This window comes from Phycisphaerales bacterium, assembly GCA_016699835.1.
Classification (GTDB): Bacteria; Planctomycetota; Phycisphaerae; order Phycisphaerales; family UBA1924.
Window position 1 is genome coordinate 57,672 of record CP064987.1, and the last position, 57,671, is coordinate 115,342.

Consider the following 57,671-nt stretch of genomic DNA (forward strand, 5'->3'; position numbering starts at 1 on the left):
ATATGCGTATCCCTCCGCTTCATCGACGACGAGCGTGAGCCCCAAGCGGGCCACGAAGGTCTCAATCTGCGACCGATTGGACAGCAAAAGGTTCCACACCCGTTCTTCGTCCGCGTAGATGACCCCCTGCAGCAATCGAACTGCCGCGATGCTCCATTCGCGGAACTCGGGGATCGGAGATGATGAGGGGTTACGCATTCGCGGTCTCCTGGGGAGGGAGAAACACAATCAGCGGGACGGTGACGCGGCGAGAGACGGTGCCGTCGACCTGGATGTCCTCCGACCGTTCCCGGCTGATGATGTGTCCGTCATCTTTGGCGATCTGTATGTATCCCAAGAGCTCGACAATGCCTGCTTCCGGTGGAAACTCCCGCACCACCTCGGAAAGGGTCATGGACCTGCCGGTGCGAGAAGTAAGGGCATGAATGCGTTGTCGCATCGCCGCCCAGTTGAGGCGATGGAGTTGGGCGAGCATCCTGAACAACTCCACACGCCGTGCATCGTCAACCTGTCCCTCCGAAAGGTCCATCTTCGCAAACTCGGTGGGAGGGCTCCAGAATGTCCGCGAGAACGGGAACGCCACCTGGACGCCAACATCCACCGTGGCGCTGATGTCTGCGGGGGGCGCATCTGCAAGGGCGGCACCGAGACCCCGGATGTCCGCGAGCAGTTGGGTTACTCGACGCCGATCCGACGCGGTCCGGACATCCAGCAGTCGCCGCAGCGTGGCAGAGAGCCGTTGATTGGTCCGCATCACCTTTTCGGCGTCCGCGATCAGCGACGGCACCATTCGGCGCACCGTGGCGAGCCCGTCGGATTGCTGCGAAAGTTCGTCGATCCTCCCGAGTTCGGCGATGATCGTCTGGAGCTTTTCCTGTTGGGTGGGCGAGAGAATGAAGCGCACAAACTCGTAGAAACTCACGCCCTGATCGTCCTGCTTCAGAACATCCTCTGCGTCGAGCGCGAACTGAAGAATCTCGCCTCGGGAGTCCTTTCCATCCAGTTGCCGTCGCTGTACCTGGCGGGTGATCTCTTTGAAGCGGTCTTCAACAGCGCGGAAATCCGAGAGCAGTTCCTTGAGCAGTCCAACAGCGGTGGCGAACCGCTCTCGCACCGCTGCCGGTTCATACCGCGCCTCGACCCCGCCATCTCTCAGGATCTGTCCGATCTCATCATCGATCCGTGTGCGCTCCTCCCGGAGATGCGCCAAGCGAACTTCGGGATCGTGCGAGGCACCGGCGACGAGATCGGCCAAAGTGCTGATGACGACGCGCAGGCGGGACTCGGTGCCGACGAACCCCAGGTCCTTCTGGAGCGCGCGGTCGAGGAATATGAACACGTCCTCTGTGTGCGGCGTCAACTGATACACCGGCTCGTTCCGGCCCCCTTCGACGGAGCGGTGCAGCCAGCGTGTTTCCCCACTACACCAAGCGGACAGGTAGTGCTCGGGTTTGTCGCGCAAGGCATCCGGATGGGTTGTTTGCACGGACTCCCGGTAGTCGTTCAAAGCGCTCACCAGATCAGACGCGGGGAGCGAGATGCGGCCTGGTGCCTTGAATTGCCGGTGGAGAAAGTCAATCACGAACGGCGCGTGTTGTGCCCGCAGCAACTTCAGCGCTGGCGACGTGCCAAAATATGCGAGAAGCAGGTCAAGGCGCATGGCGGCTGTCCGATCGCTCTGGTTTCCACGGGAATAGGGTAGTTGCCACGGCATCTGCGGGCAGCGCTCCGATGAAGATCGCGTAGCGGCTTCAGACCATGCCTTTGCGGTGCTCTGGCGAGCAAATCCGACTGCGAGTGTCCGTTCGTGCCGAAGGCCGTGTGGTCTGTACCAGTTTTGGGACGAACAATCCTTCCACAAGCCAAACATACGGATCTTGCCCCGCCTTGTAACCGTTTTGGTGGTACAATGGCCTTCCGTAATGATTTTGGCGTCGTCGTATCCGTTTTGAGGAGTCAGCAATGGACCAGCCAAAGGCGACCACCCGGCCCGCAGGCTACACCGCGCTGCTCGATCGATATGCGATCCGCGCGATGCCAACCTGGCATCGGTCCGTGATTTCTGAGGGTAGTACCCGACGAACCGATTCATCCGCGGGCGAGGTCGTCGAGACGTACCCGGCTGCGTATTGGCCGGGTGAGAGTCCAGGAGACCACCTCGAGTTCGCCCTGAAGTACGACGGAATGAACCTTGGCATGCTGGCGGTCCTTCTGCCGGCGATCGGGGCGGACGAGATCGCCAGATACATCAACTCGAAGCCGAACGGGAAATACGCCCGCCGCATCTGGTACTTCTACGAGATGCTGACCGGCGATCGTCTCCCGCTTGCCGACCTGACGCAGGGAAACTACGTGGATCTCCTGGAGAGCGAGGAGCACTTCACGTTCGATCGCGCGGAGCCGATTCGTCGTCAGCGCGTCAACAACAATCTGCTTGGCGATGCAAGCTTCTGTCCGACGATTCGGAAAACCAAGACCATTTCGGCGTTCATCGAACGGGATCTTTCCGCCCGGTGCAGAACACTGATCTCGTCGTACTCTCCTGAACTCCTCCGACGAGCACTGAGCTACCTGTACACGAAGGAAACAAAGTCGTCCTTCGAGATCGAGAACATCAAGCCGGACGCGAACAGAACTGAGCGATTCATCGCTCTTCTGCGAGTCGCTCTAAAGGAGGATCTGTGCACCAAGCCGCGGCTGATCGATCTCCAGAATCAGATCGTGGACCCTCGGTTCAAGGATGACGACTACCGCGACAGCCAAAACTACGTCGGCGAGACGGTCTCCATCGGGAAGGAGCGCGTGCATTACGTCTGCCCGAAGCCCGAGCACGTCACGGCCCTGATGGCGGGGATCATCTCGGCGCACGTACGGATGGAGCGCGGCTCCGTCCATCCAGTTGTCCAGGCGGCGATCGTCGGATACGGCTTCGTGTTCGTCCACCCGTTCGAGGATGGCAACGGCCGCATCCACCGTCTCCTTATCCACAACATCCTCAGTCGGAGAGGTTTCGTGCCGGACGGAGTGATCTTCCCGGTTTCGGCGGCGATGCTCAAACAGGCCGCCGCGTATGACGCGTCGCTGGAGGCCTTCTCACGCCCGCTCTTGGGGTTGGTGGAATACACGCTCGACGATCAGGGGCGCATGACGGTCCACAACGATCCCGGCGTGTGGTACCGGTACCCGGACATGACCGTGCAGGTCGAGAGTCTGTTCACCTTCGTCGAGCAGACCATCGAAACGGAACTCGTCGAAGAGCTGGCATTCCTGGCGAACTACGACGACACAAAGCGCTCCGTGCAGGCGATCGTCGACATGCCCGATCGCGATATCGACCTGTTCATCCGATTCTGCCTGCAGAACAACGGGAAGTTGTCCCAGCGGAAGCGGGAGTCGCACTTCCGGCTGTTGACCAATGACGAAATTGACCGGCTCGAGCGAGCCGTGGCGGAGGGGTACAAGCAGCCCGACGGCGGCCCGGGGGACTGACGGTCGGCCTTCGAGAGGACGAGAAGTGGCATTCTCAACTCGCCTCATCGGGCCGAGCGGAGGGGTCCGCGAGACGCGCTCGCCTCCCAATAGAGGCGAATATCGGCGTGAGCGACGAAGCCCCGTTCGATCCCCGCTATCCATCCTCTATTGCCGGGCCGGTTGCGAAAGCAGCCGGCCCTTTGGTTTTCAGGGAACGCCGCCGAGAGACCTCGGCGGCGTTTGTCGTTTGTGGCGGAGGTGTAGCGGGGTTTTGGTGGCTCGGCGGTGTGGTTCGCGAGTCTCTGGTCGCGCGAAGGGGCAATCTACATTCCCTGCTCATCGGGCAGCCCGAGAAGAGTACTTGGGGCCAAAACGACAATCCCATCATGACGCACAGCGGAGCGAGCGCATCGTCCTTCGGATCTAGTTCAGGTTCCCGCCCGGGGTCGGCCGGTCGTCAGTGGATTCCCTCATGACTTCCGGCATCCTCAAATGCCGGCGTTCTCGAGTAGCCCTCCTCGCCCGCGAGTTGGTCGCCTTGATCCCACGATCTTGATGCTGTCTTGATGCTCACAGGGGTGAGTTTGACGCAGGCAAGAGCGACAGACATCGGTTTTGGTGCGACGCTTTGTCAGTCTCAGTCCGTGCTCATAGGAGGTGTGCCATGTGGCTCCTGATGCTGCTGCTCGGCCTTGTGATCTTTGCCTTGCTTGCCAGTCTGACCTTCGCTTGCGATCGACGCGGAGGGGCCGCCTCATGATCTGGTTCTGCGCTGTGCTCGGCTTGCTCGCACTGGTTTACCTCGTGGTCGCGATGCTCCGCCCCGAGTGGTTCAGCAACTGATCGGCCATCTCACTCGGAGCAAACTCTGATGATCTGGACACTCCCCATTCTGCTCATCACCGCGTGCGTGCTGTTGAGCGTTCCGCTCGGACGGTACATGGCGTGGGCGGTCGGCGACGCTCCCGGAGGCATCCGGTCGCGGCTTGACGCGATCGTGCGAACGCTCGGAGGGTCGCGGGTCGCGGGCGATCAGCGATGGGCCGGCTACATGTTGAGCATGCTTGTGTTCAACGCGGTCATGTTTGTCGTCGTGTACGCGGTGCTGACGACGCAGGCCTCTCTGCCGCTGAACCCTGATGGCAAGGGGAACATGGCCGCGGACCTCGCCTTCAACACGGCGGCATCGTTTACCAGCAACACCAATCTTCAGCACTATTCCGGCGAGCAATCGCTGTCGTACGTCTCGCAACTGTTCGCGATCATGTGGCTGCAGTTTGTCTCCGCCGCCACCGGGATCGCGGCGCTGGCCGCGCTGTGCCGCGGCCTGGGCGGGAAACCAGCGCTGGGCAACTTCTACCGCGATCTGGCCCGCGTGACCATGCTGATCCTTCTGCCGCTGGCGCTGGTGGTGGCAGTCGCGCTCGTCGCATGCGGGACACCGATGACCCTTCAAGGTTCGGCGGTGGTGACCACGCTGGAGGGCGTCACGCAGACCATCGCCCGCGGGCCCGTCGCGGCCGTGGTCGCGATCAAGCAGATCGGCACCAACGGCGGCGGCTACTTCGGCCCGAACAGCACGCATCCGTTCGAGAACCCCGGCTTCCTCAGCAACATCATCGAGAACATCTCGATCCTCGTCATCCCGATGGCGTGCGTGTGGATGTTCGGGCGGATCGTCGGCTCGTGGAAACAGGCGGTGGTCGTGTTCGGCGCGATGCTGGTGCTCTACGCGGCGTTCACGGGCCTGGCCGTAACAACAGAGCAGGCTCCCGCGCCCGCCCTCGCGGGGCTTCCCGTGCAACAGGAGATGAACCTTGAGGGCAAGGAGCTGAGATTCGGCGCATCGGCCGGGCCGCTATGGGCCGTCTCGACGACATCGACCTCCAACGGATCGGTCAACGCCATGCACGACAGCCTCAACCCGCTCACGGGGCTCTTCCCGATGATTGGCATGTGGCTCAATGTCGAGTTCGGCGGCGTCGGCGTCGGGTTCATCAACATGTTTCTCTTCATCATCACCTCCGTGTTCATCGCCGGGATGATGGTGGGCCGGACGCCCGAATACCTCGGCAAGAAGGTCGAAGCGAGGGAGATGAAACTCGCGCTGCTGGCTCTGCTCGCCCACCCGCTCTTCATTCTGGGGGGCACGGCGCTCTTTGCGGCGACCCCGCTCGGGCGCGACACGGTGCTCAATCCGGGTCCGCACGGTCTGAGCGAGATCGTGTACGAGTTCAGCTCGGCCGCGGCCAACAACGGGTCCGGGTTCGAGGGGCTCGGCGACAACACGCCCGCGTGGAACATCGCCACGGGCGTGGTGATGCTGCTCGGCCGGTTCATCCCGATCATCCTGCCGCTGGCCATCGCAGGCCCGCTCGCGTCCAAGAACCGCCTGGCCGAGTCGGCGGGCTCGTTCCGAACCGACAGTGTGCTCTTCGGCATTGTCCTGCTCGGAGTTGTCCTGGTTGTCGGGGCATTGCTGTTCCTTCCGCTCGGGATGCTTGGCCCCGTGGCTGAGCACCTGGCGGTGAGTGCAGCCGCGAGCGGAGGACAATAATGGAACGGCAGAAGGACATCCGGCTCTTCAAGCGTGAGTTCATCGCCCCGTCGGCATGGCGAGCGGTTCTCCGTCTCTCGCCTCGGGCGATGATGGGCAACCCCGTCATGTTCGTCGCCTGGCTAGGGGCGATCGTGACCACTGTTGACACCGTCAGGATCGCGACCGGCGGAGTCGACGGGCTGATCTTCGTCGCCGCGGTGACCGTGTTCCTCTGGCTCACGGTGTGGTTCGCCAACTTCGCGGAGTCGCTCGCCGAGGCCCGCGGTCGGGCACAGGCAGATTCGCTCCGCGCGGCCCGCCACGACGTGAAAGCCAAGAAGCTGGCGTCCGCCGACCGGAGCGAGCCGGTCACGCACGTCGCCGGCGCATCGCTCCGCAAGGGCGACATCGTTCTCATCGAAGCGGGCGACACGATTCCCGCCGACGGCGAGGTGATCGAAGGAGTCGCCTCCGTGAACGAGTCGGCCGTGACCGGCGAGTCCGCGCCGGTCATCCGCGAGTCAGGCGGCGACCGCTCGGCCGTCACGGGCGGGACGCTCGTCCTCTCCGATTGGCTCGTCGTGCGGGTCACAGCGGACCCGGGTGAGACCTTCCTTGACCGGATGATCTCGATGGTGGAGGGCGCTGCTCGTCAGAAGACGCCGAACGAGATCGCACTCACGATCGTGCTGGCGGGCTTCACGGCCGCATTCCTGCTGGTGTGCGTCACGCTGTACCCGATCGGGCGGTACTTCGATGTGCGCATCGACGTGACCACGCTCGTCGCGCTCCTGGTGTGCCTCATTCCGACGACCATCGGCGCGCTCCTGAGCGCGATCGGCATCGCGGGCATGACTCGCCTGGGGGTCCGAAACGTCCTGGCGATGTCGGGTCGCGCGGTCGAGGCCGCGGGCGATGTGGACGTGCTGCTTCTGGACAAGACCGGCACGATCACGCTCGGCAACCGGCGCGCCACGTCGTTCGTGCCGGCGCCAGGCGTCGAGGCGCAGGTTCTTGCCGACGCGGCGCAACTCTCGTCGCTTGCCGACGAAACACCCGAGGGACGGTCGATCGTCGTGCTGGCCAAGGAGCATCACGGGCTGCGCGGGCGAGACCTCCAAGGCGAGGGAGCCAGGTTCATCCCCTTCTCCGCCGAGACGCGTATGTCCGGGGTTGATGTGCAGGGACGCCAACTCCGAAAGGGTGCGGCGGATGCCGTACAGAAGTTCATTGAGACCGCAGGGGGACGGTTCGACGCATCGATTCGCAAGGCAGCCGACGACATCGCCGCCACAGGCGGTACGCCCCTCGTTGTCGCCGAGGCCGTCAATGGCTCGGCGCGGGCGCTCGGCGTGATTCACCTTAAGGACATCGTCAAGGGGGGAATCCGAGAGCGCTTCGCCGAACTGCGCACGATGGGCATCAAGACGATCATGATCACCGGCGACAATCCGAAGACCGCCGCGGCGATCGCCGCCGAAGCGGGTGTGGATGACTTCCTCGCCGAGGCAACGCCCGAGGCCAAGCTCAATCTCATCCGCGACTACCAGGCCAGAGGTCACCTCGTCGCCATGACCGGAGACGGCACCAACGACGCCCCGGCGCTCGCGCAGGCGGACGTCGCCGTCGCCATGCAGTCCGGCACGCAAGCCGCCAAGGAAGCGGGCAACATGGTGGACCTCGACTCGAACCCGACCAAACTCATCGACGTGGTCGGCATCGGCAAGCAGATGCTCATGACCCGCGGATCGCTCACCACGTTCTCCATCGCCAACGACGTGGCCAAGTACTTCGCCATCATCCCGGCGATCTTCGTCATCGCGCTTCCGCAGTTGGCTCCTCTGAACATCATGGGGCTTGCCTCGCCGCAATCGGCCATCCTATCCGCAGTCATTTTCAATGCGCTGGTCATCCCGGCGCTCATTCCCATCGCCATGCGGGGCGTGCGCTACAAGGCCGTCGGGGCAGATCTACTGCTCCGGCGCAACCTCCTCATCTACGGGCTTGGGGGCCTCATCGTGCCGTTCATTGGAATCAAGCTGATCGACCTCGCCGTCGCCGGGCTTGGCTTGGCGTAGGCAAAGGCAAGGAGTGCGATCCGTGCTCTCTGAACTGTTCACATCGCTCCGCATCGCCGCACTCTCCATCGTCGTGTGCGTCATCGGGTACGGCACGATCGTCCTCGGAAGCGCAATGCTGATCGCGCCTGACGCGCGGCTCGGCGGCCTCGTCATAGTCGATGGCGCGGTCGTCGGATCGGGCCAGATCGCCCAAGCATTTACGCGGCCCGAGTACCTCTGGCCTCGGCCGTCGGCTGTGAACTACGCCGCCAGCGCCACCGGCGGGAGCAACTTGTCTCCCGCCAGTCCAGTGATCCGCGAGCGTGCGGAAGGCCTGCTGGCGAAGCTCGGAGCGACACCCGAGCGCCCCGCGCCGGCGGAGTTGCTTCTGGCCTCCGGCTCGGGCATCGATCCGCACATCACCGAGACCGCAGCCCTGTACCAGGCCGACCGCATCGCCGTGGCGAGAGGCATACCGGCGAATGAGGTCCGGCACTTGATCGCGGGGTCCGCCACGCCGATCGGCCCTGGCGACCCCGCCCGCATCCTCAACGTCCTGCTCTTCAATATCGAGCTCGATCGTCGCTTCCCGATACCGGCCAGCGGAAAATGAACCCACAGGGGACGATTTGAGCATGTCCAACCAGCCCCGCCAACCCAGCAACAGTTCACCCGACGGGCGTCCCGATCCGGACGCCCTGTTGGCGAAGGTCTCGGCGGACGAGCCCCAGGACAAGAAGGGGCATCTCAAGATATTCTTCGGATACTCCCCCGGCGTCGGCAAAACCTACGGCATGCTCGAGGCCGCCCGCGCGCTCGAGATGAAGCGCGGCGACGTGCTCGCCGGGTACATCGAGCCGCATGGTCGGACGAATACCGAAACCCTGCTCCTAGGTCTCGACCTCATCCCGTACAAGCACATGCAGTACCGCGGCATCGAGCTCAAGGAGTTCGACCTCGACGAAGCGCTACAGCGCAAGCCAAAATTGATTCTCGTTGATGAACTCGCGCACACCAATGCCGATGGTTGCCGGCACTCCAAGCGGTGGCAGGACGTAGCGGAGCTGCTCGAAGCCGGGATCGATGTCTTCACCACACTCAACGTGCAGCACCTGGAAAGCCTGAACGACGTGATCGGTAAGATCAGCGGCGTCGTTGTCCGGGAAACGGTGCCCGACTCTGTGTTCGATAGCGCCGATGAGATCGAGCTTGTCGACCTGCCTCCCGACGAACTGCTGGAACGTTTCCGTGAGGGCAAGGTCTATGTTCCCGATCAGGTCCAACGTGCTATCGACCGCTTCTTCCGCAAGGAGACGCTCGTCGCCCTCCGGGAGCTCGCCCTCCGCCGCACCGCAGAGCATGTGAACCGGCAAGTCGAACTGGGCCGGCGCGGCCTGGCGACTAGGCCTATCTGGGCGACACGGGAACGGCTGATGGTCGCGGTCGGTCCCAGTCCGACCTCAGCCCGTCTGATCCGTGCCACACGCCGGATGGCGACGGAACTGCGGGCTCCCTGGTACGCCGTTGCGGTGGAGCGCCCCTCGGCAGGGGCGATGCCGAAGCACGAACGGGCGAACCTCGATGTGAACCTTCGGCTCGCCCAGAGCCTTGGAGCCGACGTGACGACCCTTCATCGAGAGAATGTGCCAGACGCCCTCGTTGACTTCGCCCGGGACCGAGGCGTCTCTCGTCTCGTGGTGGGCAAGACCGCCGAGCCTCGGTGGAAACAGTTGCTCGGCATGTCGGTCGTCGATCGGATCGTGCGCCGCTCGGGCGACCTTGAAGTCCTCGTGATTCGTGGCGATCCGGAGACGCCCCTTCCGACAGCCGAGATTCCCAAGGATGCACGATTCCTCCCGACCAAAGGCGACGAGTTCTTCTCCCAGATGCTGACCGTCAGTTCCGCGCTGCTCATGTCCCTTGTGTGTGCCCTGGGAATGCGGGAGATAGGGATCGCCGAGCCGAACATCATCATGGTGTTCCTGCTCGCGGTCGTCGTTGTGGCCTATGTGGCCGGCCGTCTCGCCGCGTCCACACTCGCCGTTCTATCTGTGCTCGCGTTCAACTTCTTCTTCACACGTCCGCACTACACGTTCGTGGTCTACGACATCCAGTATCTGTTCACTTTCGCGATCATGCTGATCGTGGGATTGGTCGTGAGCGGCCTCGTCGGCCGCGTCCGCGCCCAAGCCCACGCCGCGGCTCAGCGTGCCGATGCGAATGAGGTCCTGCACCGCGTGAGCCGCCAGCTCGCGACCACGACCGGGCGGCACCAGGTCTGCATCGAACTCCTCTGGCTCCTCGATGACCTGCTCAAACTCGATGCCGTTGTGTTTCTACGAGAGGCCGACGGGATCGGCCCGGGCATGGGGGACTCTTCGCTCATGTCGACGCCCAATGAGCGAGCGGTAGCGACGTGGGTGCTCGAACACGCGGCGCAGGCCGGAAACGGAACGGCCACGTTACACCACGCCGCCGCGTGGTACCTGCCGCTCTCCCCCGGCGAGGGCGAGACCGTCGGCGTGCTCGGTGTGAGACCCAAACAGGGCGTTCTGGACTTCGGGATGCGCCGCCTTCTGCAGTCCATCGCCGCCATCGCCGCACAAGCCATCGAGCGCGAGAACCTGACCGAGCGAGCCAGGGCCGCATCGGTACGGGCCGAGTCAGAGCGTCTCCGATCCGACCTGCTTGCGGCCGTCTCCCACGATATGCGGACGCCGCTGGCCACCATCGGGGGTGCGGCCTCGACCATCCTTCACTCGTCAGGGAGGAGCATAAGTGAGAGCGACCGCGCTTTACTGCAAGACATCGCCGATGAGTCAGAGCGACTCTCACGTCTCGTGGACAACCTGATCCAGATGGGTCGGCTCGACGAGGGCCGGGAGACTGTTGCCGCAGAGTGGTTTCCCGTGGATGAGATCATTGATGCCGCGCTGCGTCAGGTTCGCCGGGAAGCAGACTCACACCGCATCCGCGTAGAGCTCCCCAACGAGCCGCTCCTCGTGTTCGCGGATTCAACACTGCTCACACAGCTCCTCTTTAATCTCTTCGACAATGCGCTGAGGTATGCGGGCGATGGCGAGATCACCGTCCGCGCGGGGCAGGTCGGAAGAGCCACTCGCATTGAGGTCCTCGACCGCGGTCCCGGGCTGGGCGATGCGCCCGCCAAGCTCTTTGATCGGTTTGTCCGTGGCCCGTGCCAGACCGGGCGCGGCGTGGGCCTTGGCCTTGCGATCTGCCGCGCCATCGCCGAAGCCCATGCGGGTTCGATCGAAGCACGCAATCGAGACGGGGGGGGGGCGGAGTTCGTAGCTTCCCTTCCCTACCCCAGAGTGGGCGAACCGCCTTCGATCCCGGGAGACGAGTTCAACTCTGAGGCGGGCACACCTTGACCGAACCTTCTTTAACAGTCCTGATCGTCGAAGACGAACGCGCGATTCGCCGGTTCCTCCGCCCGGCGCTCGAAGGCGAGGGCTATCGCGTTCTCGAGGCCGAGGACCAACGCTCTGGGATGAGCATGGCGTCCAGCCACACACCAGACCTCATCATCCTCGACCTCGGCCTCCCGGATCGAAACGGCCTTGAGCTGATCCGGGCCGTGCGGGAGTGGTCGGCCATGCCCATCATCATCGTCTCCGCCCGAGGCCAGGAGACCGACAAAGTCAAAGCCCTCGACCTCGGTGCGGACGACTATCTTACAAAGCCGTTCAGTGTACAGGAACTCCTGGCCCGAGTCCGGGCAGCGCTCCGCCGGAGCACATCAGTACGAGACGCCGTCAACGGCTCGCCCATCTTCACAGTCGGGGATCTCGTGATCAATCTCGCCAAGCGCCGAGTGACGCTCGCGACCGAGCCAGTGGGACTGACCCCGCTGGAGTTCAAACTGCTCGCTGAGCTCGCCAAGCACCCCGGTCGCGTGCTGACACACCAGACGCTTCTGGTAGCCGTTTGGGGTCCGGGCCGAGCACACGAGCCCCACCTCGTGCGTGTGCACATGGCGAATCTACGCCGGAAGCTTGAGGCTGACACCGCTCGCCCACGATACCTGCTCACGGAACTTTCCGTAGGGTACCGGCTTGCCGATGAGTAGCCGTAACTCTCAGTACATCGGTCAGAGCTCGCCGACACGTGCGACCGCCGCATCTTGGAATGGATGAAGACCAAGTTGAACGCCAGTCCCCGGTCCAAGGCGATTGACAGCCACCAAACCCATTCCGAGCACGTCAAGCGTGTTCACCAAGCATTTCAGGGCATCAGCCCTGAACGTCTGGAGAGTGCGCGGCGGACGCGGCTATGGACGTGATGGTCACGTTGGGGCCTTCACTTGCCAGATCGGTGGCTTGTAGTTACTCGTTCTGGCTCAGCGGAATGCCTTGATACGGGCTGATATGGCCCTTTGGAACATATCGTTGACGTTCTATGCGTGTCTCTTCTCACCGACTCATGCGATTTGAACACCGTTACTCCCCCACTATTGCCGGGCCGGTTGCGAATGCGGCCGGCCCTTTGCTTTAGGTGAGACGCCGTCGAGAGACCTCGGCGGCGTTTTCGCGTTATGGCCCACGTTCCGCAAGCATTGGAGGCCGGGCGCGCCGACGCAGTTGCCCGAGCCCGAGCCGTATTCCACGTCGTTCTCGCGCACGTGAACGTGGCCGGATTGCTCGTGGACGTGCCGCACGTGTCGACTCGACGCAGCGCACTTGAGCAGCGCGGGTTCAACATGGGTGATCGAGAGTGCGATGGCATCGCACCCCGAGAACATCCACACGTCCCGCGGCTGTCCATTGAACAGCGGAGCCTAGATGGCGAAGACGACCCAAACGCAAAACCCCATGAGCGGAGTGGCCTCTCACGGGGCTGGGTGTGCCTGGCCCGAGGTACTGGAGCCAGGAGAAGGAGCGGATGAGAGTCAAAGTCGTGCGAAACCCGAATCCACGAGAATCCGTCTAGCACCCGGCGTTGAAGTGGTCAAGGTAGTAGAGAAGATCATCGATGGAGACCGCTCCGTCCGGGAGGCCAGAACCGGTGCTGTCATCAACGTCGGCGCGGAGTGTTCCTGCGGTGAAGGCCTCGATGTAAAAAAGCAGGTCGTCGATGGTCACCGCCTGATCCGGCGTACCGGTGGAGTTGCCGTCATCGAGATCGGCCTCACAGGAATCAACAACCCTTCCGAGTCCGACGATGTAGGACGTGAAGGTGTAGTGAGGGGCCGGGTTGTCCTGGCTCTGGACAAGTGTGTAGGTCTGGCCAGCGACGAGGTTCACGGAGTTGATGTCGGTGTATCCCACGCCATACAGCCCCTGTAGGTTGGCGTCGAGAACGTTTGTGTACGGACCTGTGACGGGAACATCCCCCTGGAAGAGGTACGTGACGCCCTCGAGGACGCCCGTGCCCCCATGGAGTTGGGTGTGAATGCCGTAGATCCCTGTCATGTCAACCTGGAAGGGGATGGCGGTAAACTCAGTGATATCGGTGTCGCGGCCGAGATCGATACCCTGGCGTGGGTTGATGATGGGGCGGTTCCATGTGCCCGACGAGTGATTGTCGCCCGTGAAGACGCTGACTTTGGCGGGATAAAACTCGATGTGCATGTTGCTCCATGTCGCGGTGTTGTTGAGGACGAGGTTGCGTCCTCGGAGGCCAATCGTCATGGCGCCGGGAAAGGGAATCGGAGTAACGCCGAAGGAGCGGTAGAAAAAGATGGGGAAGTCGAAGGAATATGTCATGGACTGGGCGTTCATGGGACCAACCACGGGGTTGGGCGTGATGGCACCCTGGACCGTGGGCGCGTGCCATACGGTCTCGCCGGGCAGGTTGTAATAAAACTGCATGGGGACGTCGTACGGCTTGGCGTTGGGATTGGTCGCGCGAACCGTGTACGTCATTCGGAGACCGTGGTAGGCTCCGCCGGGGACGTTGATGAGGCCAAGATCGGCGGCGTTGAGAGGTGAGCCGCTGGAGCCCATGGTGAAACTTGCCGGGCCGGGAATGTCAAGCACATAGGGCTCGGCGTGTGTCGCCGTGGATGCCAGTGCAAGGGTGATCAGGAGCGCACTCGTGGGCTTCATGGGTCTTCTCCAGCACGTTCGATCGACTGCCTAGCAGCCGGCGTTGAAGCGTGCGAGATAGTACAGGAGGTCGTCGATGGTGACACCGCCGTCGGGTGGCCGGCGTCCGAGAGCGAAGACGTCGCGGTAGCAAGGGTCGTCGGGCTACCGCCTGTGCCCGACGTGGTCAGATCTATGGTGAGCGTTCGAGATTCGCCCGCGATCATGCCCGCGAACGCCGTCGTGACGATGTTGCCGACAGGGATGGTGCTGGGCAATGACGAGACAAAGGACATGTTCGTTGGAATCTGAAAGGCCGCCACTGAATCGGTAGTCGCCGTGCCGTGGTTCGTAACCGTGACGACGAAGGACTCCGTGCCGCCCAAGGAGAGCGGGCAGGTTCCGCCGGCGACCGCGACGCCGACATCGGCAAACGGGCCGCACGTGTGGGTCGGGCTTGTCGAGTTTCGAGGGGAGGGCGCCCCTGTGACGAAGTTGGAGCCGTTCTGGTCGGAGTCGAAGCAGCCGTCGTCGAGCCTGTAGATCGCGAGTGTTTGCGATGGAGCCGGTGCGCCGGCCTGGCCCTCGAAGCAGGAGAGCGAGTTTCCGAAGCCAACAAAGTCCACGATCGCCGGATCGCTCGGACAAGTGCCCGTGATCGACACCGCGGTGTTGGTCAAGGCCACCTTGCCACCGTTGAAGGACATGGGCATGGCTGTGGCGGGAGTGAAATCGGGTGTGGGAATGTCCACACCGTTGACGCCCGAGAGGGTCATCTGGATGAGGAAATATCCACCGGGCAAGACAACGAGACCCGAGTCAAAGGCGCGTGAACTCCAAGTTCCGCTCGACACGGTTGTGTACTGGATGGCCCAGCCGTCGAGGCTCACGGGCACGGCAGTCGGATTGAAAAGTTCGACGTAATCGCGGTTGACTACTGCTCCGAAATCCCCTCCCGCGCCGTAAACCTGACTGATCTTGAGTTGGGCGGTCGCCGAAGAAACGAGCATCGCGATCGAACACGCCGCACCTATCACGCTGGAAACTCGCGTCGTCATGTGTGTTGTCCTTGTCGACGGGCAGCCCCTGCGGGGACAGCCGTTGCCGAAACCGGACGGCGGCGTGTTTCGGCCGCCGTCCAGAAGACACCTGTGTGCGAACTACCGCCGGCGACGCCGCGACGCGACGAGGCCTCCCAATCCCAGGAGTGTGAGGCTTTCTGGTGTCGGGATGTGGGTCACGAAGACGCCGGATTGCAAGGCGGTCGTGGTGCCCGGTACCTTGAAGGTCAACGAGAAGACGAGATCGCCGTTGTCATTCAGAACGATCGAGTGCCCGTCCTGTCCACCGGATTGACCGATGGGCGTGATTGCGGCAACAACCAAAGAGTTGTTTCCGAGTGGGGCGAAGGTCTCGCCAACCTGAGCGATCAGGTGGATCGTGCCATCGGTATCGACCACGAAGAGGCCGCTGTTGTTGGCAACGCTCGCTGGCGAGGCGACGATGGAACTTCCGGTGCTTCCGAGTGTGCCCATGAAGGCCATCTGGCCGAGTGAGTTGACCGCGACGTTGTTGTAGATAATCGTGTTGATGAAGGTCTGTTCACCAAGTGCAAGGCTCGTGAAAACAGGAGCCGAGTCGTGGGTTTGGACCACGACCCGCTGCACGTCCTGCCCCGCGACGTGATCGACGGAGAAAATGGCGGCGTTGTTGACGCCGCTGGTGATGCCATCGCCTGTGAGTCCGGTGGCATAGAAGAAGAGTGTGTCGGCGCCGTTCACGAGATAGAGGTTCCCGCCGCCCGTGGCGCCCGACGTGGTGGCGTTGTAGGCGCCATTGGTGAACGCGGGGAGGGGCGAGTTGCCGGTACGCGAGTAGATGTTCGGCAGAGACTGGCCCTGGTCGGCGATACGCCGGAGCGTGCCCGACCCGATGTCGGAGAACACCGAGCCGGAACTGACCGTGGTAGCGCCAACACGAGTCGACGAGTTGAAGGCGACATGCCCGAGGTTGTTGAACCCGACGCCGGATGATCCCAGCCCTCGGTAGACCTCGGTCCCAGTGCCGCCTGGCGCGGACTCACCCTGACGGGCAATGATCTCGAAGCTTCCGTTTCGGTTCGTGATGTACATGCTAGCGTTGCCCGTAGTCAGGCTCGTGGTTACGTTCACGCCGCCAATCTGGCCCTGGAGGGCGACCTGCATGCAGTACTTGTTGTTGTCGTTGATGTTGAAGTTGGCCTGGAAACTGCCGAAGTTCGTCCCGATGCGGGCCGATGGATCGATCGACGCGACCGCGGCCGGCTGGTCACCGGCGCGCAGCACGGCGTGGACATTGGGGTTGGCTCCGCCGCCGTTGTCGCCCTGACCCATGTAGAGAACGTTGTTATTGGCAACGTTCGGGAAGACCCCCGACGTCGTGATCGGATCGCTACCGGTACCCGACTGGAGAGACGCGAAGTAGGCGACATTCCCGCTCTGATTGAAGAGCATCGGGAATGACAAGAGCGGTCCGTTGGCATAGGACGCGTTGGCGGGAGTTGCGCCCGAGCCGGTCTCTGGTGCGACATCCTGACCAAAGGCAACACGCGTCAATCCAGAACCGGAATCCGTGAAGGCGCCCGCGCCATTGGTGCCCATCTTGAACGCGGTCTGTCCGGCGTTGTTGATGCCCAAGTTCGCGAACACGTTCGCCGTGGGCGAGCCACCGTTGTAGGCGTTTCCGTACACCTGCGTCCCGGCACCGCCCGGCGCGGCCTGCCCACCGAGGGCCTGGAGCCCGTTCGTCGAGGAGTTCGGATTGGTCCACAGCCCCTGATAGGTCGTCGTTCCAGAGATATTCCCCGTGAACATCACGTACCCGCTGTTGTTGATGACGGGCTGGACGTTGCTCGAACTACTGCCGAGCGATCCGGCGTTGTAGAACACTCCAGAGCCCATGTTTGGGCCATAGGCGCTGTCGGTGCCCGAGATCGCCACAGGCCGTGTGCTGAGCACGGATGCGTTCGCCGTTGTGCCTGCGATGAGAACCGTGGCCAAGGCCACTCCGATCGTTGTCCTATTGCGCGACCACACATACGTCTTCATAATTCAACTCTCCTCTGATGGTCCGACCTTTCGGACGGACTAGATTTCGAAAACCTACTCAATCGCATATGTACGTTTCAACATCGTTCAGAATGATGTTCCGCCTCCGAGTCCTTGTGCTCAGCATCCAGCGTTGAATCGAGCCAGGTAGTACAACAAGTCATCGATCGTCACGCCACCATCGAGTGTGCCGGTACCCGTGCCATTGTCCACATCTGCAGAGGGAAGCCCAAGATTGAAAATGGCGAGGTAGTACAGCAGGTCATCGATGGTGACACCCCCGTCGGGTGTTCCAGTGCCCGTGCCGTCATCGACATCGGCGACGCAGACGACCCCGCTGGTTGCGAAGTCAAAACCGAGGCTGGTTGCCTGTGGCGGGAACGTGCCGTTCGACTTTGTGGTATAGAGCAAGTAGTACACCGAACCCGGGTTGAGCGTGGTGATGGGGAAGAAAAAGATTTGCCCATAGGGATCCAGGAAATTCTGGCATGCGATCTCGACGAGGTTCGTGCAGTCGGGGACCGCACGGAACACGGTCAGCAACCCGTCGTTCGAGGGAATGTCGTCGGGCACTTTTGCGCAGTAGAGCGACCCAGGCGATGTCGGGGCGAAGCGGTACCAGACCGAGGTACGGGGATCCGTGACACACGAGGCGGGCTGCGCGTCGGCGGTCCCGTCGTACATGTTCAGCGCTTCCCAGTAAGGGAAAGTCGTGAGATTATGGGCTGTGACGCACGAAGAGTTGGGCGGAGGAGTACCCGGGCAGGGTTGACCCGTGTCCGAGAGATGGAGGACGAAGTGTCCTCCGTTCGCCGCGACCTTGTTCGTAACGCAGATGTAGTACGTCGTCCCCGGAGTCGTGCAGTGGCTGATGAGGAATTCGCCGGTTGGCGTTGGCGCCCAGTTCAGGATGGCCGGCGTGTTCGTGTGTAGGGGTGGGCCGTTGTCGAGCGACGGGCTCTGTACCACGCATCCCAGCGGGCTGGAGTCGTTCCCCCACACACACGACAACGAGCCGCACGACCCGGTGAACATCGAGATCTGCGCATCGAAGTTGGTGATCGGATCGCACAGATCCAGCCGCAGTCGACGCGGGATCGGCGAAGTTTCTGTGAAGACATACCACACGCCAGGGTTGGTCGAGGAGACCGCATTGCACGTGCTGGTTGGGCCGCCGGCGCCGAGTGCCCCGAGGGTGCTGCCGACGTACGAACCACCGACGGAGATCGGAGTGGCCGTGGCGCATGTGTTGTTGGGCGGGTACACACTGAAAGAAATCGACGTCGATGGCGCGGCACACGAGCCACTCACCGTCGAACTCACCTGGACCGTGTACGAGCCGGGTATCTGCGAGAGCGGAATGGTGAACGAGCGACTCCAGATCCCGTCTCCGGGCGTCGCGTCGCCGTTGACGCCACTGTCATTGAACGCGACGCTGCTCGAGAGACCAAAGGCCGTGAGGTCCGCGGACACACCCGTCGGCACACCGTCCGAGGCGATCACCGTGAGTACGGCTGTTTGGCCCTGTCCGACAGACGTTGGCGTGGCGGCTCCAGAACCGAGCACCACCGGATCGGGCAGCGACGGCCCAGTGAGCGTGAAGGCCCAGAAGGTGACGTCGTATCGCTCCGGGCGATTGTTTCCTATAGGAACCACGAACCCGCTGCAGCGGTTGCCAATGACGAAACTGTTGTTCTGATTGCTTCCCGAGCCGGTTGTGCAGATCGCGTTGGGGAAATCGACGACTGGGTTGTTGGGAAAGTCGTCGTCCGCCGCCGACTGGGCCTGGTCGTTGACCAAGTTGTAGTTTGACAATGCGAGGATGTAGTTCCCCGCTGGAAGAGTGCGCTGGAGTCGACTCTGTGTCGTGTCGCCTGTTCCGCCGCCCGCGAGAGTCTCGTCGTCATTGCCTGCGTCCGGAATCGCGACGAGGTTGGAGTCATAGACCCATGTGTCCGTGTTGACCGAGGTCTGGCCGATGGTCGAGTAGAAGAACGAACCGGCCTCGATTGACAGCGGGACAATATTGGGTATCACTGGATCGCGCGCCAACTCCACTCGATACGGGGCCGTCGTGACCGATGCGCCGCTCACCCGGAAATAGATCCTCGAGGGCGTCTCATTGGCATACCACTGCACCGTTCGTGGCGGCAGGGAGCCATCCTGGGTCGCGATGGACGTGTGCACCGAAAGGTCTGTCCCGGCGTTGATCACGCCGTTGGTTTGCGTAAGGCCCCGGATCGACCCGACATGCCCGGTCAGACCCGTCGTCGTGATCGTGAGCCGGTAGCGATAGATCCCTGGTGCACCCGCTGGCGCCGTCGTGATGTCGAAGAAGTCCCCTGAACCGAGCCCGGGCGTCGATGACGAACCCGTCGATGTCCCCACCAAGGCGTCGCCTGGCTGCATGCCGACAACCACGTTCGCCTGTGACTTGTCGTCGTTAGGCTCCACTTCCGTGAAATCCACGGCGATCGCAGAGTTCACAATCGCAAGTACAAGCGCGGAAACGGTCGAGAAGCCAAGTCGCATTTTCATCTCCTCCACGCTCTGACACCCCCAAATGGGTGCCCCGGTCGATTTATCTCTAGAGAAAATACCACGCAGCAACGATCACTGCAAGTACATTTGGTGTATATTTGGAAAATACTTTCCAAAGTGCCCACGCTGAGGTATGCTGTTGGAGTCGTACGCAGCCGATGTAGTGTGGTCAGCATGGCACCTATTTCAACAACCTCGCGTCGATCTGGGTCCTCTGGACAGACCAGCAGCGGCGGGTTTGAAGCCGGCTCCGCGGCTGTGCTGTCTCGCCTCCAGTCAGCCTTGATGGGTCTAATCACTGCTCTCAACGAACCCGTTGGCAAAGCCGTGGATGTGGAGCGGGCACTCGGAATCGACAAGAGTCTGGCGTGGCAAATTTACCGAATCTCGACGGCCACCAATCCACTCGTGGAAGTCTCGAACGTGCCGGCTCGCTCGTCCATTCGGCGATTGATCCGTGCGGCCGAACGCAAGGGAATCTCGGTTGTCGTCACCGATCGCGTCATGCAGGCTTTCGATGAGTTCGAGCAGTTCACGCTCATGCACGCGGGCGATCGTGATTCCCTCGTCTCGATGGTCGGCGGCGTCGTGCCGGCGATTTCCGAAGCGATGGAGGAAAAGATCCGGGCCACGCTCTACAGACACAACTCTCACGTATGGGGCATCCGCGCGACACATCTGATTCGAACCGGAATCACCTTTGTCGATCCGACTCGACCAGACATGATCCGAGCGATCGGGATCGTGGCGTACGTCGGGCTGCAGAGACTGCGGCGAACGGCACCACTCACCATCGCCTCGAGCATCCTGTCCGAACAGGTTGCAAAGCAGGCGGGCGCGACTGAGTCGATTTCGGGAGCGTACGACGGCGCGAGCGGCATGCGACTGATGCGAGAATTCTGCTCGTCACCGCTCCCAACACTCACGCCACGCGATCAGGTCCAGGGTGGTGTGAAGACCGACGTGAACTTTCCCATGGTCGCGAAAGCCGACGCGATCTCGCTGTATCTGTCCAGGCTCGTCCCCGAACATTCTGCCCAGCCTCAGCCGCCTCACGGGATCAACTCGATTGTGCACACGCCTACAGAGCACATGGTCTGTGAGTTGCTCGTGCCGCACGGCTGGGTCGATTCGGGCAAGGCCAGAGTGAAAATCTACGGACACCGCCAAAGTCCCGACTCGGTCCGTGAGTGCCGGCCCGAAGATGTCCTGCCGCAGCAGGAATCGGTGGTCTACATGGGTGCTTCAACGTGCGTGCCGGAGTTGCCGGGTGTCCCGCGCCATGCTGAGGCCGTGCGCTCGGCGATGGATGAGCTGGGCTTGCATGCCATGTTCGACGTGTTCCGTTGCATCGTGAAGTACCCTGTGTTGCACACGCTTGTGGACCTGCGCGTGGACGAAGTTGACTAGGCACCGTCCCGTGTCTCGACATCACCGTGTCAATGCTCGTAGTCCGTTGCTACCCCACTATTGCCGGGCCGGTTGCGAAAGCAGCCGGCCCTTTGGTTTAAGCGAGACGCCGTCGAGAGACCTCGGCGGCGTTTGGCGTTTGTGGCACACGTTGGCAAGGATACATCCGCCACCCGATGTCGTACGCGAATCTCTTGTCGAGATGTGGCTTAACCCATCGGCCGGTGGTATAAACCGATCGGGCAGATGTCGCCCATAGTCTCATGCGAGAACAGGCTCGATACTCCTGCAAACGCGTGAATCATCGCTCGACATGAACCGCGCGCGGTCATCAACCACGCCATCGCAGCCCACCTCAACCCCACCGCCGAACGCTCGTACTAGGTCATAGGACGTTCACCGTCGACTCGCCAGTCGAAATGAAGCGGCCCTGAGTGGCCCGAGGTTTAGACATGAAACGATCGTATTGCTCATCGGTGTTCACCAGTGCTGGATCAAATTATCACGCTTCGACCCACTCACGGGCGCTCCACCCGGTCCAATGCCCGAAGATCCACGACGACGGTTTGATGAGACATTCCTGCTCGACACGACTCGGCTACGACCCAGGCCCCGAGGGTCGGTTCAGCAGGACTCGACCCGCATACTAGAAGATATGTACCTGTAGTCCCGGCGACGCTGCGAATAATCCGTCCCGTCGCGATGCTCAGCATCCTTGATTGAACCTCAGCAAGAAGTACAGCAGGTCGTCGATGGTGACCCCGCCGTCAGGCGTGCCCGTCGCGGATCCGTCGTCCACGTCGGCGATAGGCGCGCCGAGATTGAACACGTTGAGGTAATACAGCAGATCATCAATCGTCACGCCACCGTCGGGTGTGCCCGTCGCGGTGCCATCATCGAGGTCAGCAACACACGACGTGCCGACACGAAGTCGCACCTGCCCGGCGGGATACTCCACGAGCCAGGCATGACCCGCATTGAGTGACGGGAGATTGACGGTGACGAACGTCCCATTCACGGACGATGCCGTGAGAATGGTGAACGTATCACCTGTCGTGGGCTGGTATCCATTCAAGAGTGAGACGTTGAGCGTCCCCGTGAGGACCGCCGAGCCGGTAATCTCGAGCGTGTCAAACGCCCCAGCCGATTCGATCTGGATGTCGAGCGCCCCGTTACCCACCTGGGTGTACGAGTTGAGCATGTGGAGCGTGGCCGTGCTATTGAAGTTGAAACCCTGAGGCGAGACATGCCCATCGTTGATCACCTGGCCCGCAACTCGGCCGTTGCCGACGAGGGTGCCAAGATTCCCAACGACCACCGTGCTGCTTCCCGTGTTAGAGCCTCCCGAGTCGACGAGATACAGCGCGCCCTCGCTGACGGTCGTCGAGCCGGAGTAGGTGTTGGTGGTGTTGAGGTAAAGCGTGCCGGTGCCGTCCTTGTTGAAGCCGGTTCCGTTGTTGATCTCGCCAACGTTCTTGAGCGTGCCGCTTCTGAAGACTGGGATGTCGATGGGATTCACTCCGCCGATAGTGTTGTTGTGCATATCGAGCGTGGCGCCGTCAAGGATGAACGTGCTCTGCCCCGAGCCGGCGTCGGTGATATGGCCGTGGATGTCGACGATGCCGCCGTTGAGATTGAGTGTACTGGCCGCTCCACCCTGGCTCATAAGGACGCCCGCAGGGCCAACGTCGAGCCGTGTGAGTCCGCCGACGATGGTGAGTGTGCTCGATGCCGTCGCGCCCTCGCCGAGGTGGAGCCCGAGGCAGGATAGCGAACCGCTGCCCGACAGGTTGACCACACCCTCGGCCGGTGTTCCGCCGCTGGCTTCGGACGTGCCCACCCGAAGGAGGCTCTGGTTGGTCCACGTGGAACCTGTCCCATTGACAGTGAGTGTCCCCGACGCGTTGACTCCTTCGCCGATGTACGTGTCGAGCGCTGTGACATCCGCGCCGGCGAGCACGTCCATCGTGCACACCGACGCCAGCCCGACTTTGAGGACCGTGGCGCTGGTGAGCGTCGAACCTTCGCCGGTGATCGTCGCGGAGGCGTCCTCCCCAACCCCGACATAGAACCCCGGGCTCGTGAGCGTGCCGCCCGCTTCCACGAGTAGTGTCGTCGCGTCGTTACTCGTGTTCCCTAACCAGAACTCATTGGTGTTCACCCAGCTCGAACCCGCGCCGCTCACCGTGATGCTCGACGGCGTGCCACTGCTGTTGCCATAGATGCGCGTGTCGGAGCCGGTCACCTGTGCGCCACCGGTCACGCGGAGCGACCTCACGCCGATCGCGCCGCCAATGATTGCGATCCCGTCATAAGTCATCGATGTGCCGGGTCCCGTGAGTATGAACTCGTGGTTCGCGCCGAGGATGGGCACAAATGCCGCGCTCGGCGCGATGGGGATGCTCCCCGTGTATGTGACATCCTGCAGCAACTCGATCCCGCCCCCCGGGTTATTGAGCGTGATATCCCGCGCGAGCGTCGGCGTGTTGATCTTGAGCCTCCCGCTCCCACCCACCACGATCGGTCCCGTCCCGGAGCCTAGCGAGGCGGGGTCGCCGATCTGGATCGCTCCGCCGTTGATCGCCCAATCACCTGCGTAGGAGTTCGCGCCGTCCAGCCGCACCGTGCCGGTGTTGACGCTGGTCGTCCATCCCGTGCCCTGCCGCACCGCGTCATTCCCGAAGATGAGCACGTCCGAACTCGTCGCCCCGCCGTTGAGTGTCATGTTCCCAAGGACGTTGGCGATCCCGCCGAAGGTGTGCGTGCCCGGGCCGCCGCGCAACGTGGACCCTTGGAAGACATTGACGCTCCCGGCGAACGTGCCGCTGCCGTTGTTGACCTCGAGCGTGGCGGCATTCGTCAGTGACGCCACGCCGGGGGTTCCCAGACCCGTCGCGTTCTGGAGTTTCAGGACGACCGCATTGATGGTCGTGGGCCCGGTTCGCGTGCTCGCCGAGTTGAGTTCGACGGTTCCGTTTCCCATGAACGTCATCGCGTTGGCATTGGCTCCGATCCCGTCGAAGAGGTCTAGCAGCGCGTTGTTCTGGAGCTCAATGGTCCCCCCGCTCGTGCCGGGCGTGATCGTCCGCTGCACGATGAACGTCGGATTCACCGAGCCGTCGAGTCGCAGTCGCCCGCCGTTGAGGGTGATGGGCGCGGTGTTGAATCCCAGTTGCGTGTTGCTGCGGATCGAGACGGTCGTGCTGGTCCCGCTGATGACCGTCCCGCCGGTGTACGAGTTCGAGGACGCTCCCAGGGTGACGGTCCCCCCGCCACTGAACGTGATCGGACCGGTCCCATTGATCACCGAGTTGATCGTCGGCGACCAACCTCCGAGCGAGATCGATCCGTTGCCCAATCGGATAGTCCCCCCCGAGAGCGTGTAACTGTTGAGGAACGTGAGCGACAACGCCACCTCGTTGGTAGTGAGGGTGATGACGCTTTGTCCGTCGGGGAATGTGTTCGGGAAGAGCGCAAAATCGGCGAGCGTGGGCTCGGTGTTGTCCATCCAATTCGTCGCGGTTGACCACTGTGCGTTCCCGGAACTGTTGTCCCAGTTGTCGGCGAGCGAGGTGGTCGCCACGAGGGTGGTGCCGCATGCAGCGAGAAGAACCCGGATGCGAGAGGTGGAATGGACCATGGAGTGCTCCTTTGTATGTCGAATCTGAGGTGTGGATGGCTGTCCGGGTGCTATCGCGAGCCCACAACAATGAAACTGAATACCTCATCGTTGGGTGTGGTTGTGAACGTGTTGTAATAGAGCCTCAGTTCGACAGAGTTCGCGCTCACGCCGTCCGTGAGGATCACCGTTGCCGCCTGAGTGCTCCCTTGCTCCGTGGTCGCTGTGACCGAGGGGATCCCGGTGAACGGCGTGTTGAACGTGATGAGATATCGCGCAGTCCCGGGACGCGACACAGTGAACCCACTCCCCGAGATGATCGATCCGTCAGCGTTGATGCGGCCACGCAGGAGACGCAGCGGCTCCTCCCCCGCGATCGGTCGATATTGCCCAAGCGTCCCATAACGCATCTCACCGCGCACCTCAAGTTTCGCCGTGGGTGCCGCCGTGCCGATCCCCACATTGCCGCCGTTCAGGTTGTTGAGCACAATGTCGCAGTTTGGACGCGCGGTGATGATCGAGAAGTCGGGATCACCCGCCGTGCCAAACCCCACCCACGCACGCTCAACATTCCCGGCGTCGCGATAACTCACATACCCCACCTGCGTGCCCCCGGCAGTTCCATTCGAATCGGTGTCCTGGAGCGCGATCGTGGGACCGGAATTCGCAATGGTCACAGAATGACCCGGCGTGCTCGTCCCGATGCCGACGCGTCCGTCATTGTCCACAACCAGCGCATTCGCGGGCGTGCCGTCGGGCGCCGAGAGCGAGAACGCCGTGTTCGCCGCTGCGGCTCTGGGCGCGGTCGTGATCGCCTGTCGAGGCGACAACGTCGTGTACCCGGTCGTGTCCGCGCAATCAAGCCCGGTATCGGCACGCACCTCGATCTCGATGAATCGCGCGGCCGTGCTCACAAACGCGCCACCAAAGTCGATCGTGACGCTGAACCGCCCCTCGATCACCGGGACATCATCCACACAGATCGTGCTCCCCACCTGCGCCCCGGCGGACATCGCATCAAAGAGTCTGAAGCGGACATCGTGGAGACCGTTCGCCAGTGCGCTCTCGCTCCGAAGTTCTCCCTGATACGTAAAGGCCGTGGACTGAGCCAGTGCCGCGTTGGTCAGAACAATCACAGCAAGCACAAAGGCGGCGAATCTCATGCCGATCTCCCATAAGGACGAGCACAACCAAGCCATGCCGCGCATCGCCCGCAACACCAAGCGGGAACGAGCCTGCCGAGCGCCAAAGAATCAACTGAGAATGCCTACCTTGACGGCGATTCGTCGCCCGAGCGCCGTTGTCGCCCCCGCTCCCGCGCTGAAACACTGTCCAGCACATACGCCCGACCCGATGTCTCGGCGTAGAAGAGCCCCGTCCCGTCTCTCGTGAACTGCACGGCACCGACGCCACCCGAACGAACCCTGATCGACAGAACCTGACGCCCGTTCGCCGCATCCCAGAACCGCACCGTGCCATCGGCCGAGCACGTCACGAGGCGAGTCCCATCGGGCGAGAACGCTCCATCAAGGACAGAATGTCCATGCCCGCGAAGCACAAGGAGTTCTCGTCCAGTCGACGCGTCCCACACGCGGGCCGTCGTGTCATTCGACGTGCTCAAGATCCGCGTCCCGTCGCCATTGAAGCGAACAGACAAGATCTGATACTCATGCGCGCGAAACCGAAGCAGCGACGCCCCCGTACGCGCGTCCCAGACGCACAACTCACCCTTACCGCCCCCCGTCGCGATCCGTCCTCCCACGGGGTCAAACGTACAGGACGTGATCGAGCCACCTTGTCCATCGAATCGTAACTCTTCCCTTCCAATATCTGCATCCCAAACCCGGGTCGTCCTGTCGTAGCCCGCGGTGACCACTCGTCGGCCGTCAGGACTGACCTCAACGCAGTTGACGATTCCCGAATGCCCCACGAGCGAGGGGCCTGGCAGATTGCCCGCCAGGATCCATGAGCGAACCACACCATCCTCAAACGCGGCGAACACTCGAGACCCATCGCGTGATATCACGCCACCGCCGGCATACTCAGGCGCAGGAGACAGCATGGTCTCGTGCCCATCGCCACGATCGATCACACGCACGCGGCCATCGCCAACCTCCAGGATCCGGTTCTCGTCCTCGCTCAGCCGAACAACCGTGGGATCAGGCCGTGCAGATGCAATGAGGCTCCGTGCAGAGTCCTGCCCGACCTCCCACATCCGCACGGTGCGATCCCCCCCGGTCATGACACGCTTGCCATCAGGCGAATACTCCGCAACAAACGGCGTCTCGCTATGCCCACGATAACACGACCGCTCCGTCCCCGTCGCCGCCTCCCACAACCGCGCCGTCGTGTCATACGAGTTCGTCAGGATCCACCGCCCATCAGGGCTGAACCGCACGCGCACGACCAGGTTCGTGTGCCCCTCCAACGAGAACACACGCTCACCCGTCGTTGCGTTCCACACCTGCGGCGACCCCTGGAAGGCACAACTCGCAACAAGCGTCCCATCGGGGCTGAACTCCGCATAGTTCACGCCCGTCTCATGCACATATCGCGCAACCTCGACGCCTGTCTCGACGTTCCACACTCGCGCCGTGCCGTCCACAGACGCCGACACCACCCGTGTCCCCTCCCGATTCCAGCGCACCCGCCGAACGTCCTTGTCGTGCCCACGAAACACAATCGGCTCGGCGTCGTGATCCAGATTCCACACCCGAACTAACCATTCATCAGACCCAGTCGCGAGACGACGCCCATCCGGCGAAACCGCCGCATCGAGAACCTTGCCCCCGTGCGGATAGACTCGCAACTCGCCACCGCTCCGCACGTCCCACACGCGAACCGTCGAGTCCTCCGACGCCGACACGATCCGACCGTCCCCCAGAAACGAGGCGAATCGCACCCGCGCGGTGTGACCCGTCAACACCGCCACCTCGCGTTGCGATATCCAATCCCACACATGGATCGGACCCGCGATCGTCGCACCAAGCACCAGCGATCCATCGTCGCTAAAGGCCACATCTCCGCGGATCGGCTCGGAAGACGCCAGCGTGATCAGCTCCGCCCCGCGTTCGCTATCAAACACACGTACCTTCCCATCGCCAGAAGCGGTCACGATCCGTGTGCCTTCGCGGTTGTACACCGCGCGAGAGACCGGACTCGTGGGGTGCGGCATCACCATCACACTGGTATCACCAGCCGCGTTCAAATACCGCCACTCCCACCCGCGACGTTCGGTCACGCACGCGTCGAGTCGTGCCCGGAGCCGAGCCGCGTCGTTCGACTCCAGCGCACCCGACGCCGCCTCGATGTTCGCGATGTAGGCCTCGTACTCCGCCTCACGCTTCCCACGCAGAGCCATCGCCTCCGCCGCCTCGGCCCGCTCCGTCTGCTCCACCGCGCTCGCTCGTTCCCGACCGGCCTCGACGAGCGCAAGGCTCGTCCCGACGACGCCCAGCACAAGCGCCACCACCACCGCACCCCCACCGACGACCAAGGCCCGATTCCGTCTCGCAAACTTCCGGACCCGATATACGAGCGATGGCGGGGCCGCCTCGACCGCCTGCCCCGAGAGATGCCGTTGCACGTCCTCCGAGAGCCGCCAACGCCGTCTGATACCGACGCGACCGATCTTTCTCGAGCGCCTTCATCACGATCCAATCGAGATCACCTGAAACACCAGACGCCAATCGCAGCCGCGGCTCGTTGTGCCGGGTCGATGCGATGCTCGCATACCGCGCCCGTGACAGGCGAGTGGATGGCGCCAGTGGCTCCACCTCGCGGATCATTCGCCGCATCTCGTCGTACGCCGCAGACCGCAGCGTCGTCGCATCGATCGGGGTCACACCCGTCAGCAACTCATACAACAACGTGCCCAGACTGTACACGTCCGAACGCGTGTCAATATCAGGTGCACCCCCGGCCTGCTCGGGCGACATGTACTCGGGTGTCCCGATGAGTTGATGGAACTCCGTAAAGAGCGTGCGATCCGTCAGACGCGAACGCGTCGCCTTCGCAATGCCGAAATCGATCACCTTGGCATGCGGCCGGCCATCTCGCGTCGAAACAAGCACGTTCCCGGGCTTGATGTCGCGATGCACCACACCCTTGGAGTGCGCATGCTGGATCGCGTGACACACCTGCACAAACAGATCCAACCGCTCCCGAAGCGGTAGGTCATTCTGATCCGCATACGACGTGATCGGCTCTCCGCGAACCAGTTCCATCACAAAGTACGGCCGCCCAGTCTCGGTAGCACCCGCATCAAACACCTGTGCAATATGCGAATGGTCCATGAGCGCCAACGCCTGACGCTCCGACTCAAACCGGGCCACCACGGCCTTCGTGTCCATCCCCAGGCGGATGATCTTGAGCGCAACACGTCGCCGAACAGGATGCTCCTGCTCGGCCATATAGACCGTCCCGAACCCGCCATGCCCGATCTCTTCCAGGATCTTGTACGCCCCCAGCCGAGTCCCCGGTCCTTCCCCGGGAACAACAACCTCACTCGCTATCGATTCACCCGTCGGCGCACCCAGAAACCCCGGACGCCGAGCCCTCGCCGCCAGCAACGACTCCACCTCGCGTCGCAAAACCGCATCCCCCGCACACGAGCGATCCAGAAACGCCGCGAGCCCCTCCGCCGAAACCTCGATCGCCTCGGCGAAGACCTCACGGACCTTGGTGCGTACCGGTGCGCTCATGCCTCTCCATCAATAGCCCGGGCAAGCCACGCCCGTGCATACGCCCACTGCCGATCCACCTGCCGCGATGACACACCCAAAGCCCGCGCCGTGTGATCCACCGTCAGCCCCGCAAAGAGGCGCAGCCGGACCACCGCCGCCACCTCGGGCTCCTCCCGCTCCAAGCGTGAGAACGCCTCGTCGAGCGCCAGGATTTCTACAGGATCCGCAAAGTCCGCGAGATCAACCAGCGACATCGGCACGCGGCTCCGGTCGCCACCCCGCTTTGCCGCCGATCGTGCTCGCGCATGATCGATCAGGATCCGCCTCATCGCCTCCGCGGCCGCCGCAAAAAAATGCGCTCGATTCGCCCAAGGCACCTCGCGCTCCCCCACCAACTTCAGGTACGCCTCGTGCACCAGCGCCGTAGCCTGCAGCGTGTGCTCCCCCCGTTCCATTGCCAGGGCCGCCTGCGCCGTCGCCCGAAGATGCGCATACACCGACGGCACCAGCCGCTCCAAACGCTCCTTGTCCGAAAGCGACTCGTTGAGCATCAGCGTGAGCGCGGGAGTGTCGTCCGAAACCGCCATAGACACATGATATTGTCACCGGCATAACCCACGTGAAGGGCGCCGATCAGTCCGAACCTAGGCCCCACGAAGGTCGTCGATCGGAAACGCCGGGTTCGCAATCGGTCGAAGCGCCAACGCAAGCAGCGCCCGCTCAAAGTCGTCGCCGGCGATCCGGTTGGTGCGAAGCGTGCCGCACCCCGTACAGCGGTGAACGATCGCCCACTCGCCGTGCGGGCGGACCTCGATCGCGATCGGTTCCATCGGCGCCTTGCACGCGGCCTTGCGGTCGCCGGTGCTCTCGTCCACATGACGCGACCAGAGGCATCGCGGACAGTGGTTGCGATGCTTGGTGCCGAAGGTGGCCTCGGGCGAAGTGAACTTGCAGGTGGTGCACGTGAATGCGTTGTTGTGGGAACGCGTGTGGTGTGACATGGGTATGGATGCGTCGAACACCCGCGGCAGTGACGCCGCAGGGCATGGAGAATCGATGAGAGGCGATGGAGTCTCCAATGGGAGTACATCGCACGGCGTGGATTGTGATGGAAGAAGACTCGAGCGATCCAAGCAGGCGTTGCACACACCCGCAGTCGAACGCATGCAGACCACGTTCGAGCGCCGGGCGTCAACGGACCGGGCGAAAGCAACAGGAATCAAGCCTGCCGAGGATCGCGTGATGGTTAGGCAATGGCGGCCATCAGCCCGCAGTTTAGGACGCGCACGCAGACCCGACCAGTGTGGCTCGAGGGTCCAGGGTCGGCCTGCGCGCTAGAGTCGGTCGATGCACATGCGCCATTCCGATGTCGAACACGGGCCGGCCGATATTCCGGTCACGTTCATCCTTGAGGACCCGCTCGGCCTGACCGGGAAGGACCAGCGCGAGTGGAAGGTCATGGCCGCCAAAGGCGAGCACCTCCTCGAGGTCGCGATGGACCACGGGATCAACATCGAGCACGCGTGCGGCGGGGTCTGCGCCTGCTCGACCTGCCATATCTACATCGAGTCGGGGGGAAAGTGCCTGAGCGAATCGACCGAGGCCGAGGAGGACCGCGTCGAGGAAGCGCCGGGCCTGCAGCGCAACAGCCGCCTGGCCTGCCAGTGCACCATCGAGCGCCAGCCGGTCGAGCCGATCGTGGTCCGCGTCCCCGCGTGGAATCGCAACGCGGTCAAGGAAGTCCCGCACTGAATCACGGTCGTCTCCCTTCCGTCACACATCAAGAAAAACAACACGCACCAGCGAGGGCCGGTGCGTGCGTGTGATGTCGTATGTTGAAGGAGATTCAGAAGATCTGCATGCCCGGCTCGTCGTTCTGCCCGCCGCGTCCGCCGCGAGGCAGTTTTTCCTTCTGCGCGGGCGTCAGAACCTTCTCGATGCGGTCCTGATACTGGGTATCGAGATCGCGCTTGGCCTGACGCGCCTCGCTCATCGCCTTCTGCTCGGCCGACTGCTCGCCGTCCGCGTTGCCGCCGCCGCCCCGCCGCCCGAACGGCATGTTCCCGATGTTGAACGCCATCTCGTTGGCCTCCTCGGCCTTCGCAAGTCGATCATTCATCGGCGCGACCGCCTTGGCGTACGCCTCCTTGATCTCCGCAAGTTGGGTCTTCTGATCCGCGGTCAGATCCGAGAGTTTCTCCGCGCCATCGAGCATGCGGCCCACCGACGACGTGCGATACACCCGCGGGAAACTCGCCTTCTTGAAGGCCGTGTCAAAGGCCTCCTTGGACGCGTCGGGAAGAACAGCCTTCACCTTGTCGGCATACCGGCGCTGGAGGTCGCGGACGCGGACGCTCGCGGCACGACCCTTCTCGATCTCCGCCTGGGCCGCCTCGGCGTTGCCATCGCGGAACATCTCGCCGACCTTCGAGGCAACCTCGTCATACACTTTGTTCCGCGCCGTGAGTTCACGGTCGAGTTCGGTCTCGTACTGGTCCAGCACCGCCACGGTCGGAGACTTCTCCGCCTCCACGAGATTGAGATCATCCACGATCTCGAAGAGGTCAACGTTCTCGCCGCTCAGCCTCCCGCGAGGGAGCGAGGCGTCGCGATTGCGGGCCTTCTCGATCTTGGGCCACAACGCCGCCTGTGGCTCGGTCAGAATCAACTGAACATCGCCGAAGAACGCCTTCTCGGCCTCGTCGGTCTGCTTGCGGGCGGCCTCCATGGTCTCGCGGAACTTCGCGAACCCGGAGCCGTCGCCTCCCCCACCACCCTCACGCATCTCGTCCCGCATCTCACGCATCTTCTCGCGAGACTCTTCCTGGATGGACTCGACGCGCCCGCGGTAGCCGTCGAAGAGCGTGTCCACGGCACTCTTCTGATCGTCGGTGAGCGCGAGAATCTCGGCGTATCGGTCGATGTTCCGGGGCGTGATGGTGGCGCGCTGCATGCCGCCCGGACCACCCATCATGCGACCACCACCAGAAACACCCATCCCCTGCCCCCCGCCGCGACGACCGCCGCGTTGCCCGGGCTGCGCCTGATCACCATTCCCGTTGCCGTTGCCGCGGGGCTGACGTGCACCGGGCTGACGGGCAGGCGCCTCCTCCTGGGCAAAGGCGACGGGAACATGGGCGGAAAAAGCCAGTGCAAAAGAGGCCGAGACCGTGAGAATCGTGCGATTGAGGCGAGATGACATTCGAGGTTGCTCCTAAGCCGGGTGAATCTTCAAAGACCGGCGAGACAGTTCGCGTGCGGCATCCGTACGCCGCGCCAGAGTCAGACCCAATGTGGAACGCTGGATTCTTCGCCGGATTGCCCCACGCCGTTGGAGATTCAAGATCAGTTCAGCCGCCCTGGACCCGAACGCGAGACGAACTGCCCATGCCCAGGCGTTCCAACGTGCTTCCCATTCTCATAGACCACAGTCCCACGGACCATGGTGAGCGACGAGAATCCATGGAGCGTCATGCCCTGATACGGCGACCAGTCGGCCTTGGAATAGAGCGATTTCGGGTCCACCGTCAGCGAAGCCGCCGGGTCGATGATCGCAAGGTCGGCATCGAACCCCGGCGCAATGGTCCCCTTGCGGTCGCCCAGCCCCATGACGCGTGCAGGGTTCGTGCAGCAAAGTTGAACGAGACGATTCATCGTGATCCGCCCGGCCTGCACACCAAAGGTGTACACAATCGGCACCATGGTGTCGAGCCCAGGAAGGCCCATCGGGATCTTCGTGAAATCGCCGTTCCACATCGCCTTCTGCTCACGTGTGAACGAGCAGGTGTCGGTCGAGACGACACAAACCTCGCCATCGCCGAGCCCCCGCCAGAGCCGATCGATGTCGCCCGCCTTCTTCACCTGCGGGCAGCAGGCATAAAGGTGCCCATCGGAACGCTCGAACACGGAGTCGTCGAGAACAAGGTACTGAGCACACGTCTCGGCCAAAACGGGCACGCCCCGCGCTCGCGCAGCCTTGACAAGGTCCGTTCCCTCGCCCGTCGACATGTGCACGATGTACAACGCGCCCCGCGTGTGTTCAGCGAACCGGATCGCCCGCTCGATCGCCTCAGCCTCAACGACATTGGGCCGCGTGATCGCGTGCAGCCGCGCCCCCAAAGCCTTCATCTTCTCGGGCGTGTGGTGACGCCCGATGAACAAATCAAGAATCCGTGGCGATTCCGCATGAAGCAGCAGCATCGCCCGAGGCTCATCCTCGCGGTTGCTCAGCGAACGCACCTTCTCGAGCGTGGCATACAGCATCGCATCGTCGCTGTTCCACCCCTCGCTCTCATAGATCATGAACTCCTTGAACGTCGGAAGGCCCATCTCAACGAGTTCGGGGATCTCCTCGATGTGCCCGCGGTCCGTGAGCGCCATGTGCCATGAGAAATCAACAAGCGACTTCCCGCGAGCCTTCGCCATCCACGTCTCGTGGGCGTCCTTGAGCGACTCCCCCTTGGAGGGAATCGCAAAATCGATCACCGTCGTGATCCCGGAATGAACCGCGGCCCTGGATCCATGCTCAAAGTCGTCGCAGGAAACCGTCCCACAGAACGGCAGCGCAAGATGCACGTGGACATCGATCGCGCCAGGAATGACGTGCTTCCCCGAAGCATCGATCACGCGTGCACCCGGCGAACTCAACGATCCAGGAGCCGCGATCGCGGCAATCAGGCCCTTCTCAACCCCGACATCCGCGACAAACGACGACTCCGCCGTGTGAACCGTCCCCCCGGAGATAATCGTGTCAAATCTCACGTCTCGCGTTCTCCCGTGAATGTCGCGAACTGCTATGCCGTGCCGTCAATCGCGTGGCGTCTCACCCGCGCCGATCTCACCAAGATCGACGACAGTCCCATCGGGGAAGTAACAGTCGGCATTGAGACGAGCCCCATCAGGCCCCAGGCTCGTGAAGACCACGCACGCCCGCGCAAAGGTCCGTGCATACTCGAGGTCCCCCTCGCTTGGCCCTGCATACTCATCGCTCGCCGCCGACTGAACATGAAAGTGATAGTGCGCCAGCGCCAACGCCCCGGCCCTGAGCATGTCCGTCGACGCTACGAATCGACGATCCCCCAGCCGCTCCGCCGGCCGAGGCGTGAACGACATCACACGGGCTGGCTCTCCCCGATCCGCGGCAAACATCAGCCCGCCATACTCAGTCGTCCGATCGCCACGATCGAGTTCAACCTGCCTGAAAAGATCCTCACGCAACATCGGGTCATCAAGCGTGAGGTCGATCGCAAGCAGCAGCAACAGGTCGGCGCGAGACAGACGCCCCCGGGCCGTCGCCCAATCCTCAGGCGTGATCTGCTCGCCCGGCGATGTCTGACGCCTGTGACCCATCCGACGCTTCAGCCGCACATCGAGCAAAATCGCCAGTCGCTGCGACGACAACGACAGCCACGACTCATTGATCGACGAGAGAGCCTCAATCGCGGGCACATGCCGAAGTTCAAGGTGCCCGCCATCAATGTCGCGGAGCCCATGACGATCGACCTGCTCACGCAGACGCTCGAGGGTCCCGCCAGGCTCCCGCATCGCGCCCAGTTGAGTCGCCCAGAGAAAATCGGTCGATGTATATGGGAATATCCCGGTCTGCTCATGGAACAAGGCAATCAACGCGAGCGACGACGCGCCACCCTCACCAAGCAGCGCCGCGGCCCGCTCCATCGACGGATCAAGCCGAACAAGCAACCCCCAGCACTCGGCCTGCACCGCGGGTTCCGACAACCCGCCACCCACGCCATCCGCACCCAGCACCACCGACCACGGATCCACAACCGCTAACTCGGCAAGATCCACCAGCGACCGCTCCGGATGCAGCCTCGAGAGCGCGACCGCCTCCGACCTCGTCGCGTCCTCCACTCCACGCAGCGGACGAGCAAGACTGCGAAGCAGCGGCACGGTGCACTCGGTCCACCCACCCTCCCCAGCCGCCATCGACATCGCCACGACCATCTCGCGCCGCGGCTCCGTGGGAAGGTTCGCCGCAACCTGCGCCCGCAACTCGCCACGCTCTCGAACGTCGCCCGACGCCAGAACCTGATTGAACGCGCGCACACGCCGATCCGTCGCGATCCGGGGCTCCCACAACGGACTCGGCTCGTCCGTGCTCGCCGTCACCATCCGAGGCGGAGCAATCCCGGGCGACCGGGCCGTCCCCTTCGCATTCGTCTCGGCTTGAGCAAGCGAGCGGTCACTCCCGCCAGACGAGCAGGCGGCAAGCAGAAGCGACACGATGGTGAGCGGGAGGAGTCCTTTCCGCGCCAGATGGAGATGCGTCATGCGCCCCAACCGTATCGCCCAAACAGCCGCCATGGCCTTGACTCACCTGAAACTCCTACCATCTGGTGTGGAATCGTCCGTCCAAACCCCGTCAAGCGACCTCCGCGAGAAAATCGAGCGGGTCATCCGCCTGATCCGCCCCGCCGTACAGGCCGATGGAGGCGACCTTGAACTCGTCGACATCACCCCCGACGGCGTCGTCGAGATCCGTCTCCACGGCGCCTGCGTCGGCTGCCCCTCGAGTGCCATCACGCTCCAGAGCGGGATCGAGCGAAACCTCAAAGCCCACGTGAGCCAGTCGCTCCGGGTCAAGGCGGTCGACTGAACCGAACCACAGCCAAACGATCCACCCCGTTCTCGGACGAATCGGCGAGACTTGCGCGACAAATTCGTGCGTAACCCGTTTCACGATTGGGCACTACGTGGTATAACCTAATGACGGTGGTGACTTGGGCTTGCTTGCCCCAAGGATGGGAGTGGTGCCATGCTTGTTATTACGCGTCGTGAGGGTGAGGAAGTCGTCATTGGAGACCCGCGAAACCCCATCGGGGTTGTTCGCGTCGCCTCGGTCAAAGGGGAGCGCGTACGCCTCGCCTTTGAGTTTCCACGCGACGTGGAGATCCATCGCCGCGAGATCGCCGAGCAGATCGTCGCCCAGGCCCCCGAAGTGATCGCCACGATCAAGCCCAGCGGCACAGGCGAGTAATCCCCAATCTCAACCCTTGGGGTTGAGAACGCGCGCGATCGAAAATCCGTCATACCCCTTGCTCCCCAGCGTCTGAATCCCCGCGGCCTGCACGCGAGTCTCGGTCTTCATCTTCTCGAGAAATCGACGCACGCCCCGCACACGCGGGTCGGTGCTTGTCGCGTCCACCACCTCGCCATCACGAACGATGTTGTCCACGATCACGAGCGCGCCCGGGCGCGTCAGCGGCACTACCAGATCGAAGTACGCCGCGATGTTCTCCTTGTCCGCATCGATAAACACTACGTCAAAGGGCGCGCCAGGATCATGACCCTTCGCGAGCACGCCCAACGATTCAATCGCGGGACCGACGACCACCTCAACGCGATCGGCGAGTTTCGCAAACTCGAGATTCTCGCGGGCGACCCTCGCGTGGTGCGGGTGGAGTTCGAGCGAAACCACCCGAGCCAAAGGCCCAGAGGCCAGCGCCCGAGCGAGAAAGATCGTGGAGTACCCGCCAAGTGTGCCGATCTCAAGAATGCGCTTCGCCCCAATCGCCGATGCCAGCAGCCCAAGAAATCGACCCTGCTGCAGCGAGACGCTGATCGCCGGCAGCCCCTCTCGCGCCGAGTGCTCAAGGCACCGATCCAACGCAGCGTCGCTCCCGCCAAGCGTGGAAGACAACAGGTCATCGACACGCGTGCCAAAGGCCTGCCAGGCGTCGAGTTCGGGTGGCATGGTCGGCAGAGACATCGGAACTCCTTTGTTGAATCCTGGGCAAGAAAACTCTACAACAGACTCATACGTCACGAGGCAGTCCATAGCAAGTAGCCCGACCGTCAGGGAGGGCCCAGGACAATCGCACAGATATCCGCAGTCTTCGTCTGCGGCGTGCAACCACGCACACCCTCGAGAAGGTGTTGTGGCATGGAGGGCTGAACCCAGGCGCGAATCAAGAACTCACGATTTCAAGCGAGCACTCGTGCGGAGTGCCGATCGACCGCCCGCCGCATCATCTGCCCGATGAACCACAGGGCAGGCCGCGCGATCCTCGACTTCGGATACATCTCAAACGACCGCACAACAACGGGCATCCCCGTTTCGCTCGAGGAGGCGCCCGAGTCATGCTCAATCGTCCACCGCTCGAAGAAATGGGTCGAGAGGTTCGAGAGCGGCGTCACAAAGCCATCCATGCGGATCTCGAGGATCGTCTCCGGGTCCCACCTGGTGATGGACTCGGTGTAGGTATCGCCACGCGTATCGGTGACGGCAAAGACCGTGCCGACGAACTCAACGCTGCGTGTGACAAAGCGTGCCGAGCGGATACCAGGGAGCGGCCCCCACCCCGTGAATGACGACCAGTTCTCAAGGTCGAGAATGGCGTCGGCGATCTCCTGGAGTGTCGTGCGCGAACGCCGACGACAGGCGAAGCAGACAGGAGCGAGTGCTCTCACGGTGCTCTGGGTCGCGTCGCTACAGGCCATTCAATCCTCCAACGTGAAACTTCAGGCCTTCTTCGCAATCATCTGCACCACCGACGATTCTCCAGAATGGTGCGCCCCCTCAATGACTTCGCGAACAAGCAACGCCTCATGAATGATCGTGATCGAGGGATCGCCCACGCGTAGATCGGCGAGAATCGACTCCAGCGGCGCGAGCATGTCGGGATCCTTGGGTCCACCGGTGTCACGCTCGATCTGGTCCGGGGCATACGACTCCAGGATGAAGACCCCGCCGGGCCTGAGCCACGTCGGAAGACGCCGAAGCACGCGCGAACGCAGTGGCGATGGAAGGTGCACGAAGATTGACGAGATCACATCAAAGGTCGCCAGCGGTGGATCGAACACGTTCAGGTCGGCGACCGTGGTGTGGAGCGTCAGTTTCCGATCGCGGGCGCGGCGTTGGGCCTTGGCCAAGCCAACCTCGCTCTGATCGACCGCGGTCGTGTCAAGCCCAAGCGACGCGAGAAAGAGCGCGTTCCGCCCCTCGCCCGCGCCAAGGTCGAGAGCCAGACCGGCCTTGGGCATGTGCCCGGCACTCGCCGCAAGAAACGTGTTCGGCGCATCCCCATACACCAAATCCTCGCCGGCATATCGCTCATTCCAGAACTCTGTGGACATGCCCGACCGTAGGACTCAACTGATACCACGGTCAGGTGTCGGCCGCCAATAGGGCGGTCTCGACATGGTGTTCCTGGGGCGATTTGACTTCATTACCCCACTGGCACATACTTGCATCATGGCGTCAATAATCCAACGTACTTCACGCACGCCCAAGGCCGCGAATCGCCAGCGGGCACGCCTGGACCGAGTCCTCGATCCCGCCATGATGCGGGCCCTCGCCGAGCCAACACGGGCCCGGTTGCTCTCATGCCTCCTCAAATGTGCCCGCGCCTGCTCAGTCACAGAAGTCGCCGAGTGCTGCTCCATCGATTTCTCGATGGTCGCTCGCCACCTCTCCACCCTCGCCAGCGCGGGGATGCTCCACGCCGAAAAGCAGGGACGCACCGTCTGGTACACCGCCGATGCAGAGGCCCTCGCCACACGCTTCCGCGCCATCGCCGAGGCGATCGAAGAGTTGAAGCCTGCCGACGCGTGCGCCGACGGAACCTGCTGCGTGAAAGCCTGCGGCCACTGTGGGGAGATCTCATGACTTCGCAGCCACACACGCGTCCGCGCGTGATGTTCCTCTGCACGGGAAACTCCTGCCGCAGCCAGATGGCCGAGGGCTGGGCTCGTCACCTGCTCGGCGATCGGATCGACGCCTGCAGCGCCGGCACGTCTCCCCATGGTGTGAACCCACTCGCCGTGCGAGCCATGCAGGAGCGCGACGTGGACATCTCGGGGCACACAAGCAAGACCGTCGAGGCATGCGATCCGGTAACACTCGACCTCGTCGTCACGGTCTGCGGCCACGCCGACGAAAACTGCCCCGCGTTCCTTCGACACTCTCTACGAACACGAGTGGTCCACCACGGCTTCGACGATCCCCCGCGCCTCGCCGCAGCCGCATCGACCGATGAGGAAGCAATGCCCCACTACCGGCGCGTGCGAGACGAGATCCGAGAGTTTGTGGAACACACGCTGCCGGGGCTCATGAACGATCTCAAGAGCAAGGCCGTGTATTCAGAACCACGTTTAAGCTGAAGGAGCATCACGATGTCAGAATCGAAGAATGGTTGCGGCTGTGGACCCGACTGCTGCGGCGGCAATGGCTCCGCGACCTCCACGAGGGCCACAGCGGATCGCACCCGTGACGCCGTACGCGAGGGCTACGCCGAGATCGCCCGCAGCGGCCAATGGTCGGGCGTGAGGCCGGCCTCGGCCCACATGAAATCCAACTCAGACTCATGCTGCAGCGACTCACCCGGCGGCGGCGGGTGCTGCGGCCCAACAACGCTGACGCCCGATCAGGTCGCCATCGCCGTGGGATACTCCGAATCAGAGTTGAGCGCACTCCCCGACGGCGCGAACATGGGCCTCTCCTGTGGCAATCCCACAGCCCTCGCCTCCTTGAAAACCGGCGAGACCGTGCTCGACCTCGGCTCTGGAGGCGGGTTCGACTGCTTCATCGCGGGCCCCCGCGTCGGCAGAAACGGACGAGTGATCGGCGTGGACATGACCGCCGACATGGTCGCCAAGGCGCGGCGCAACCTCTCGAACTACCGCGAGCGGAGCGGCCTCGACAACGTCGAGTTCCGTCTCGGCGAGATCGAGCACCTCCCCGTCGCCGACGCGACCGTCGATGTCGCCATCTCCAACTGCGTCATCAATCTCTCACCCGACAAACGCCAGGTCTGGCGAGAGATCGCCCGAGTGCTCAAACCCGGCGGCCGAGCGGCTGTCTCCGATCTCGCGCTCGCCAAGCCCCTGCCGCAAAGCGTCCGCGACGACCTCGAAGCACTCGTCGGGTGCGTGGCGGGCGCCGAACTTGTCTCCGAAGTCCAAGCCGCGATCGAGTCGGCGGGATTTTCAGAGATCCAACTCACCGCCAAGCCGCAGTACATCGAGGCCATGACCCAGTGGCAGGACCCGCTCTACCAGAAGATCGCGAGCGCGTTGCCCGCCGGAACCGCAATCAGCGACTACGTCGTGAGCCTCGACATCACCGCACGAAAGCCCAGTTGAACCCTCATGCGCGCACACAGGCTACGGGCGCACGTGGCACGCCCATGGCCTGTATGTTCAGGAACTCTCGCTCAGCCGCTCAGCGCGACGAGGTACGGCTAAACCCCTTGCCCGCCCGACGAGCAGACGAGTGAGGCTTGGCCTTGGGGTGATGCCCGTGCCCCTGCCCAGACTTCGTCCCCTGTTTCATCCCTGGCTTCCCTCCCGCCTTGCCCGCGTCACGACGGTCCTGTCCGTGAGTCGGCTGCGGCGTCGGCTTGCCCGAGTGCTTCGGCGCGGCATGCAGATGAGTGTTGCCACCAGGAGGCCGACCACTCTTCATCGCCCCTGACGACCCCTGGACCGAAGGCGAGTGGTCCGATCGCGGCTTCTCGGTGTGAGCGTGCCCACCATGCGGCTTCCCCGACGGCTTCTTCGTGGCCGGAGGCGTGGACCGATGACGAGGCGACGCCCCAGGTCGATCGGAACGGGCCTCATGAACATGCTCACCACGCTCAAGAGGCGTGTGCTGCGGCACAAAGTCACTCGGCAACTTCGAGGCCGGGATCGGCTTCCCGCCCAGCCGCTCGATCGCTCGGAGCAGCCCCCGCTCATCGCCGCTGCAGAACGAGATCGCGTGCCCCGTGGCGCCCGCGCGACCCGTGCGGCCGATGCGATGCACATACGCCTCGGGCTCCATCGGAAGGTTGTAGTTGAAGACGTGCGAGATCCCATCAACGTCAAGCCCGCGAGCAGCAACGTCCGTCGCCACGAGCACCCGGGCACGCCCGCCACGGAACGCGTCGAGCGCCCGCTGACGCTGGCTCTGCGACTTGTTCCCGTGGATGGAATCCGCCGCCGTTCCCTCGCGAGAAAGCCGCTTGGCGAGTTTGTCCGCCCCATGTTTCGTCTTCGTAAAGACAACCGCCCGCGAGATCTTCGCATCAAGAAGCAGATGCGCCAGAAGCGACGGCTTCTGCTCCCCAGGGACGTGGTACAGCGTCTGTTCAATGAGCGGAGCCGCCGAAGCCACCGGCGTCACCGACACAGTCACTGGATCCTTCAGCATCGCCCTCGCCAGGTCACGGATATTCGCCGGCATGGTCGCGCTGAACAGCAGCGTCTGACGCTCCTTCGGGAGTTGCCGCCCGATCCGACGGATCGGCTCGATGAACCCCATGTCCAGCATGCGATCCGCCTCGTCAAGCACAAAGAACCGAATGCCGCTCAGATCGACATACCCCTGCTCCATGAGATCAAGCAGTCGCCCCGGCGTCGCGACGATGACATCCACGCCAGCCTGGAGAGCACGGGTCTGACGGCTCTGCGAAACTCCGCCGTAGATCACCACCTGACGAAGGCCCGAGTGACGCCCGTAGGTGCGGATGCTCTCCTCGATCTGCACCGCGAGTTCACGCGTCGGCGCGAGAATGAGCGCACGAGCACGCCGCGAGTCACCCTTGGACGAACCCTTCGCCCGTTCGTTCGAATCGCTCTTCGCCGCACCCTCGACCTCCCCACGACGGGTCGCCGAGAGTCGATCGATCAGAGGCAGCGAGAACGCCGCCGTCTTCCCCGTCCCCGTCTGCGCGCACCCAAGCACGTCGCGCCCCTCGAGCAGCGGCGGAATGGCCTTCGCCTGGATCGGTGTCGGCGTGTGATATCCCTCCGCGTCGAGGGTCTTGAGAATCTGGGACGAGAGTTTCAGGTCTGCAAACGTGGTCAAAGAACGATCTCCATCACCACGCGGCAAAAAAGCCGCGGGGCATGACTTGGGCAAATCCGGAACCAGTTGGAAATGGTGCAGGAGTGGCCGGCTGGGCGAACACCCGCCGAGTACGCCGGCGAGCGTGCCAGCGGATTCTCGCGAGTGTGGACGCCCGAAGAACTTCGGAACACCCACGCGAGGCCACCGGCGATACACGAGTATAGGCGATGCAGGCGACCAAAACCGAAATCAACCGAATCGCCTCAGCGAACCAACTCTCAAGTCCGGGAACTCGAAATCGCGAGCCGGGCGACTCGCACTAGAAATCACGCCGGACAAACAACCCAGCCGCGATCCCCACGACCACCGCCTCGAACGCGACCGACGTCCCCAGCACCCACCACAACGGCCTCGCCCGGAACCGCTCCTCGAGTCGCTTCTGCAACGCGCGCTGGTCACGCTCAGACATCCTCGCCCCCAGAGGCCCAAGGTCGCGGTCCGCGAGATTCGACTCCTCATTCGACTCGGGCAGGTTCGCCGACGAGCGAACCACGCGAGAGATCACATCCACCGTCTCCGTCGTCTTCGGCAGCACCGTCTTCCCCATCCGCATCCCGGTCGCCCACAGTCCCCATGTCTCCGCCGACGATCTGGCCTTCTCCAGATCCTCCTCGGTGCGCGCACGCCTCGTCGAGTCCGCGGGCAGGTCCCTCAACTTGCTCTCGATCGCCTCCACACGCATCAACTGAAACTCATGCTGATGCACCACGATCCCATCCGCCGAGTTCGCGAGGAACAACACGAACCACACGATCCCCGTGATCAAAAGCGATGCGATCGTGGACCGTGTCAACACCCCCACAAGCACCATCACGCCAAACAAGTACGAGAACACCAGCGTCACCAGCGGCACCGCCACAAACAAACCAAACTCCCACACCCCGCCCCGAATCCCGATCACCAGAAACGACGCCAGCGTGAACGCCAGAACCTGAAGCCCGACGAACATCAGCCCCGTCAGATACTTCGTGAGAAACAGCCGCATCCGCCCGATCGGCTTCGAGAGCAACACGTCGATTGCCCCGTTCGCCAGAAACTCCGGGAACATCCCCGCCGTCGAGACCAGCGCCAGGATCACCGACGCCCAACTCAGCCACACCCCGATCCCCAGGTTCACAAACACCTGCTTGTACATATCTCCAGGCGTGAGCACCGACGAGTTCAGCATCCCAAACCCGAGATGCCATGGCCCGATCGAGATGCCCTCCTCGTCAATGCCGAGAAGGCCCATGATCACCACGACAAGTCCCGAAATCCCCAGCGAGATCCAGAACAACTTCTTGCTGTTCAACTCGCGATACGCATCCGCAAACATCGCCCACGTCTGGATCCCCGCTCGCTTCATACCCGTGCTCACTGGCGCCCCTCCTTCCCATCCATCTTCGCCCCAGGCCCAAGCGCCCTCCCCGTCGTCGGGTCCGACACCGCCTCGATGAACAAATCCTCCAGCGTCGGCCGCACCTCGCGCACCGTCCGGATCGACACTCCCTCGCGCCGAACTCCATCGATCACCCTCTGCACCACCGCGAGATCCGTCGTCTCCAGCCGCGCCCGCGCCACGCCGTTCGAAGCGCCGATCTCCCACGTCACGCCCGCGGCCTTCGCGCTCGCCTCCAGCGTCTCCCGCGCCGCTCCTCCAACCGCCTCCACCTCAAACCCGCGCTTCCCCGACGTCAACTCGTCCAGCGTCCCATGGCTCACGACCCGCCCCTGCACAAGAATGCTCACGCGATCGCACACCATCTCCAGTTCACTCAAAAGGTGCGAGTTCAGGATCACCGTCCGTCCCTCGTCTCGCAACTTCTGCAGCAGCACACGAATATCCCGACGCCCCACCGGATCCACCCCATCCGTCGGCTCATCCAGCACCACCAGCAGCGGATCGTTCATCAGCGCCTGCGCAATCCCCACCCGCTGACGCATCCCCTTGGAATATGACTTCAGCGGCTTCCTGCCCCACTCGCCCATCCCCACTACATCCAGTAACTCCTTCGCCCGCGACCGCCGCGCTCGCAAGTCAACACCCGCCATCGCCGCCGAATATCGCAGCATCTGCTCGCCCGTGAGATAATCCGGAAAGCGATGGTGCTCGGGCAGATACCCCATCTTGGAGATCGCCTCGCGATCCCCGATCCGCTTCCCCAGCACCGTACCCGTCGCCCGCGTCGCGCGGATCACCGTCATCATGATCTTGACGAGCGTGCTCTTCCCCGCACCGTTCGGCCCGAGCAACCCGAAGACCTCGCCCCGCCGAACGCGAAAGTCGCACCCGCGCAGCGCGTGCACACGCCCACGCCTCCCCCACCCGCCCCGATACACCTTCTCCACACCCGTCAGGTCAACAAGCCATTCCCCGGCATTCGCGTGCTCCATGCCACCATTGTTGGACCCCAAGGCGGCCCGCCATGGTGGCCCTCCAAGGTGGCCCGCCTCTCCAGAGGCGGGCTTCGGAACCTACCAACCTCACGAGCGATCTACCCTACTTCCCTACCCCAACCCGATCCACTCCCACCACCGCCTCGAGTATCTCTCGCCCATTCGTGCACCGCGGGCACTTGTGCTGCCCCCCCAACTTCCCCCTCGATTTCATCCACTCATGGAACGCACCAACTCTCAGTGGAGTGATCGTCGGCTCGCCCATCCCCAACCCATCCGTCCGCTTCGTCGTGTAATCCACATTCTGCGCCTTGAGCGACTCATCGAACGCGCGCCCGAATGCCGCCATCGCCCCGTCGCTCGCCCCGCCCTCCACCTCGACCGCGAGTTCCAGCCCCGCCCGCCGCTTGATGCCGTTCTCCTCCCCCGGATACACCGGCGCCGCCGTGAACTCGCCCACCACAACCCCCGCCGCCCGAGCCGCCGCCGCCACCGCCGTCTCAATGTGCTCGACGATCAGGTTCTCGCCAAACGCATTGATGAAGTGCTTGTGCCGCCCCACGATCCGCAGCCGCGCCGCCCCACGCCCCTCGCCGCGCACCCCATCACCCTCAAGCCCGCCAGGCACCGTGTCAAACTCCACCACGTCACCCAGCACATACCGCCACAACCCCGCGCACGTTGTCATCACCACCACATACCGCACCCCCCGCTCCACCTCGTCCGCCGCGAACGCCCGTGGGTTCGCCGACCCGATCTCCTCCAGCGGCACAAACTCAAAGAAGTTCCCAAGGTCCACCAGCAATCTCAGCCCCGGATCCCCACGCCGATCCTGGATCGCCAAAAACCCCTCGCTCGCCGGATACAACTCCAGCCGCGTCGGCACATCCGCCCCCTCCGCCGTCCCGCTCCACGCCTTCCGCACCCGCGGATCAAACGGAGCATACTTGACGCCTCCGTGCACAAACGCCAGGAAGTTCGGCCAGATATCCCGCAACGTCTCCGCTATTCGCCCCTTCTCCCGCGCTAACTCCATCATCCGCTCGAAGAGCACCAACGCCCAACTGCACATCCCACAGACCATCCGCACGTCCTGATCGACGCACGCCCGAGCCATCGCCTCGATCTTGCTCGGCCAATGGCTCATCAGCGCCACCTCAGGACCGGGCAGATACACCTCGCTCACCGGCCAGCGAATGAGCGGCGTCACAATCCCCGATAAGTCCCCCGTCCGCACCCCCTTCTCGCTCGTCGACAAATCCGTCGACCCGCCAAGAAAGAGTGCCTTCCCCGACGTCAATCGCGTCAGCGGCACGCCGAACCGCGCCAGGTGCGCGAAGATGTCCAACGACGCCCGGAAGTTCGACCGCAGCATCTCCTTCGACACCGGAATGAACTTGTCCCCCGCCGTCGTCCCGCTCGTCTGCGCAAAGTCCCGCACAAGCCCGGGCCACAGCACATCGGGCTCCGCCCCCTCGCGCATACGCGCGATCATGTCCTTGTACACATACCAGTCCGCGATCGGCACACACTCGCGATACGCCGAAAGAATCCGCGCGTTCGACAACGCCGCGATCTTCGCGAACTCGTGCGTCCTCCCGAACTCCGTGTCCTTCGCCGCGAGCAGCAGGTTCCGCAACTGCGCCCGCTGGATCCCCGCGCTGTTCCGCAGCCAATGCCGCTCATCACCAAGCAGCCCGATCCGGGGCGTCAGATACCCCCGCATCCCCGCCCCCAGCATCGTCCCAAACGCCGTTCGAGGTGCCCCAGCCACGAATCCCCCATCATCAAGATGCAAGGCACACTCTTGGTGGCACCGCTCTCCAGAGCGGTGATCATGTTCAACAGCACCGCTCTCCAGAGCGGTGTCTTCCCACCCTACTTCCGATCCAACTCCTCCAAAAACTCCACCATCGACTCCGCAAACCGCTCCGGAGCCTCGATCATCGGTGCATGCCCGCACTGCTCAAACCAAACCAACCGGCTCCCACGAATCTGAGAGTGGAACCCATGCGCGGCCTCGGGCGGCGTCACGATGTCCTGCCGCCCCCAGATCAAAAGCGTCGGCGCCGAGATCCGTCCGATCTTGTCCCCAAGATGGTTCCGCCGCGCCGACCGCGACAACTTCACCATCGCCCGCGCCCCCGACCGGTTCGACAACTCCTGGTGCGCCCGGTCCACGTCCGCCGCGTTCATCTTGCTCTGGTCGAAGAACAACTCCCCGATCTTCCGAGTCAGCCACTCCCGGCTCGGCCTGATCTGGATGTCGCTCACCATGCTCTTCTCGATCAGCCCGCTCGACCCCGCCAGCACAAGCCCCCGCACAAGATCAGGCCGCTCCACCGCGATCCGCAGCGCCACGTGCCCGCCGAACGAGTTCCCCACAAGCACAGGCAGCCGCGAATCGCCGGTCGACCCCTCGCGATGGTGCCGCTCCAAAAACCGGATCGTCAACTCCGTCGCGCCATCGATCGAGCAATCGTCCCCGCTCAAACTCAGCAGCGGCAACTCCAGCAGGCAGCACCGCGCCTTGTGCCGGATCCCCCGAACCACCTCTTCCCAGTGATCGTTCAGCCCCACCAACCCATGCAGAAAAACCACAGGCGAGCCCTCGCCCTGCGCGCTCACCCGCGCACGGACAGGCTTCCCCGCCAGGCCGACGAGCACGACCGACGAGTCTTCCTCAGAACGATGTGGCTTGGAGGCCGCGACCGACATGCTCGCCCATGATAGGCCTTGGCCTACCCCCACCTTGGTATCCACTAATCGCGCAACCGACAGCCCCGCCGCCCCGCGAGTCCTCTCCCCCACTCCAATCTCAGAATGAGAACGGGTTGTCGTTCCCACGCCGACGGGCCGTCGCCACCGGCGGCTCCTTCGCCGCCAGCCGACACTCCCGCTCCAACGACTGGTGCAGTTTCTCATGCGCTGGATGTGCATCGAGATAGTGCAGCAGATCGTCCACCCGCCACGCCGCCGGACTCTCCCCGCCAAGGTCCTTCTCAACCTTTGCGATCGCCGCATCCCCAATCGCTTCCGCCGCCTCTTCCATCCACTCCACAGGCGGCGCCACCGAAGGATCACCCCAAGGCTTCACATACGCCCGGATCGACACCACCTCCGTCGGCCCCGTCGCCACCCCCACGATCGGAACCGTTCCCTTCTTCGTCGTCGGCTCACGCGCCAAGACCAGCGTCGCCACCCGCTTCCGCTCCGTCAACTCCCGAAACACCCGCGCATCCATCCCGATCAACGGCGGCTGCAACAGGTACATTCCCGCCTCGACCGTCGCGTCCCGCGCCGGCAGCGTCTTCCACAAATACACCCGCCGCGTGTCAACCGCCATCATCCGCCGCTGCCGACGAGCCTCCTGCAGAGGCAGACAGATCCGAGCCATCCGCTCATAGTCCCGAAGCGCCCACGCCCGGTCCATCGCCTTCATGCACACACGCTCGGCCTCAAAATACGAAGCCTCCGCCAGCGCCTTGCTCGCCTGCTCCATCAACTCATCAACAGCCTTGGACTGGCGAACTGTGGCGTTCATCGCGCGCCACCTCCACCACCTTTGGGCGCGATCACGTCCGCCAACTCTCGCAGCATCTCCCGCCATCCCACAGCCCGCGCATTCAAATCATGCGCCAGCGTGTCCGACAACGCCGCCCAGTCCTCGCTCTCCAAACCAGTTTTCAACTCAATGAGAGACGCAGCCAACTCGTCAGCATGCCGAGACACCGGCATCGAGTCCCCGAGCGTCACGCGATTCAAATCAACCCCAAGAATCGCCGCAGATCGCTCCACCGCATCACGAACCTGCTGCCAAACCCCGAGCGCCTCACCCAACGGCGCAAGGCACGCCGAAGCCTCACCCTCGCGAATCAATCTCGCGGCCTGAGACTGCACCACCCCAACCTTCTCCACCGCATCCGCCGCATCCAACAGCGTCACCCGAACCAACTCCGCGGGACGCGCCGATAACAGCCGAATCTCCCGGACTCCTGCCTCCGTCTGAGGCGGCGACGTCAACATCTCGTCCCCCATCGGGGACCCGTCCGCCAACGCCTCGATCACGATCCGCCCCTGGCTCTCCGCCGCGGCCACCCCAGCCGCCAACGCCGCGGCCACGGACGCCAACGCGCCCCCAGCCTCAGACCGGACCTCATGTCCATCCAGGAATAGCCTCATACTGGGAATCTGCTCCGTGTTCCCCAAAATGCAAGTCAAAATAGGCAAATCACTTCGACAAAGTGAATAAATTTTCTGTCACAATCATTCCGTTCTGGAACCGTTCGCCATCGCCCGCTTCCGCTTCGCCAAAAGGCGCAGGTTCCGCGCATAAATCACCACACCCGACGATTGCCCCAACACCCCCACAACATCCTGACGCCACACAAAGTACACAAACAGCATCACCCCGCCCCCCAAACTCAACCACCAGAAGATCGACGGCACCACGCTCTCCTTGCGCGACTCGCTCACGATCCACTGGATCATCATCCGCCCAAAGAACGCCGTCTGACCCACCAGCCCAACCAGCACCCACACAAAACTCCCCCACGACGTGATGTTGAACATCCGCAGCACCGGGTGGCTCTGCCCGTCCGACACATCCTTCGCGACCTCTTCCCCAAACCGTGCCCGGAACTCATCCAGCGTCATCGACTCCGACCTGAATCCATTGCGAAGCAAGACCCGCACACGCACGTCCCCCGACTCCTTCACAACCTCCACAACCCCGCGCTCGCTCCCCACACGCAGAGGCACAACCTCCGCCCCCGCCGCCGGCTTCACCCCCATGTCCTGCGCGCCCCACACCAACCACAGCCCAAGCCCGATCAACAGCACCATCAACGCCACTGGCTCCCACTTCATCGAACGCCCCCACTCGCCGCCCCCGCCGCATGGCCCTTCGCCTCGATCGACCGCGACTCCTCCGCCGCAGCCGACGAATCCCCGCCCCCAACCTCCACCGCGCTCACAGGCCGCCGACGCGACCGCATATACCGCACCGCAAACAGATCGATCAACCCCGGCAGCGCCCGCTGCACGATCCCCATCCCATACTTCGTCTCCCCGGCCATCCGTGCCCGGTGCGTCACGCGCGTCTCCACCACCGTGTATCCAAGGTGACGAGCCGTCACCGGAATGAACCGGTGCATCCCCTTGAACTCCAGCGGCAGTTTCAACGCCACCTCCCGCCGCATCACCCGCAGCGAGCACCCCGTATCACGAATCGTGTCCCCCAGGAGCCACCTCCGGAACGACCGACCCACGATCGAACCGACCCGCCGCACCACGTTGTCCTTCCTCGCGTGCGAACGGTCCCCCTGCACAACGTCGGCCTTCGTCTCATCCATCAACCGCAAGAGCCGCGGGATATCCGCCGGGTCATTCTGCAGATCGGCATCAAGCACCGCGATCCGCTCCCCCCGGCACGCCCGAAACGCCGCATGAAACGCCGCCGACTGCCCCCCGCCGCCGCCACCCGCCACGCCCCGAGCCGTCGGCGTCTCGCGCATCACCACGCACCGCAGCCACGACCGATCCCGCATCATCTCGCGGATCACCGCCTGAGTGTCGTCCGTCGACCCGTCGTCCACGATCACAAACTCAAAGTCCACAACACCCGCGAGCGCCCGCTCGACCTCATCCACCAACGCCCTGATGTTGTCACGCTCGTTGTGCGCCGGCGCCACCACCGACAAAACGGGCGCACCTCGCGATCCAGTGTGGGTTTCGGAATCAACAATGTCGCCACGTGCGATGCGCGTCATCAGGGGCTAAGCGTAGCCCCAATCCCTCACGCCGCCGCCGCGAGTTCGGCCGGAGCCTCTCCCTCGGAGACCGTCGCGAAGTCCTCAAGCACCGCTAGCGCCGCCCAGAAGTTCTCCGCGCCGGTCTCGACGGTCAGAAACGGCTTCTTGTCACCGACCTTCTGCATGAAGAACAAGCCCTGATCGATGCCAACGCCACCAATCTCTTCAAACCGGATCAGCATCCCCCGGTACGTGCCGGAGCGCGCCGTCACACCATCGGACGAAATCGCACAGAACTTCGCCCAGTCCACAGCCCCGTGCTGCTCGATGTGGGAGTGCCACCGCTCCGCTATATGTCCTGCGATCGTCGAACGCAGCCGATCCATCTTCTCGTCCGGCGTGAACTTGCTCGACAACATGCTGAAAGAGAGCCCGATCGGCTTCTCTTTGTATCGCCCGGAAAACTTGATCGTCTTTCGGTCTGTGCCCGTCAGGCTCATCGTCAGGCTCGTCCCGAAGTAGATCCCGTTCAAGTACTGCCGAACGGTCCGAAACGTGAATCCCTCCAAACTCGAGTACGGGATGAGTTGATCTCCCTTCCGCCTCCGCACGACGGCACCCCGTTCACGCAATTCCAACGGCGTGCGACTCCGCAGGATCAGCATCACACCGAGTCCAATAGACCACGCCACCGCGCAACCGATCCACAGCACGGGGCTGGTATACCAGGCGGATGTCTTGGGAGGATTGAACACCGGCACGAGGAACAACGACCCGAGCACCACATTGACGATGCCCGCAAGTGCGACAAGGCCATTCACGATCGCGTGCTTGGAGACAACCTCGCCGAACTCATGCGACCCGGTCTGCGTCGTGTTCATGTCAAACCTTTCTTCGTGCCAGCACTAGATGAGAGTGCACAATCACTCCCCTGCCATTCGTCGGCAATCCTCCAAACAAGGCGCACCCGCCACGCACGCGAAGATCCGTCTGTAACGATCAGTCCAGACCGTCGCTGACGCCAAGACCACATCCACGCCCGAGAACTTTCTCGAGAGCCAGTGTGCGATCGCCCACGGGGACGCAAATACATCGAACTACGCCGTCGCCACCGCCCCACCCACACGCGACTCCAACACGCCCTCCCGGAAACTCCGCCAGTGCCGCACCGGCACCGCCGCCACCAGCATCACCGCCACCATGCTCAGATCAAACGCCACGATCCAGAAGACCGCCGACGAGATGAACCCATACGAGTGCAGCCCCACGCCCAGCATGTTTGTCCCGAACCACGACCACGCCGTCACGATGTTCCCAAAGACCGCGAGCACCGCGATCCCGCGCTCCTTGATCATCCCGCCCCATCGTGCGTGCAGAATGATCAGGTTGATCAGCACGATCAGCGCCGCCCCGTTCTCCTTGGGGTCCCACCCCCAGAACCTTCCCCACGACTGGTCCGCCCAGATTCCCCCCAGCACCGTCCCAAAGAAACTCATCACCGTCGCGAAGCACACCACCCCATAGATCCCCTTCGGCAACGTCTTCTTGAGGTCCCCCCGAAGCGCCGGCGTGAACACCCCCAACAGGATGTACGCCATCGCGAGGAACCCCGCCAGGAACGTCGCCGAGTACCCGATCGTCACCACCACCACGTGCGTCGCCAGCCAGAAGTTCGAGTCGAGCACAGCCTGCATCGCCTCCATCGTGTCCCCGGACGCCCCAAGATTGTGCGCCACGATCAGCGTCGAGAACCCGATCACCGACGCCACGATCGTCCCGATCCCCACGCGCACCATCCGCTCCACCATAAACGCCAGCGGCACGCACGCCCATCCAATAAAAACTGCCGACGAGTACAGGTTCGTCACAGGAGGCCGACCCTGCAGCACGACCCGCGCCACCAGCCCGATCGTCTGCACGAGAAACGCCAACCCCACCATCCATAGCCCGCTGCGCCGCAACACCCCGCCCCACGCCGAGTCGCTCTTCCCCGACACCGTCGTCACCAGCAACCCCAAGAGCGCCAGCACCGCCGCGAACACATACACCGCCGCCGCGTTCACAAACGGCGCGGCCCGATTGAACACCACCTCGTTCGACGACGCCCGAGCCGCCCCAGGCAACGCCCCACGCAGCGTCTCGCCATACTCCCGCGCGACCCTCGTCAACGTCGCCCCATCCCCGGCCGACAACGACTCCAGCATCGAATGCCACGCCTTCGTCGACGCGTCCCCACCCACCATCGGCCCCGCCGTCATCACCAATGGCCGCCACTCCTGCCCCGACGCCAACGGCGCCACCGCCAGCGGCGCCTCCCACTGCGCAATCGCCAGATACAACATCACTCGATCGTTCAACCCAAGCACCTGACGCTGGAACATGTCCTGCTGCTTCGCCGGCACCGCCTTCGCCATATCCACCTGATTCGCCATCTCCGGCAGCCGCGCCATCAACTCGCTGAGCGCATACCGAGTCCGCCGACCATGCACGTCGCTCTCGGGCAATCCAAAGAGCGCCCGCAGATCCGGATGATCGATCCGAAAGACCTCACGCGAGATCGCCCGCTTCTGCGTCTCCGCGTCTCCCGCCGCCATCAACTCCATCACCCACTGCACCGCCGTCATCGACGGCTGCTCCCCACGCGCAGGCAAACTCTGCCTCCCGCTCATCCGAAGCAGCGCCGATCGTGCGAAAGTATCCAAAGGCTTCGTCCGCCCCTCCGCAGAAACCGCCAGCGAACCCACGGCATTCCAATCCACACCATCCGCATCAACCGCCGGCCCACGCATCCGCGAAGCCACCGACACCGCCATCACCACGACCAGCATCAGCGGAATCCACCGCATCAATCGTCCCATGTTCATCGCGTCCCCTCCATGCCGTCCCCTCGCCGCACCGCGCCACCCCGCCTCTTGCTCCAACTCCGATACCCAAAGTGGAACAACATCCCACTCACCACCAGCCCGCACGAGACATACGGCAGCAACCACCCCGGATTCCGCACCACCTGCAGCACCGTCCCCGAGTTGTCCGACTTGAAACTCGCCTGATACAGCGTGTCCCCGCGATACCGCAGCGGCTCGTTCATCCGGATCATAACCTCGCGATTCACGTGATGCTCCGGATCAATCAGCCGCACCAGGCTCGAAAAGTTCTTGGGCCGATTCGTCCCCACGTACAGATCGTGCTTGAAATCAATCAACTCCAGCGTGTACGGCTTGTACGTCCGCTTGAACCGCAGCGCCATCGCATACGACTTCCCCCCCACGCCGAACGACTGCTCGGGCTCAAGGTGCACCGACACCATCATCGTCCCCAGCCTCCGATCCCCATCCATCAGCGTCACATACGCACTGGGAACATCCACCGTCGATCCATCCACCCCAGTCGCCCGTGCCACGCCCCGTGCCCGCACGTTCCGCCCGATCCCCATGTCCGCCGTCGGCCCCATGCTCAGCCGCGGATCCCCATCCATCCCGCCCGTGACCGCCGCAAGCGTCGAGTTCGCCATCCATGAATCCACGTGGATCTCAAACCCCAGCATCGGATGCCGAATCGTCGCCCCCTCGTGGAGTTGAGCCATCGGGATCGCGATCACGATATCGCTCGTCGGGTCGGTCTTGTCGATCACCGCCAGTTCCGCCGTCCGGATGTCCTCCACAAAGTTCGACGACTTCCCCTCGTCGATCGACATGTTCCCCTCGTCCGCAAACGCCCCGGTCACAAACTCTCCCGCCAGGAGCAGGATCACCCCAAGGTGCGTCACGATGATCCCCACCCGCTTCGCCGACAGTTTGAACCGCACGGCATGCGCCGCCACAAGGTTCACAAACAGCAACACCCCGATCGTCAGCCCCCCCGGGAACAGAATCGCCACACGATCCGACACACCCCACGAATCCGGCACAAACAACCTCAACCGAATCCACGTGTGCGTCGACCGGAAATACTCGTGCACCACCGTCCACACGCCATCGTGCATCTGCGCCAGCGTCCCCGCCAGAATCAGAACCATCGACATCGCCAGGAGCGCCACCGTCAGCCGAAGCGACGCCAGCGCGTGCAGCGCCGCCATCACGATGAACCGCCCACGCGCCCTCGCGTGCTCCTCAGTGCTCACACGCGAACCAACATCCGCTTCCGTGCTGATCTGTGTCATGGTGCCTTCGCGTTCCCCGTGATCGCCAGCCGCGTGAACTCGTCGAACGAGCCTCGCTCCTTCTCCACAACCGCCGCCGGCCCCGACAACTTGAAATACCAACTCTGCTCATTCGTCGGCAGAATCACCGCGATCATCCGATTCTTCCCGTCCGCCGAAGTCAGATCGAACCGCATCCCCCTCGCCCCGATCGGCGTGAATGCCTGATCCGAAAGCCGCACCACCGCCTCCAGCCCCATCTGACCACGCCACCGATTGATGTTCTCCAGCAACCCACCTCCATCTCCAATCAGCGACGTCAGCGTCGCACGCCCCTGCTCACCCTCGCCCCCATCGCCCGGAATGTTGTACGCCACAGCCGCGAATCCGCTCGACGTGTCCGCCTGCCAATGCGCCGGCGGCCGCCAACTCATCGCCCGCTGAGCCAACCCAGCATTCACATCCACCTCCATCCCGACACCCGTCGGCGGATGCCCAGGCGGAAGCGCCATCCCCTCACCCACGCCCATCCCACTCGGCATCGGTGCCGCCCCCATCCCACCACCCGTCATCCCGCTCCCGCCCGCCTCCACGTGGAACGTCCCCACAAACGCCGCGAAGTCCTTCTCCAGTGTCGCCGCGTCCGCGTGCGGCAGCGTGCTCTTCACAAACCACGTCTTCCCATCCCCAGGCACAACGATCGCCCCCAGCATCGTCGACGCCTCATTCGCCATCTTCGTCAGCCACACCTTCACAACCCCAACGCTCGACGAGTGATCCGCCGCCGTCAAGATCCCGCCAAGGTCCCCCTCGCCCACGGCCGCAAGCCCCAACTGCCCACGCCACCGGTTCACATTCGCCAGGTTCCCGCCCACATCGCCCGGAAACGCCGTGATCGTCACCTCCGCGTTGTTCACGATCGCCACTCGAATCGTCGCCAACCGCATCTCCTGAGTCGTCGGCACCTCCACCCACCCCGCCGGCAGCGACCACACAACCTTCCCCCCGCTCGCCGCCATCGCGCCCCCGGGCGCCGAGCCAGGCATCGTGCCGCCCGACATCCCATTCCCAGCCATGCCGTTTCCAGGCATGCCATTTCCAGTCATCCCGCTGCCCGCGTTCCCATTCGCCCCACCAGCCCCAGAACGCTCCGCAGGCTTCGCCACGCGATACGTCTTCACCGGCTCCTTCTCGCACGAAGCCAGCAACACGACCATCGCCGCACCGACCACCTTCACGCCATGCATCAATCGAGTCTTCATGATCCCCATCGTAGGGTTCGCTCCACGAGCAGACCGCGCCCGACACACCCCCATTCCCCCTCGCTATCCTCGTTTCGATGCGTGAAATCCCCGGCGAACTACCCAACATCGATACCAACGAACTCGGCCCGTGGATCGTTGATCGACACCACTATGCGCCCTCGCCCGGAGTTCTCGGATTCATCCTGATCTACGTCGGCTTCCTCGCGATGGCCTTCGCTCCAATGTACAAGGCCAACACTGTGGGTGCAAAATGGACGCTCTCATACGTGCTGCCCGTTGTGGGGAGCGCCCTCGTCTTCATGCTCGGGATTGCACTGGTCCTCGCGTCCCGTGAAAGACTCTCCTTCCACGAACGAGGCTTCATCATCAAGCGACGACTCCGCAGACCTCGCATCATCCTTTACGCTGATATCGATCAGATCATGTTCATTGCCTCACAGACCGTCGAGTCGGGCATCCCCACTGGTTCCAAAAACTACCTCAGAATCCGGCTACGAGACAACACCCGGTTCCGGTACACCGGAAGGAGCGAAGAACGCCAAAAGGGCTTCCGTCGGATACTGGGAAAGGGCTTCTTCCACGACCACAAGATGGACCATGTCGGCACACTCATGATCCGACAGGTCGCGCACCGAATGCTCGATCAAATTCACGCCGACGGCGAGATCAACTGGTCCAAGCACGCATGTCTCACCACCCACAGCATCACGCCGCTGAAAGGACCATACAAAGGTCTCGCAATCCCACTCGACGAACTTGCTGGCTGGCGACAAACGATCGACTCGATCAAACTGTTTCGCACGGGTGAGAAACGCCCTTTCCTGAAGATTCCCATCATGACAATGAACGTCCGTCCGGGACTCCTTCTTCTCGATGATCTCTGCAATATCGTCGTTGAGGACGACAACACCTAGGACCGTCCGAACTCAATCCCTACCCTCCCCCATGCCCGAAACCATCTTCACCAAAATCCTCAGCGGCACCATCCCCGCCCACAAAGTCCACGAAGACCACCACACCTTCGCCTTCCTCGACATCAACCCACTCAGCCCAGGCCACACCCTCCTCATCCCAAAAGTGCCCGTAGCCAAACTCCACGAACTCTCCGACGAAGCCGCCGCCGCCCTCGGCCGTGTCCTCCCGCGCCTCTGCCGCGCCATCGTCCACGCCACAGGCATCCCCGACTACAACATCCTCCAGAACAACGGCAGCCCCGCCCACCAGGCCGTCTTCCACGTCCACATCCACATCATCCCCAAGCCAAACGCCACCCAAGGCCTCAACATCCACTGGCCCGCCTCACCCCTCGACCCCGCACTCGCCAAATCCCTCGTCACCAAAATCACCACCGCCCTCCGCGAGTGAACTCCTGGTGGCACCGCTCTCCAGAGCGGTGTCTCCTTGACCTACTTCTCCTCATGGCACAGGGAGGGGGGCGTCTCGCCTGTGTCGACCACATGGAATTCTTCCCGACACCTGTTGCGCGCCCGCGACCACCCTACTCATGCACAATCGAAGTCGTCAGCGCCGGCAGTCCCACCACCCCATCCTCCGTCACCAACTCGATCTCCCCGCGCGGGTTGATCCCGCGCACCGTCCCCCGATACTCGCGATTGTCGTGCACGAACGCCTGCCGACGCCCCACCAGCACGTCCCGCTGACGCCACGCCCCGAGCAGCGCCGCCTCATCCATCTTGACCGCCCGATCCACCGCCCCGATCAGCGCCCGCAGCACCACCAACCGATCGCACGACGCCCCCAGTTGCCGCAACGACACCGCCTTGTGCCGCAATCGCTCGTCCCAGTCCGACAGCAGATGCGTCACGTTGAT

General features: G+C 63.2%; 47 protein-coding genes (2 of these 47 cut by a window edge). 16 read left to right on the forward strand and 31 right to left on the reverse strand.

What is annotated here, in order from left to right; genetic code table 11:
* Positions 1–198: the 5' end (the start) of a DUF4194 domain-containing protein gene (locus IPK69_00220; protein QQS09095.1), read on the reverse strand. Its footprint begins 423 nt before the window's first position; only the first 198 of its 621 coding nucleotides appear in the window; the start codon lies at positions 196–198; the stop codon falls past the left edge of the window.
* Positions 191–1,660, reverse strand: coding sequence for a DUF3375 domain-containing protein (locus tag IPK69_00225; protein ID QQS09096.1), 1,470 nt, complete (start codon positions 1,658–1,660; stop codon positions 191–193). Before IPK69_00225 ends, IPK69_00220 begins: the two co-directional genes overlap by 8 nt.
* Before the next feature lie 302 nt (positions 1,661–1,962).
* Here IPK69_00225 and IPK69_00230 point away from each other — a divergent pair, with 302 nt between their 5' ends.
* The 7 genes from IPK69_00230 to IPK69_00260 all read left to right on the forward strand — a co-directional run bounded on the left by IPK69_00230 (position 1,963) and on the right by IPK69_00260 (position 12,160).
* A complete protein-coding gene (locus IPK69_00230) occupies positions 1,963–3,489 on the forward strand; it encodes a Fic family protein (GenBank protein QQS09097.1) in 1,527 nt (508 codons plus the stop codon).
* Between the two features lie 711 nt (positions 3,490–4,200).
* Complete coding sequence (locus IPK69_00235; protein QQS09098.1) at positions 4,201–4,314, forward strand: potassium-transporting ATPase subunit F; 114 nt, start codon at positions 4,201–4,203, stop codon at positions 4,312–4,314.
* A 28-nt stretch (positions 4,315–4,342) separates the two neighbouring features.
* Positions 4,343–6,028, forward strand: a complete 1,686-nt coding sequence (gene kdpA, locus IPK69_00240; protein QQS09099.1) for a potassium-transporting ATPase subunit A — start codon at positions 4,343–4,345, stop codon at positions 6,026–6,028.
* Positions 6,028–8,088: a potassium-transporting ATPase subunit KdpB gene (gene kdpB, locus IPK69_00245; protein QQS09100.1), complete on the forward strand. Its 2,061-nt coding sequence runs from the start codon at positions 6,028–6,030 to the stop codon at positions 8,086–8,088. The genes kdpA and kdpB overlap by 1 nt, the downstream gene beginning before the upstream one ends.
* Before the next feature lie 34 nt (positions 8,089–8,122).
* Complete coding sequence (locus IPK69_00250) at positions 8,123–8,683, forward strand: potassium-transporting ATPase subunit C (protein ID QQS10373.1); 561 nt, start codon at positions 8,123–8,125, stop codon at positions 8,681–8,683.
* A 22-nt stretch (positions 8,684–8,705) separates the two neighbouring features.
* A complete protein-coding gene (locus tag IPK69_00255) occupies positions 8,706–11,462 on the forward strand; it encodes a sensor histidine kinase KdpD (GenBank protein QQS09101.1) in 2,757 nt (918 codons plus the stop codon).
* On the forward strand, positions 11,459–12,160 hold the full coding sequence (locus IPK69_00260) for a response regulator (protein ID QQS09102.1): 702 nt from the start codon (positions 11,459–11,461) through the stop codon (positions 12,158–12,160). The genes IPK69_00255 and IPK69_00260 overlap by 4 nt, the downstream gene beginning before the upstream one ends.
* Positions 12,161–13,016: 856 nt before the next feature.
* Here the strand turns inward: IPK69_00260 and IPK69_00265 are convergent.
* The 4 genes from IPK69_00265 to IPK69_00280 all read right to left on the reverse strand — a co-directional run bounded on the left by IPK69_00265 (position 13,017) and on the right by IPK69_00280 (position 19,735).
* The gene (locus tag IPK69_00265) at positions 13,017–14,138 is read right to left on the reverse strand and encodes a hypothetical protein (protein ID QQS09103.1); all 1,122 of its coding nucleotides are present in this window, start codon (positions 14,136–14,138) and stop codon (positions 13,017–13,019) included.
* Positions 14,135–15,175, reverse strand: coding sequence for a lamin tail domain-containing protein (locus tag IPK69_00270; protein ID QQS09104.1), 1,041 nt, complete (start codon positions 15,173–15,175; stop codon positions 14,135–14,137). Before IPK69_00270 ends, IPK69_00265 begins: the two co-directional genes overlap by 4 nt.
* A gap of 102 nt (positions 15,176–15,277) precedes the next feature.
* Positions 15,278–17,155 carry a hypothetical protein gene (locus IPK69_00275; protein QQS09105.1) on the reverse strand — a complete coding sequence of 626 codons (1,878 nt, stop codon included), beginning with the start codon at positions 17,153–17,155 and terminating at the stop codon, positions 15,278–15,280.
* Between the two features lie 168 nt (positions 17,156–17,323).
* Entirely contained in the window at positions 17,324–19,735 is a 2,412-nt protein-coding gene (locus tag IPK69_00280) for a hypothetical protein (GenBank protein QQS09106.1), read from the reverse strand.
* A gap of 417 nt (positions 19,736–20,152) precedes the next feature.
* On the opposite strand from IPK69_00280, the gene IPK69_00285 reads away from it, so the two are divergent.
* Positions 20,153–21,154, forward strand: a complete 1,002-nt coding sequence (locus IPK69_00285) for a hypothetical protein (protein QQS09107.1) — start codon at positions 20,153–20,155, stop codon at positions 21,152–21,154.
* A gap of 706 nt (positions 21,155–21,860) precedes the next feature.
* Here the strand turns inward: IPK69_00285 and IPK69_00290 are convergent.
* The 5 genes from IPK69_00290 to IPK69_00310 all read right to left on the reverse strand — a co-directional run bounded on the left by IPK69_00290 (position 21,861) and on the right by IPK69_00310 (position 30,459).
* On the reverse strand, positions 21,861–24,794 hold the full coding sequence (locus IPK69_00290) for an autotransporter-associated beta strand repeat-containing protein (GenBank protein QQS09108.1): 2,934 nt from the start codon (positions 24,792–24,794) through the stop codon (positions 21,861–21,863).
* Between the two features lie 50 nt (positions 24,795–24,844).
* Positions 24,845–25,936 (reverse strand): hypothetical protein, encoded by a 1,092-nt coding sequence (locus IPK69_00295; protein ID QQS09109.1) that lies wholly within the window; start codon positions 25,934–25,936, stop codon positions 24,845–24,847.
* Between the two features lie 104 nt (positions 25,937–26,040).
* Positions 26,041–28,269 (reverse strand): PQQ-binding-like beta-propeller repeat protein, encoded by a 2,229-nt coding sequence (locus tag IPK69_00300; protein QQS09110.1) that lies wholly within the window; start codon positions 28,267–28,269, stop codon positions 26,041–26,043.
* 1,203 nt (positions 28,270–29,472) lie between these two features.
* Entirely contained in the window at positions 29,473–30,045 is a 573-nt protein-coding gene (locus IPK69_00305) for an RNA polymerase subunit sigma (protein QQS09111.1), read from the reverse strand.
* Positions 30,046–30,102: 57 nt separating this feature from the next.
* Positions 30,103–30,459 carry an RNHCP domain-containing protein gene (locus tag IPK69_00310; protein ID QQS09112.1) on the reverse strand — a complete coding sequence of 119 codons (357 nt, stop codon included), beginning with the start codon at positions 30,457–30,459 and terminating at the stop codon, positions 30,103–30,105.
* Between the two features lie 352 nt (positions 30,460–30,811).
* On the opposite strand from IPK69_00310, the gene IPK69_00315 reads away from it, so the two are divergent.
* Positions 30,812–31,210 (forward strand): 2Fe-2S iron-sulfur cluster binding domain-containing protein, encoded by a 399-nt coding sequence (locus IPK69_00315; protein ID QQS09113.1) that lies wholly within the window; start codon positions 30,812–30,814, stop codon positions 31,208–31,210.
* Positions 31,211–31,304: 94 nt separating this feature from the next.
* Here IPK69_00315 and IPK69_00320 read toward each other — a convergent pair whose 3' ends face one another.
* From IPK69_00320 to IPK69_00330, 3 genes are all read right to left on the reverse strand, one after another.
* Positions 31,305–32,660, reverse strand: a complete 1,356-nt coding sequence (locus tag IPK69_00320) for a Spy/CpxP family protein refolding chaperone (protein ID QQS09114.1) — start codon at positions 32,658–32,660, stop codon at positions 31,305–31,307.
* A 143-nt stretch (positions 32,661–32,803) separates the two neighbouring features.
* Complete coding sequence (gene hydA / locus IPK69_00325) at positions 32,804–34,219, reverse strand: dihydropyrimidinase (GenBank protein ID QQS09115.1); 1,416 nt, start codon at positions 34,217–34,219, stop codon at positions 32,804–32,806.
* Between the two features lie 45 nt (positions 34,220–34,264).
* The gene (locus IPK69_00330) at positions 34,265–35,749 is read right to left on the reverse strand and encodes a hypothetical protein (GenBank protein ID QQS09116.1); all 1,485 of its coding nucleotides are present in this window, start codon (positions 35,747–35,749) and stop codon (positions 34,265–34,267) included.
* Positions 35,750–35,780: 31 nt separating this feature from the next.
* On the opposite strand from IPK69_00330, the gene IPK69_00335 reads away from it, so the two are divergent.
* Together IPK69_00335 and IPK69_00340 are read left to right on the forward strand one after the other, a co-directional pair.
* The gene (locus IPK69_00335) at positions 35,781–36,074 is read left to right on the forward strand and encodes a NifU family protein (protein ID QQS10374.1); all 294 of its coding nucleotides are present in this window, start codon (positions 35,781–35,783) and stop codon (positions 36,072–36,074) included.
* A 159-nt stretch (positions 36,075–36,233) separates the two neighbouring features.
* Positions 36,234–36,455, forward strand: a complete 222-nt coding sequence (locus IPK69_00340; protein QQS09117.1) for a carbon storage regulator — start codon at positions 36,234–36,236, stop codon at positions 36,453–36,455.
* 9 nt (positions 36,456–36,464) lie between these two features.
* Here the strand turns inward: IPK69_00340 and IPK69_00345 are convergent, their stop codons facing one another.
* From IPK69_00345 to IPK69_00355, 3 genes are all read right to left on the reverse strand, one after another.
* The gene (locus IPK69_00345; protein ID QQS09118.1) at positions 36,465–37,187 is read right to left on the reverse strand and encodes an O-methyltransferase; all 723 of its coding nucleotides are present in this window, start codon (positions 37,185–37,187) and stop codon (positions 36,465–36,467) included.
* 215 nt (positions 37,188–37,402) lie between these two features.
* Positions 37,403–37,918: an SRPBCC family protein gene (locus tag IPK69_00350; protein QQS09119.1), complete on the reverse strand. Its 516-nt coding sequence runs from the start codon at positions 37,916–37,918 to the stop codon at positions 37,403–37,405.
* Positions 37,919–37,939: 21 nt separating this feature from the next.
* Positions 37,940–38,554, reverse strand: coding sequence for a class I SAM-dependent methyltransferase (locus IPK69_00355; protein ID QQS09120.1), 615 nt, complete (start codon positions 38,552–38,554; stop codon positions 37,940–37,942).
* Between the two features lie 118 nt (positions 38,555–38,672).
* Between IPK69_00355 and IPK69_00360 the strand changes: the two genes are divergently transcribed.
* Genes IPK69_00360 through arsM form a run of 3 tightly spaced genes read left to right on the forward strand, consistent with a single transcriptional unit; the run spans position 38,673 to position 40,561 of the window.
* Positions 38,673–39,086 (forward strand): helix-turn-helix transcriptional regulator, encoded by a 414-nt coding sequence (locus IPK69_00360; protein ID QQS09121.1) that lies wholly within the window; start codon positions 38,673–38,675, stop codon positions 39,084–39,086.
* Complete coding sequence (locus IPK69_00365; protein QQS09122.1) at positions 39,083–39,580, forward strand: arsenate reductase ArsC; 498 nt, start codon at positions 39,083–39,085, stop codon at positions 39,578–39,580. Before IPK69_00360 ends, IPK69_00365 begins: the two co-directional genes overlap by 4 nt.
* 12 nt (positions 39,581–39,592) lie before the next feature.
* Positions 39,593–40,561, forward strand: a complete 969-nt coding sequence (gene arsM, locus IPK69_00370) for an arsenite methyltransferase (protein ID QQS09123.1) — start codon at positions 39,593–39,595, stop codon at positions 40,559–40,561.
* 79 nt (positions 40,562–40,640) lie between these two features.
* On the opposite strand, the gene IPK69_00375 is transcribed toward arsM, so the two are convergent.
* The 13 genes from IPK69_00375 to IPK69_00435 form a co-directional block, all read right to left on the reverse strand.
* A complete protein-coding gene (locus tag IPK69_00375) occupies positions 40,641–42,266 on the reverse strand; it encodes a DEAD/DEAH box helicase (protein ID QQS09124.1) in 1,626 nt (541 codons plus the stop codon).
* Between the two features lie 301 nt (positions 42,267–42,567).
* A complete protein-coding gene (locus IPK69_00380) occupies positions 42,568–43,665 on the reverse strand; it encodes an ABC transporter permease subunit (protein QQS09125.1) in 1,098 nt (365 codons plus the stop codon).
* Positions 43,662–44,681, reverse strand: coding sequence for an ABC transporter ATP-binding protein (locus IPK69_00385; GenBank protein QQS09126.1), 1,020 nt, complete (start codon positions 44,679–44,681; stop codon positions 43,662–43,664). The genes IPK69_00380 and IPK69_00385 overlap by 4 nt, the downstream gene beginning before the upstream one ends.
* A gap of 106 nt (positions 44,682–44,787) precedes the next feature.
* Positions 44,788–46,458 carry a GH3 auxin-responsive promoter family protein gene (locus tag IPK69_00390; GenBank protein QQS09127.1) on the reverse strand — a complete coding sequence of 557 codons (1,671 nt, stop codon included), beginning with the start codon at positions 46,456–46,458 and terminating at the stop codon, positions 44,788–44,790.
* 104 nt (positions 46,459–46,562) lie between these two features.
* A complete protein-coding gene (locus IPK69_00395; GenBank protein QQS09128.1) occupies positions 46,563–47,402 on the reverse strand; it encodes an alpha/beta hydrolase in 840 nt (279 codons plus the stop codon).
* 100 nt (positions 47,403–47,502) lie between these two features.
* The gene (locus IPK69_00400) at positions 47,503–48,228 is read right to left on the reverse strand and encodes a hypothetical protein (GenBank protein ID QQS09129.1); all 726 of its coding nucleotides are present in this window, start codon (positions 48,226–48,228) and stop codon (positions 47,503–47,505) included.
* Positions 48,225–48,866, reverse strand: coding sequence for a hypothetical protein (locus IPK69_00405; GenBank protein ID QQS09130.1), 642 nt, complete (start codon positions 48,864–48,866; stop codon positions 48,225–48,227). Before IPK69_00405 ends, IPK69_00400 begins: the two co-directional genes overlap by 4 nt.
* Before the next feature lie 84 nt (positions 48,867–48,950).
* Positions 48,951–49,256 carry a lipid-A-disaccharide synthase N-terminal domain-containing protein gene (locus IPK69_00410; protein ID QQS10375.1) on the reverse strand — a complete coding sequence of 102 codons (306 nt, stop codon included), beginning with the start codon at positions 49,254–49,256 and terminating at the stop codon, positions 48,951–48,953.
* A gap of 293 nt (positions 49,257–49,549) precedes the next feature.
* A complete protein-coding gene (locus IPK69_00415) occupies positions 49,550–50,455 on the reverse strand; it encodes a glycosyltransferase family 2 protein (protein ID QQS09131.1) in 906 nt (301 codons plus the stop codon).
* Between the two features lie 26 nt (positions 50,456–50,481).
* On the reverse strand, positions 50,482–51,318 hold the full coding sequence (locus IPK69_00420) for a hypothetical protein (GenBank protein QQS09132.1): 837 nt from the start codon (positions 51,316–51,318) through the stop codon (positions 50,482–50,484).
* Positions 51,319–51,534: 216 nt separating this feature from the next.
* Positions 51,535–53,301, reverse strand: a complete 1,767-nt coding sequence (gene ccsA, locus IPK69_00425; protein QQS09133.1) for a cytochrome c biogenesis protein CcsA — start codon at positions 53,299–53,301, stop codon at positions 51,535–51,537.
* On the reverse strand, positions 53,298–54,596 hold the full coding sequence (locus tag IPK69_00430) for a cytochrome c biogenesis protein ResB (protein ID QQS09134.1): 1,299 nt from the start codon (positions 54,594–54,596) through the stop codon (positions 53,298–53,300). Before IPK69_00430 ends, ccsA begins: the two co-directional genes overlap by 4 nt.
* Positions 54,593–55,837: a hypothetical protein gene (locus IPK69_00435; GenBank protein ID QQS09135.1), complete on the reverse strand. Its 1,245-nt coding sequence runs from the start codon at positions 55,835–55,837 to the stop codon at positions 54,593–54,595. Before IPK69_00435 ends, IPK69_00430 begins: the two co-directional genes overlap by 4 nt.
* Positions 55,838–55,914: 77 nt before the next feature.
* Here IPK69_00435 and IPK69_00440 point away from each other — a divergent pair, with 77 nt between their 5' ends.
* The gene (locus IPK69_00440) at positions 55,915–56,754 is read left to right on the forward strand and encodes a hypothetical protein (GenBank protein ID QQS09136.1); all 840 of its coding nucleotides are present in this window, start codon (positions 55,915–55,917) and stop codon (positions 56,752–56,754) included.
* 31 nt (positions 56,755–56,785) lie between these two features.
* The gene (locus IPK69_00445; protein ID QQS09137.1) at positions 56,786–57,205 is read left to right on the forward strand and encodes an HIT family protein; all 420 of its coding nucleotides are present in this window, start codon (positions 56,786–56,788) and stop codon (positions 57,203–57,205) included.
* Between the two features lie 133 nt (positions 57,206–57,338).
* Here the strand turns inward: IPK69_00445 and IPK69_00450 are convergent, their stop codons facing one another.
* Positions 57,339–57,671, reverse strand: the 3' end of a protein-coding gene (locus IPK69_00450) for a hypothetical protein (GenBank protein QQS09138.1). 483 nt of this gene lie beyond the right edge of the window; 333 of the gene's 816 nt are visible here — the last part of the coding sequence; its start codon lies off the right edge, out of view — the gene reads right to left on this strand; it ends in the stop codon at positions 57,339–57,341.

What these genes read in the sequence shown, in the direction of transcription:
- IPK69_00225 (QQS09096.1), bottom strand. Translation starts at nt 1,660, where the DNA reads ATGCGCCTTGACCTGCTTCTCGCATATTTTGGCACGTCGCCAGCGCTG.
- IPK69_00290 (QQS09108.1), bottom strand. Translation starts at nt 24,794, where the DNA reads ATGGTCCATTCCACCTCTCGCATCCGGGTTCTTCTCGCTGCATGCGGC.
- IPK69_00305 (QQS09111.1), bottom strand. Translation starts at nt 30,045, where the DNA reads ATGGCGGTTTCGGACGACACTCCCGCGCTCACGCTGATGCTCAACGAG.
- IPK69_00330 (QQS09116.1), bottom strand. Translation starts at nt 35,749, where the DNA reads ATGACGCATCTCCATCTGGCGCGGAAAGGACTCCTCCCGCTCACCATC.
- IPK69_00280 (QQS09106.1), bottom strand. Translation starts at nt 19,735, where the DNA reads ATGCGACTTGGCTTCTCGACCGTTTCCGCGCTTGTACTTGCGATTGTG.
- IPK69_00415 (QQS09131.1), bottom strand. Translation starts at nt 50,455, where the DNA reads ATGACGCGCATCGCACGTGGCGACATTGTTGATTCCGAAACCCACACT.
- IPK69_00445 (QQS09137.1), top strand. Translation starts at nt 56,786, where the DNA reads ATGCCCGAAACCATCTTCACCAAAATCCTCAGCGGCACCATCCCCGCC.
- IPK69_00270 (QQS09104.1), bottom strand. Translation starts at nt 15,175, where the DNA reads ATGACGACGCGAGTTTCCAGCGTGATAGGTGCGGCGTGTTCGATCGCG.
- IPK69_00365 (QQS09122.1), top strand. Translation starts at nt 39,083, where the DNA reads ATGACTTCGCAGCCACACACGCGTCCGCGCGTGATGTTCCTCTGCACG.
- IPK69_00395 (QQS09128.1), bottom strand. Translation starts at nt 47,402, where the DNA reads ATGTCGGTCGCGGCCTCCAAGCCACATCGTTCTGAGGAAGACTCGTCG.
- IPK69_00345 (QQS09118.1), bottom strand. Translation starts at nt 37,187, where the DNA reads ATGTCTCTGCCGACCATGCCACCCGAACTCGACGCCTGGCAGGCCTTT.
- IPK69_00335 (QQS10374.1), top strand. Translation starts at nt 35,781, where the DNA reads ATGGCCTTGACTCACCTGAAACTCCTACCATCTGGTGTGGAATCGTCC.
- IPK69_00340 (QQS09117.1), top strand. Translation starts at nt 36,234, where the DNA reads ATGCTTGTTATTACGCGTCGTGAGGGTGAGGAAGTCGTCATTGGAGAC.
- IPK69_00230 (QQS09097.1), top strand. Translation starts at nt 1,963, where the DNA reads ATGGACCAGCCAAAGGCGACCACCCGGCCCGCAGGCTACACCGCGCTG.
- IPK69_00430 (QQS09134.1), bottom strand. Translation starts at nt 54,596, where the DNA reads ATGACACAGATCAGCACGGAAGCGGATGTTGGTTCGCGTGTGAGCACT.
- IPK69_00320 (QQS09114.1), bottom strand. Translation starts at nt 32,660, where the DNA reads ATGTCATCTCGCCTCAATCGCACGATTCTCACGGTCTCGGCCTCTTTT.
- IPK69_00255 (QQS09101.1), top strand. Translation starts at nt 8,706, where the DNA reads ATGTCCAACCAGCCCCGCCAACCCAGCAACAGTTCACCCGACGGGCGT.
- IPK69_00420 (QQS09132.1), bottom strand. Translation starts at nt 51,318, where the DNA reads ATGAACACGACGCAGACCGGGTCGCATGAGTTCGGCGAGGTTGTCTCC.
- kdpA (QQS09099.1), top strand. Translation starts at nt 4,343, where the DNA reads ATGATCTGGACACTCCCCATTCTGCTCATCACCGCGTGCGTGCTGTTG.
- IPK69_00310 (QQS09112.1), bottom strand. Translation starts at nt 30,459, where the DNA reads ATGTCACACCACACGCGTTCCCACAACAACGCATTCACGTGCACCACC.
- IPK69_00410 (QQS10375.1), bottom strand. Translation starts at nt 49,256, where the DNA reads ATGTTCAACATCACGTCGTGGGGGAGTTTTGTGTGGGTGCTGGTTGGG.
- arsM (QQS09123.1), top strand. Translation starts at nt 39,593, where the DNA reads ATGTCAGAATCGAAGAATGGTTGCGGCTGTGGACCCGACTGCTGCGGC.
- kdpB (QQS09100.1), top strand. Translation starts at nt 6,028, where the DNA reads ATGGAACGGCAGAAGGACATCCGGCTCTTCAAGCGTGAGTTCATCGCC.
- IPK69_00440 (QQS09136.1), top strand. Translation starts at nt 55,915, where the DNA reads ATGCGTGAAATCCCCGGCGAACTACCCAACATCGATACCAACGAACTC.
- IPK69_00355 (QQS09120.1), bottom strand. Translation starts at nt 38,554, where the DNA reads ATGTCCACAGAGTTCTGGAATGAGCGATATGCCGGCGAGGATTTGGTG.
- IPK69_00265 (QQS09103.1), bottom strand. Translation starts at nt 14,138, where the DNA reads ATGAAGCCCACGAGTGCGCTCCTGATCACCCTTGCACTGGCATCCACG.
- IPK69_00360 (QQS09121.1), top strand. Translation starts at nt 38,673, where the DNA reads ATGGCGTCAATAATCCAACGTACTTCACGCACGCCCAAGGCCGCGAAT.
- ccsA (QQS09133.1), bottom strand. Translation starts at nt 53,301, where the DNA reads ATGAACATGGGACGATTGATGCGGTGGATTCCGCTGATGCTGGTCGTG.
- IPK69_00435 (QQS09135.1), bottom strand. Translation starts at nt 55,837, where the DNA reads ATGAAGACTCGATTGATGCATGGCGTGAAGGTGGTCGGTGCGGCGATG.
- IPK69_00400 (QQS09129.1), bottom strand. Translation starts at nt 48,228, where the DNA reads ATGAACGCCACAGTTCGCCAGTCCAAGGCTGTTGATGAGTTGATGGAG.
- IPK69_00405 (QQS09130.1), bottom strand. Translation starts at nt 48,866, where the DNA reads ATGAGGCTATTCCTGGATGGACATGAGGTCCGGTCTGAGGCTGGGGGC.
- IPK69_00315 (QQS09113.1), top strand. Translation starts at nt 30,812, where the DNA reads ATGCGCCATTCCGATGTCGAACACGGGCCGGCCGATATTCCGGTCACG.
- IPK69_00385 (QQS09126.1), bottom strand. Translation starts at nt 44,681, where the DNA reads ATGGAGCACGCGAATGCCGGGGAATGGCTTGTTGACCTGACGGGTGTG.
- IPK69_00295 (QQS09109.1), bottom strand. Translation starts at nt 25,936, where the DNA reads ATGAGATTCGCCGCCTTTGTGCTTGCTGTGATTGTTCTGACCAACGCG.
- IPK69_00350 (QQS09119.1), bottom strand. Translation starts at nt 37,918, where the DNA reads ATGGCCTGTAGCGACGCGACCCAGAGCACCGTGAGAGCACTCGCTCCT.